This is a genomic window from Parahoeflea alexandrii (genome assembly GCF_027214025.1).
GTDB classification, from domain to species: domain Bacteria; phylum Pseudomonadota; class Alphaproteobacteria; order Rhizobiales; family Rhizobiaceae; genus Hoeflea; species Hoeflea alexandrii_A.
The window spans coordinates 169,282-225,733 of the sequence record NZ_JAPWHB010000002.1; the positions used below are offsets into that span (position 1 = coordinate 169,282).

The 56,452-nt window shown below is 63.1% G+C and carries 56 protein-coding genes and 2 tRNA genes (2 of these 58 running past the window's edge); 26 read left to right on the plus strand and 32 right to left on the minus strand.

The annotated features are described in order from the left end of the window. The 16 genes from nuoN to O4H62_RS07075 all read right to left on the minus strand — a co-directional run. Positions 1–100, minus strand: partial view of an NADH-quinone oxidoreductase subunit NuoN gene (gene nuoN / locus O4H62_RS07000; protein ID WP_269386568.1) — the 5' end (the start) only. Its footprint begins 1,343 nt before the window's first position; only the first 100 of its 1,443 coding nucleotides appear in the window; it begins with the start codon at positions 98–100; the stop codon falls past the left edge of the window. Between the two features lie 20 nt (positions 101–120). Then, positions 121–1,632, minus strand: a complete 1,512-nt coding sequence (locus tag O4H62_RS07005) for an NADH-quinone oxidoreductase subunit M (RefSeq protein WP_269386570.1) — start codon at positions 1,630–1,632, stop codon at positions 121–123. Further along, entirely contained in the window at positions 1,632–3,617 is a 1,986-nt protein-coding gene (nuoL, locus tag O4H62_RS07010) for an NADH-quinone oxidoreductase subunit L (protein WP_269386572.1), read from the minus strand. Before nuoL ends, O4H62_RS07005 begins: the two co-directional genes overlap by 1 nt. A 7-nt stretch (positions 3,618–3,624) precedes the next feature. After that, positions 3,625–3,933: an NADH-quinone oxidoreductase subunit NuoK gene (gene nuoK / locus O4H62_RS07015; protein ID WP_007197628.1), complete on the minus strand. Its 309-nt coding sequence runs from the start codon at positions 3,931–3,933 to the stop codon at positions 3,625–3,627. Between the two features lie 26 nt (positions 3,934–3,959). Further along, positions 3,960–4,574 (minus strand): NADH-quinone oxidoreductase subunit J, encoded by a 615-nt coding sequence (locus O4H62_RS07020; RefSeq protein ID WP_269386574.1) that lies wholly within the window; start codon positions 4,572–4,574, stop codon positions 3,960–3,962. A gap of 145 nt (positions 4,575–4,719) precedes the next feature. Beyond that, positions 4,720–5,205 carry an NADH-quinone oxidoreductase subunit NuoI gene (gene nuoI, locus O4H62_RS07025; protein WP_269386576.1) on the minus strand — a complete coding sequence of 162 codons (486 nt, stop codon included), beginning with the start codon at positions 5,203–5,205 and terminating at the stop codon, positions 4,720–4,722. Between the two features lie 58 nt (positions 5,206–5,263). Beyond that, positions 5,264–6,310, minus strand: a complete 1,047-nt coding sequence (gene nuoH / locus O4H62_RS07030) for an NADH-quinone oxidoreductase subunit NuoH (protein ID WP_269386578.1) — start codon at positions 6,308–6,310, stop codon at positions 5,264–5,266. A gap of 14 nt (positions 6,311–6,324) precedes the next feature. Beyond that, a complete protein-coding gene (gene nuoG / locus O4H62_RS07035; RefSeq protein WP_269386580.1) occupies positions 6,325–8,406 on the minus strand; it encodes an NADH-quinone oxidoreductase subunit NuoG in 2,082 nt (693 codons plus the stop codon). A 108-nt stretch (positions 8,407–8,514) separates the two neighbouring features. Then, positions 8,515–9,372: a hypothetical protein gene (locus O4H62_RS07040; protein WP_269386581.1), complete on the minus strand. Its 858-nt coding sequence runs from the start codon at positions 9,370–9,372 to the stop codon at positions 8,515–8,517. 79 nt (positions 9,373–9,451) lie between these two features. Next, on the minus strand, positions 9,452–10,759 hold the full coding sequence (gene nuoF, locus O4H62_RS07045; RefSeq protein ID WP_269387550.1) for an NADH-quinone oxidoreductase subunit NuoF: 1,308 nt from the start codon (positions 10,757–10,759) through the stop codon (positions 9,452–9,454). Between the two features lie 9 nt (positions 10,760–10,768). Continuing rightward, positions 10,769–11,917: an NADH-quinone oxidoreductase subunit E gene (locus O4H62_RS07050; RefSeq protein WP_269386583.1), complete on the minus strand. Its 1,149-nt coding sequence runs from the start codon at positions 11,915–11,917 to the stop codon at positions 10,769–10,771. Positions 11,918–12,001: 84 nt separating this feature from the next. Further along, positions 12,002–13,192, minus strand: a complete 1,191-nt coding sequence (locus O4H62_RS07055) for an NADH-quinone oxidoreductase subunit D (RefSeq protein ID WP_269386584.1) — start codon at positions 13,190–13,192, stop codon at positions 12,002–12,004. An 11-nt stretch (positions 13,193–13,203) separates the two neighbouring features. Continuing rightward, on the minus strand, positions 13,204–13,806 hold the full coding sequence (locus tag O4H62_RS07060; protein ID WP_269386586.1) for an NADH-quinone oxidoreductase subunit C: 603 nt from the start codon (positions 13,804–13,806) through the stop codon (positions 13,204–13,206). 11 nt (positions 13,807–13,817) lie between these two features. Next, a complete protein-coding gene (locus O4H62_RS07065) occupies positions 13,818–14,393 on the minus strand; it encodes a NuoB/complex I 20 kDa subunit family protein (protein WP_152008498.1) in 576 nt (191 codons plus the stop codon). Next, positions 14,384–14,749: an NADH-quinone oxidoreductase subunit A gene (locus O4H62_RS07070; RefSeq protein WP_269386589.1), complete on the minus strand. Its 366-nt coding sequence runs from the start codon at positions 14,747–14,749 to the stop codon at positions 14,384–14,386. Before O4H62_RS07070 ends, O4H62_RS07065 begins: the two co-directional genes overlap by 10 nt. A 547-nt stretch (positions 14,750–15,296) precedes the next feature. Next, positions 15,297–15,373: transfer RNA gene (locus tag O4H62_RS07075), tRNA-Asp, on the minus strand. A 236-nt stretch (positions 15,374–15,609) separates the two neighbouring features. Between O4H62_RS07075 and O4H62_RS07080 the strand changes: the two genes are divergently transcribed. Further along, positions 15,610–15,685 (plus strand) — tRNA-Val (locus O4H62_RS07080). A 157-nt stretch (positions 15,686–15,842) separates the two neighbouring features. On the opposite strand, the gene O4H62_RS07085 is transcribed toward O4H62_RS07080, so the two are convergent. Together O4H62_RS07085 and O4H62_RS07090 are read right to left on the minus strand one after the other, a co-directional pair. After that, a complete protein-coding gene (locus tag O4H62_RS07085) occupies positions 15,843–17,183 on the minus strand; it encodes an ATP-binding protein (RefSeq protein WP_269386591.1) in 1,341 nt (446 codons plus the stop codon). Next, positions 17,180–17,839 carry a response regulator transcription factor gene (locus O4H62_RS07090; protein ID WP_269386593.1) on the minus strand — a complete coding sequence of 220 codons (660 nt, stop codon included), beginning with the start codon at positions 17,837–17,839 and terminating at the stop codon, positions 17,180–17,182. Before O4H62_RS07090 ends, O4H62_RS07085 begins: the two co-directional genes overlap by 4 nt. A 141-nt stretch (positions 17,840–17,980) precedes the next feature. On the opposite strand from O4H62_RS07090, the gene O4H62_RS07095 reads away from it, so the two are divergent. The 5 genes from O4H62_RS07095 to O4H62_RS07115 all read left to right on the plus strand — a co-directional run bounded on the left by O4H62_RS07095 (position 17,981) and on the right by O4H62_RS07115 (position 22,586). Next, positions 17,981–18,256: a PepSY domain-containing protein gene (locus tag O4H62_RS07095; RefSeq protein WP_269386595.1), complete on the plus strand. Its 276-nt coding sequence runs from the start codon at positions 17,981–17,983 to the stop codon at positions 18,254–18,256. Positions 18,257–18,408: 152 nt separating this feature from the next. Beyond that, a complete protein-coding gene (locus O4H62_RS07100) occupies positions 18,409–18,753 on the plus strand; it encodes a hypothetical protein (protein ID WP_269386596.1) in 345 nt (114 codons plus the stop codon). A gap of 191 nt (positions 18,754–18,944) precedes the next feature. Then, positions 18,945–19,415, plus strand: coding sequence for a DUF2271 domain-containing protein (locus O4H62_RS07105; RefSeq protein ID WP_269386598.1), 471 nt, complete (start codon positions 18,945–18,947; stop codon positions 19,413–19,415). Between the two features lie 11 nt (positions 19,416–19,426). Further along, on the plus strand, positions 19,427–21,637 hold the full coding sequence (locus tag O4H62_RS07110) for a PepSY domain-containing protein (protein ID WP_269386600.1): 2,211 nt from the start codon (positions 19,427–19,429) through the stop codon (positions 21,635–21,637). Then, positions 21,618–22,586, plus strand: a complete 969-nt coding sequence (locus tag O4H62_RS07115; RefSeq protein ID WP_269386601.1) for an FAD:protein FMN transferase — start codon at positions 21,618–21,620, stop codon at positions 22,584–22,586. Before O4H62_RS07110 ends, O4H62_RS07115 begins: the two co-directional genes overlap by 20 nt. Before the next feature lie 573 nt (positions 22,587–23,159). Here the strand turns inward: O4H62_RS07115 and O4H62_RS07120 are convergent. Both O4H62_RS07120 and O4H62_RS07125 read right to left on the minus strand, forming a co-directional pair. After that, positions 23,160–24,596 carry a DUF6880 family protein gene (locus tag O4H62_RS07120; RefSeq protein WP_269386604.1) on the minus strand — a complete coding sequence of 479 codons (1,437 nt, stop codon included), beginning with the start codon at positions 24,594–24,596 and terminating at the stop codon, positions 23,160–23,162. Between the two features lie 99 nt (positions 24,597–24,695). Further along, positions 24,696–25,451, minus strand: coding sequence for an NYN domain-containing protein (locus O4H62_RS07125; RefSeq protein WP_269386605.1), 756 nt, complete (start codon positions 25,449–25,451; stop codon positions 24,696–24,698). A gap of 1,222 nt (positions 25,452–26,673) precedes the next feature. Here O4H62_RS07125 and O4H62_RS07130 point away from each other — a divergent pair. From O4H62_RS07130 to O4H62_RS07140, 3 genes are all read left to right on the plus strand, one after another. After that, on the plus strand, positions 26,674–27,681 hold the full coding sequence (locus O4H62_RS07130; RefSeq protein WP_269386607.1) for an ABC transporter substrate-binding protein: 1,008 nt from the start codon (positions 26,674–26,676) through the stop codon (positions 27,679–27,681). 80 nt (positions 27,682–27,761) lie between these two features. Next, positions 27,762–28,550, plus strand: a complete 789-nt coding sequence (locus tag O4H62_RS07135) for an ABC transporter ATP-binding protein (protein ID WP_269386608.1) — start codon at positions 27,762–27,764, stop codon at positions 28,548–28,550. Continuing rightward, on the plus strand, positions 28,550–29,314 hold the full coding sequence (locus O4H62_RS07140) for an ABC transporter permease (RefSeq protein ID WP_269386610.1): 765 nt from the start codon (positions 28,550–28,552) through the stop codon (positions 29,312–29,314). The genes O4H62_RS07135 and O4H62_RS07140 overlap by 1 nt, the downstream gene beginning before the upstream one ends. On the opposite strand, the gene O4H62_RS07145 is transcribed toward O4H62_RS07140, so the two are convergent. Then, the gene (locus tag O4H62_RS07145; protein WP_269386612.1) at positions 29,311–30,462 is read right to left on the minus strand and encodes an anhydro-N-acetylmuramic acid kinase; all 1,152 of its coding nucleotides are present in this window, start codon (positions 30,460–30,462) and stop codon (positions 29,311–29,313) included. The two genes, O4H62_RS07140 and O4H62_RS07145, sit on opposite strands and share 4 nt — an antisense overlap. 217 nt (positions 30,463–30,679) lie before the next feature. Between O4H62_RS07145 and tyrS the strand changes: the two genes are divergently transcribed. Then, on the plus strand, positions 30,680–31,936 hold the full coding sequence (gene tyrS / locus O4H62_RS07150) for a tyrosine--tRNA ligase (protein ID WP_269386614.1): 1,257 nt from the start codon (positions 30,680–30,682) through the stop codon (positions 31,934–31,936). A 61-nt stretch (positions 31,937–31,997) separates the two neighbouring features. Here the strand turns inward: tyrS and O4H62_RS07155 are convergent, their stop codons facing one another. Further along, a complete protein-coding gene (locus O4H62_RS07155) occupies positions 31,998–35,255 on the minus strand; it encodes a DUF3971 domain-containing protein (protein ID WP_269386615.1) in 3,258 nt (1,085 codons plus the stop codon). 262 nt (positions 35,256–35,517) lie between these two features. Between O4H62_RS07155 and O4H62_RS07160 the strand changes: the two genes are divergently transcribed. From O4H62_RS07160 to O4H62_RS07170, 3 genes are all read left to right on the plus strand, one after another. Further along, positions 35,518–35,985, plus strand: coding sequence for a peroxiredoxin (locus tag O4H62_RS07160; protein WP_269386618.1), 468 nt, complete (start codon positions 35,518–35,520; stop codon positions 35,983–35,985). A 26-nt stretch (positions 35,986–36,011) separates the two neighbouring features. Then, positions 36,012–36,842: a ferritin-like domain-containing protein gene (locus O4H62_RS07165; protein ID WP_269386619.1), complete on the plus strand. Its 831-nt coding sequence runs from the start codon at positions 36,012–36,014 to the stop codon at positions 36,840–36,842. A gap of 109 nt (positions 36,843–36,951) precedes the next feature. Further along, complete coding sequence (locus O4H62_RS07170; RefSeq protein ID WP_269386620.1) at positions 36,952–38,253, plus strand: M23 family metallopeptidase; 1,302 nt, start codon at positions 36,952–36,954, stop codon at positions 38,251–38,253. An 89-nt stretch (positions 38,254–38,342) separates the two neighbouring features. On the opposite strand, the gene O4H62_RS07175 is transcribed toward O4H62_RS07170, so the two are convergent. Continuing rightward, the gene (locus O4H62_RS07175) at positions 38,343–38,531 is read right to left on the minus strand and encodes a fasciclin domain-containing protein (protein ID WP_331284456.1); all 189 of its coding nucleotides are present in this window, start codon (positions 38,529–38,531) and stop codon (positions 38,343–38,345) included. 137 nt (positions 38,532–38,668) lie between these two features. On the opposite strand from O4H62_RS07175, the gene O4H62_RS07180 reads away from it, so the two are divergent. Then, entirely contained in the window at positions 38,669–40,234 is a 1,566-nt protein-coding gene (locus tag O4H62_RS07180; protein ID WP_269386621.1) for a DEAD/DEAH box helicase, read from the plus strand. Between the two features lie 105 nt (positions 40,235–40,339). Here the strand turns inward: O4H62_RS07180 and O4H62_RS07185 are convergent, their stop codons facing one another. Further along, entirely contained in the window at positions 40,340–40,663 is a 324-nt protein-coding gene (locus tag O4H62_RS07185; RefSeq protein WP_269386622.1) for a TfoX/Sxy family protein, read from the minus strand. A gap of 117 nt (positions 40,664–40,780) precedes the next feature. Here O4H62_RS07185 and O4H62_RS07190 point away from each other — a divergent pair, with 117 nt between their 5' ends. Beyond that, positions 40,781–40,927: a DUF2256 domain-containing protein gene (locus O4H62_RS07190; RefSeq protein ID WP_430538407.1), complete on the plus strand. Its 147-nt coding sequence runs from the start codon at positions 40,781–40,783 to the stop codon at positions 40,925–40,927. Here O4H62_RS07190 and O4H62_RS07195 read toward each other — a convergent pair. The 6 genes from O4H62_RS07195 to O4H62_RS07220 form a co-directional block, all read right to left on the minus strand. Continuing rightward, on the minus strand, positions 40,924–42,561 hold the full coding sequence (locus O4H62_RS07195; protein WP_269386624.1) for a molybdopterin-binding/glycosyltransferase family 2 protein: 1,638 nt from the start codon (positions 42,559–42,561) through the stop codon (positions 40,924–40,926). The two genes, O4H62_RS07190 and O4H62_RS07195, sit on opposite strands and share 4 nt — an antisense overlap. Positions 42,562–42,564: 3 nt before the next feature. Then, entirely contained in the window at positions 42,565–43,275 is a 711-nt protein-coding gene (locus tag O4H62_RS07200) for an XdhC family protein (RefSeq protein WP_269386625.1), read from the minus strand. Further along, the gene (locus O4H62_RS07205) at positions 43,275–43,622 is read right to left on the minus strand and encodes an XdhC family protein (RefSeq protein ID WP_269386626.1); all 348 of its coding nucleotides are present in this window, start codon (positions 43,620–43,622) and stop codon (positions 43,275–43,277) included. Before O4H62_RS07205 ends, O4H62_RS07200 begins: the two co-directional genes overlap by 1 nt. 65 nt (positions 43,623–43,687) lie before the next feature. Continuing rightward, a complete protein-coding gene (locus tag O4H62_RS07210; RefSeq protein ID WP_269386627.1) occupies positions 43,688–44,914 on the minus strand; it encodes a vWA domain-containing protein in 1,227 nt (408 codons plus the stop codon). Further along, positions 44,914–45,837, minus strand: coding sequence for an AAA family ATPase (locus O4H62_RS07215; RefSeq protein WP_269386628.1), 924 nt, complete (start codon positions 45,835–45,837; stop codon positions 44,914–44,916). Before O4H62_RS07215 ends, O4H62_RS07210 begins: the two co-directional genes overlap by 1 nt. A gap of 44 nt (positions 45,838–45,881) precedes the next feature. Next, the gene (locus O4H62_RS07220; protein WP_331284450.1) at positions 45,882–46,376 is read right to left on the minus strand and encodes a flavin reductase; all 495 of its coding nucleotides are present in this window, start codon (positions 46,374–46,376) and stop codon (positions 45,882–45,884) included. A 177-nt stretch (positions 46,377–46,553) separates the two neighbouring features. Here O4H62_RS07220 and O4H62_RS07225 point away from each other — a divergent pair, with 177 nt between their 5' ends. The 6 genes from O4H62_RS07225 (at position 46,554) to O4H62_RS07250 (ending at position 52,220) form a co-directional block, all read left to right on the plus strand. Further along, positions 46,554–47,678: an ABC transporter substrate-binding protein gene (locus tag O4H62_RS07225; protein ID WP_269386629.1), complete on the plus strand. Its 1,125-nt coding sequence runs from the start codon at positions 46,554–46,556 to the stop codon at positions 47,676–47,678. Positions 47,679–47,689: 11 nt separating this feature from the next. Continuing rightward, the gene (locus tag O4H62_RS07230; protein WP_269387554.1) at positions 47,690–48,697 is read left to right on the plus strand and encodes a P1 family peptidase; all 1,008 of its coding nucleotides are present in this window, start codon (positions 47,690–47,692) and stop codon (positions 48,695–48,697) included. A gap of 130 nt (positions 48,698–48,827) precedes the next feature. Continuing rightward, the gene (locus O4H62_RS07235) at positions 48,828–49,427 is read left to right on the plus strand and encodes a hypothetical protein (protein WP_430538391.1); all 600 of its coding nucleotides are present in this window, start codon (positions 48,828–48,830) and stop codon (positions 49,425–49,427) included. Between the two features lie 378 nt (positions 49,428–49,805). Then, positions 49,806–51,134 carry an adenylosuccinate lyase gene (gene purB / locus O4H62_RS07240; protein ID WP_269386630.1) on the plus strand — a complete coding sequence of 443 codons (1,329 nt, stop codon included), beginning with the start codon at positions 49,806–49,808 and terminating at the stop codon, positions 51,132–51,134. Between the two features lie 145 nt (positions 51,135–51,279). Further along, positions 51,280–51,513: a hypothetical protein gene (locus O4H62_RS07245; RefSeq protein ID WP_269386631.1), complete on the plus strand. Its 234-nt coding sequence runs from the start codon at positions 51,280–51,282 to the stop codon at positions 51,511–51,513. 152 nt (positions 51,514–51,665) lie between these two features. Next, the gene (locus tag O4H62_RS07250) at positions 51,666–52,220 is read left to right on the plus strand and encodes an RBBP9/YdeN family alpha/beta hydrolase (protein ID WP_269386632.1); all 555 of its coding nucleotides are present in this window, start codon (positions 51,666–51,668) and stop codon (positions 52,218–52,220) included. Between the two features lie 14 nt (positions 52,221–52,234). On the opposite strand, the gene O4H62_RS07255 is transcribed toward O4H62_RS07250, so the two are convergent. Beyond that, positions 52,235–52,996: an HpcH/HpaI aldolase family protein gene (locus O4H62_RS07255; RefSeq protein WP_269386633.1), complete on the minus strand. Its 762-nt coding sequence runs from the start codon at positions 52,994–52,996 to the stop codon at positions 52,235–52,237. Between the two features lie 115 nt (positions 52,997–53,111). After that, a complete protein-coding gene (locus tag O4H62_RS07260; RefSeq protein WP_269386634.1) occupies positions 53,112–53,432 on the minus strand; it encodes a DUF1476 domain-containing protein in 321 nt (106 codons plus the stop codon). A 226-nt stretch (positions 53,433–53,658) separates the two neighbouring features. On the opposite strand from O4H62_RS07260, the gene purC reads away from it, so the two are divergent. From purC to purL, 5 genes are all read left to right on the plus strand, one after another. Beyond that, on the plus strand, positions 53,659–54,423 hold the full coding sequence (purC, locus tag O4H62_RS07265) for a phosphoribosylaminoimidazolesuccinocarboxamide synthase (RefSeq protein WP_269386635.1): 765 nt from the start codon (positions 53,659–53,661) through the stop codon (positions 54,421–54,423). An 18-nt stretch (positions 54,424–54,441) separates the two neighbouring features. Beyond that, positions 54,442–54,684: a phosphoribosylformylglycinamidine synthase subunit PurS gene (purS, locus tag O4H62_RS07270; protein WP_269386636.1), complete on the plus strand. Its 243-nt coding sequence runs from the start codon at positions 54,442–54,444 to the stop codon at positions 54,682–54,684. A gap of 3 nt (positions 54,685–54,687) precedes the next feature. After that, positions 54,688–55,362, plus strand: a complete 675-nt coding sequence (gene purQ, locus O4H62_RS07275; protein WP_269386637.1) for a phosphoribosylformylglycinamidine synthase subunit PurQ — start codon at positions 54,688–54,690, stop codon at positions 55,360–55,362. Positions 55,363–55,502: 140 nt separating this feature from the next. Beyond that, the gene (locus O4H62_RS07280; protein ID WP_269386638.1) at positions 55,503–55,880 is read left to right on the plus strand and encodes a hypothetical protein; all 378 of its coding nucleotides are present in this window, start codon (positions 55,503–55,505) and stop codon (positions 55,878–55,880) included. Between the two features lie 145 nt (positions 55,881–56,025). Next, positions 56,026–56,452: the start of a phosphoribosylformylglycinamidine synthase subunit PurL gene (purL, locus tag O4H62_RS07285; RefSeq protein WP_269386640.1), read on the plus strand. 1,805 nt of this gene lie beyond the right edge of the window; 427 of the gene's 2,232 nt are visible here — the first part of the coding sequence; its start codon is at positions 56,026–56,028; its stop codon lies beyond the right edge, outside the window.

Consider the following 56,452-nt stretch of genomic DNA (forward strand, 5'->3'; position numbering starts at 1 on the left):
CGGAGAAGACGCCGACCATCAGGAGCACCATGGCGCCGACGGCCAGCATGAGCTCGGGCACGGAAAGCTGAAGGCTGGAAGTGAGAATTTCTGGCGTCATGGTCCCGCAGTCTCCGTAGCTCAGTTAACCGACAGCGCGAGATCGCGCGCTGCCTGCAGCGAAGCCGTGTAATTGTTGATAAGTGCGTCAACCGAAGCCGCCGTCACATCAAAGATCGGCGCCGGATAGACCCCGAAGAGGATTGTCAGCGCGATCAGCGGATAGAGGATCGCCTTTTCGCGGCCCGACAGGTCGAGCATCGCCTTCAGGCTTTCCTTCTCCAGCGCACCGAAGATGACCCGGCGATAGAGCCACAGCGCGTAGCCCGCCGACAGGATCACGCCGGTGGCGGCAAACAGCGCCACCCAGCTGTTGACCTGGAACACGCCCATCAGGGTCAGGAACTCGCCGACGAAGCCGGAGGTGCCGGGAAGCCCGACATTGGCCATGGTGAAGATCATGAACACCACTGCGTATTTCGGCATGTTGTTGACGAGACCGCCATAGGCGGCGATCTCGCGGGTGTGCAGCCGGTCATAGACGACGCCGACGCAGAGGAACAACGCGCCCGAAACCAGGCCGTGGCTCAGCATCTGGAAGATCGCACCCTGCACGCCCTGCTGGTTGGCGGCGAAGATCCCCATCGTCACGAAGCCCATGTGGGCCACCGACGAGTAGGCGATCAGCTTCTTGATGTCTTCCTGCATCAGCGCCACCAGCGAGGTGTAGATGATGGCGACCACCGACAGGGTGAAGATAAACGGCGCGAAATCGGCCGAGGCCAGCGGGAACATCGGCAGCGAGAACCTGAGGAAGCCGTAGCCGCCAAGCTTCAACAGCACGCCGGCCAGGATCACCGAACCGGCTGTCGGCGCCTCGACGTGGGCATCGGGCAACCAGGTGTGGACCGGCCACATCGGCATCTTCACCGCGAACGAGGCAAAGAACGCCAGCCATAGCCAGGTCTGCATCGAGGCCGGGAAATTATGCGCCAGCAGCATGCGGATGTCGGTCGTGCCGGCATCCCAGTACATCGCCATGATCGCCAGCAGCATCAGCACCGAGCCGGCAAGCGTGTAGAGGAAGAACTTGAAGCTCGCATAGACCCGGCGCTTGCCGCCCCACACGCCGATGATGATGAACATCGGAATGAGGCCGGCTTCGAAGAACACGTAGAACAACACGATGTCGAGCGCGCAGAACACGCCGATCATCATGGTCTCGAGCACCAGGAACGCGATCATGTATTCCCGCACGCGGGTCTCGACCGAATTCCAGCTGGCCAGGATGCACAGCGGCATCAGGAAGGTGGTCAGGATGACGAACAGCATCGAAATGCCGTCCACGCCCATCGCGTAGGAGAACATCGCGCCCGGCATGTCGATGGTTTCCACCATCTGGAAGCCGGGATCGCTCATGTCGAAGCTGGCCCAGATCAACAGCGACATCACGAAGGTCGCGGTGGTGCCGAGAAGTGCCACCTGGCGGATGTTGCGCCGCCCGATTTCGGTGTCGTCCTTGATCGGCAGCAGGAACAGTACGCAGATCAGCGGTATGAAGGTGACAACTGACAGAAGAGGCCAATCGGTCATCAGAATGCACTCCCGAGCATCATCCATGTGACAAGCGCTGCAATTCCGATCAGCATCACGAAGGCATAGTGGTAAAGATATCCGGTCTGCAGCCGGACAACCCGGCCGGTGATGTCCTGCACCCGTGCGGCAATGCCGTTCGGGCCGTAGCCATCGATGACGCGGCCGTCACCCTGCTTCCACAGGAAGGTGCCGAGCCATTTTGCAGGGCGGACGAAGATGAAGTCGTAAAGCTCGTCAAAGTACCATTTGTTGAGCAGGAAGCGGTAGAGCATCTGGTGATCCTCGGCCAGCCGCTTCGGCGTCTCAGGCGAGCGGATGTAGAAGTACCAGGCTGTCAGCAGCCCCAGCAGCATGGCCACGAACGGGCTCAGCTTCACCCACAGCGGCACGTGGTGGAATTCCTCGAGGATCTCGTTCTCGGCACCGGTGAACAGCGCGCCCTTCCAGAACTCGGCATATTCATGGCCGAAGAAATATTCCTTGAACACGACGCCGGCAAACAGCGCGCCGACTGCGAGGATGAACAGCGGCACCAGCATCACCATCGGCGATTCATGGGCGTGATGCATCACGTCGGCAGAAGCGCGCGGCTTGCCGTGGAACGTCATGAAGATCAGCCGCCAGGAATAGAAGCTGGTAAACAGCGCCGCGATCACCAAGAGGCCGAAGGCGACGCCCGCGGCGGAGTTGTGCGCCACGTAGGCGGACTCGATGATGATGTCCTTGGAGAAGAAGCCGGCGGTGCCGATAAGCGTGCCGGGGATGCCGACGCCGGTCAGCGCGATCGTGCCGATGATCATCATCCAGTAGGTAAGCGGTATCTTCTTGCGAAGACCGCCCATGCGCCGCATGTCCTGCTCGTCGGAGACGGCATGGATCACCGAGCCGGCGCCAAGGAACAGAAGCGCCTTGAAGAAGGCGTGCGTGAACAGGTGGAAGATCGCGCCGCCATAGGCGCCGATGCCGAGCGCCACGAACATGTAGCCGAGCTGCGAACAGGTCGAATAGGCGATCACCCGCTTGATGTCGTTCTGCACCAGGCCGACAGTGGCGGCGAAGAACGCGGTAATGGCGCCGATCCATGTTACGAAAGTCAGCGCGTCGGGCGAATGCTCGAACACCGGCGACATACGGGCGACCAGGAACACGCCGGCCGTCACCATGGTCGCGGCGTGGATCAGCGCCGACACCGGGGTCGGGCCTTCCATCGCGTCCGGAAGCCAGGTGTGCAGCAGGAACTGCGCCGACTTGCCCATCGCGCCCATGAACAGAAGCAGGCAGACGCCGGTCAGCGCATGCGCCTTGTCGAGATGCATGCCGAACAGCGTCAGCACGGTCTCGCCGCTCTCTGCGCCTTCCGCCGGAAGATAGTCGGCGACACCGGCGAAGATCGCGTCGAACGAAGCCGAACCGAACAGCACGAACAGGCCGAAGATGCCGAGCAGGAAGCCGAAGTCGCCGACGCGGTTGACGATGAACGCCTTCATTGCCGCGGCATTGGCGGACGGCTTCTTGTACCAGAAACCGATCAGCAGATAGGAGGCGACGCCGACGCCTTCCCAGCCGAAGAACATCTGCAGCAGGTTGTCCGAGGTCACCAGCATCAGCATGGCGAAGGTGAAGAACGACAGGTAGGCGAAGAACCGCGGACGATGCGGATCATGATGCATGTAGCCGATCGAATAGACATGGACCAGGCAGGAGACGGTGTTGACCACCACCAGCATCACCGCCGTCAGCGTGTCGATCCTGAGCGCCCACTCGACATTGAGCGCGCCTGAATCGATCCAGCGCATGATCGGCACGCGAACCGTTTCGCCTTCGCCCATGGCGACCGTGAAGAAGGCCACCCACGACAGCAATGCGGCAACGATCAGGAACAGCGTGGTGACATATTCCGAGGCCTTGGCACCGATGGCGCGGCCACCGAAACCCGCGATCAGCGCGCCGATGAGAGGAAGAAAGACGATAGCTTGGTACATGGCTCTCTCAGCCCTTCATCATGTTGACGTCTTCCACGGCGATTGAGCCGCGGTTGCGATAGAAGACGACGAGAATGGCAAGCCCGATCGCCGCTTCCGCCGCAGCCACCGTCAGGATCAGGAGCGCGAACACCTGGCCGACAATGTCATTGAGGTGCATCGAGAACGCCACCATGTTCAGATTGACGGCAAGCAGGATGAGCTCGACCGACATCAGGATGACGATGACGTTCTTGCGGTTCAGGAAGATCCCGAAAATACCGAGCGTGAACAGAATCGCGCTGACAGTCAGGTAATGGGAGAGGCCGATTTCCATGCGATTGTTCCTTCACGTCCCCGCGTTCAAATGCCCTGGCCGGGCTTGACCTTGACCACCTCGATGGCGGTCTCCGGTGTCCGGGCGACCTGCTGGTTGATGTCTTGCCGCTTGATGTGTTCACGATGCCTGAGCGTCAGCACGATGGCGCCGATCATGGCCACCAGAAGCACCATGCCGGCGATCTGGAAGTAGAAGATATAGTCGGTGTAAAGCACGTCGCCGAGCGCCTGGGTGTTGGTGCGCTCGCTCAGCGCCGGGATCGGGCTGGCGCCGCTGCCGGCGGCTGCCGGGTGGAATGTATTGCCCGCCAGTACGATGATCAGCTCGGCTGCCAGGATGATCCCGACCAGCGCGCCCACCGGCGCGTATTCGAGCGCGCCGGACTTCATCTCGGCGAAGTCCACGTCCAGCATCATCACGACGAACAGGAACAGCACCGCCACGGCGCCGACATAGACCACCAGCAGGATCATCGCCAGGAACTCGGCGCCCGTGAGCAGGAACAGGCCGGCCGCGTTGAAGAAGGTGAGGATCAGGAACAAAACGGAATGCACCGGATTGCGCGCCGCGATCACCATGAAGGCGGAAGCCACTGCCACGAAGGCAAACAAATAGAAAAACAGAGCCTGCAGACCCATGATCGGCGCCTTTTCGTCTTTCCCCCGAGTGACAGGAACCCCTTGTTCCCGCCCCGAATTTGAGGCGGGATTGGCCAAAGCCGTCCCCTGCCCCCGCATGTGAATTCAGAACGGCGCGCCCGGAATGGTGCGCCGCTCCGGTGTCTTACCTGTAGGGCGAATCCATCGCGATGTTGCGAGCGATTTCCCGTTCCCAGCGGTCGCCATTGGCGAGCAGCCGTTCCTTGTCGTAGTAGAGTTCCTCGCGCGTTTCCGTCGCGAATTCGAAGTTCGGTCCCTCGACGATCGCGTCGACCGGACAGGCTTCCTGGCAGAAGCCGCAATAGATGCACTTCACCATGTCGATGTCGTAGCGCACCGTGCGGCGGGTGCCGTCGTTGCGCCGCGGGCCGGCCTCGATGGTGATTGCCTGAGCCGGGCAGATGGCCTCGCACAGCTTGCAGGCGATGCAGCGTTCCTCGCCGTTCGGATAACGGCGCAGCGCGTGTTCGCCACGGAAGCGCGGGCTGACGGGCCCCTTCTCGTTCGGGTAGTTGACGGTCGCCTTCGGCGCGAAGAAATAGCGCATCGACAGGAAGAACGCGCCGACGAATTCCTTCAGGAACAGCGATTTTGCGGCTTGAGCCAACATGGTCAGTCTCCGCTCTTTCCGGGCTGCATCAGCCCGCTTGTGAAAATGGTGGTCGGGATCACGGCGCGGTCCCCGTCAGCTTGAGCACGAAGGCCACGATAACCAGCATGCCGAGCGAGATCGGCAGGAAGACCTTCCAGCCAAGCCGCATCAGCTGGTCGTAGCGGTAGCGCGGCACGAAGGCCTTGACCATCGAGAACATGAAGAACACCAGGCAGGCCTTGAGCACGAACCAGATGATGCCCGGGACCCAGTTGAGGAACCACACGTCGAGCGGTGGCAGCCAGCCGCCCAGGAACAGGATCGTGGTCAGCGCGCACATCAGCACGATGGCCGCATACTCGCCGAGCATGAACATCATGTAGGGCGTCGAGCCGTATTCGACCATGAAGCCCGCAACCAGTTCCGATTCCGCTTCCGGCAGATCGAAGGGTGGACGGTTGGTCTCGGCCAGCGCCGAAATGAAGAAGATGATGAACAGCGGGAACAGCGCGAACCAGTGCCAGTCGAACAGCGAGTTCGGCAGCCCCATGCGTGTGCCGATGCCGTCGGCCTGCGCCATCACGATGTCGGTCAGGTTGAGCGAGCCGACGCAGAGCAGAACGGCAACGATGACGAAACCGATCGAGACTTCGTAGGACACCATCTGCGCGGCGGAGCGGAGCGCGCCGAGGAACGGGTATTTCGAGTTCGAAGCCCAGCCGCCCATGATGATGCCGTAGACCTCAAGCGAGGAGATGGCAAAGACGAACAGGATGCCCACGTTGATATCGGCAATCACCCAGCCGGCGTCGAACGGGATCACCGCCCAGGTTGCCAGCGCCAGGGTCACCGCCACCAACGGGGCGAGCAGGAACACGCCCTTGTTCGCGCCCGACGGAATCACCGGTTCCTTGAAGACGAACTTCAGAAGGTCGGCGAACGACTGGAACAGGCCCCATGGGCCGACCACGTTCGGGCCGCGGCGCAGCTGCACGGCAGCCCAGATCTTGCGGTCGGCGTAAAGGATGTAGGCGATGAACAGCAGCAGCGCCACCAGCACCAGCAGCGACTGCGCCAGAATGATGGCACCGGGCCAGACATAAGTTGTGATGAAACCGTCCATGATGTTTCCCGCCCTTATTCCGCCGCCACTGCCTTGGCGGTCTTCGCCAAGGCCGAGCATTCAGCCATCACTGCAGATGCGCGTGCGATCGGGTTGGTCAAATAGAAGTCTTTGACCGCAGACGCAAACGCCGATTTGTTCATCCGGCCCGCTTTCTTCGCAATTGCGGCAATTGCGCCGCTGTCGCCGGTGGAAATCATGTCGATTTCGGCAAAATGCGGATACTCGGCATAGAGCGCTGCGCGCAATGCGACGAGCGAATCATAGGGCAGCTTCTTGCCAAGCACATCCGACAGCGCCCTCAGGATCGCCCAGTCTTCGCGCGCCTCGCCCGGTGCGAAGGCGGCGCGGCTGCCAAGCTGCACCCGGCCCTCGGTATTGACATAGGTGCCGGATTTTTCCGTGTAGGTCGCGGCCGGCAGGATCACGTCGGCATGATGCGCGCCGTTGTCGCCATGCGTACCGATATAGACGGTGAAACCGGCGGTCTTCTTGGTGAAATCGAGCTCGTCCGCTCCGAGCAGGAACAGCACATCGGTGCCCGTCAGCATGGCTTCCGCATCCAGACCGCCCTCGCCCGGCACCAAGCCGAGATCGAGACCGCCGACCCGCGCTGCCGCCGTGTGCAGCACCGCAAAGCCGTTCCAGTCGCCCTTCACCGCGCCAACTGCTTCGGCGAGCTTGGCGGCATTGGCGAGAACGCCTGCGCCGTCTCCGCGCGCCAGTGCGCCCTGGCCGACGATGATCATCGGCTTCTTGGCGCGCTTCAGCTTGGCGGCAAACTTGTTGGTGCCGTCGACCAGTTCCTTCAACGTCTCCGGACCGGCGCCGAGATATTCATGGCCATAGCGCAGGTCGGCCTGTTCGCCGATCAGCCCGATCGGCAGGTCGCCCATCCGCCAGCGCTTGCGGATGCGGGCGTTCAGGATCGCGGCTTCACGGCGCGGATTGGAGCCGATGATCAGGATCGCGTCCGCGTCCTCGATGCCTTCGATGGTCGGATTGAAGATGTAGCTGGCGCGGCCGAGCGACGGATCGAGCGCTGCGCCATCCTGACGGCAATCGATATTGGCCGAGCCGAGCGAAGCGATCAGCACCTTGAGCGCGTACATTTCCTCGACCGCCGCCAGATCGCCGGCAATCGCGCCGATGCGCTCGGGCTTGGCGCCGGCAACCGCAGTCGCGATCGCGCCGAAGGCCTCGCCCCAGCTTGCTGCTTCCAGGCGGCCGTTGCGGCGCACGTAAGGCCGGTCGAGACGCTGCGTGCGCAGCCCGTCCCAGATGAAGCGGGTCTTGTCGGAAATCCATTCCTCGTTGATCGCCTCGTTGACGCGCGGCATCACCCGCATCACTTCGCGGCCGCGGGTGTCGACCCGGATCGCCGAGCCGACGGCGTCCATGACGTCGATCGATTCGGTCTTGTTGAGCTCCCACGGCCGCGCCTGGAAGGCGTAGGGCCGCGAGGTCAGCGCACCGACCGGGCAGAGGTCGATGACATTGCCCTGCAGCTCCGAGCTCATCGCGTGCTCGAGATAGGTGGTGATCTCGGCGTCCTCGCCGCGGCCGATCAGGCCGAGCTCGGAAATGCCAGCCACTTCGGTGGTGAAGCGAACGCAGCGCGTGCAGTGAATGCAGCGGTTCATGATCGTCTTGACCAGCGGTCCGATATACTTGTCTTCGACCGCGCGCTTGTTCTCGGCGTAGCGCGAATTGTCCATGCCGAAGGCCATGGCCTGGTCCTGCAGGTCGCATTCGCCGCCCTGGTCGCAGATCGGGCAATCGAGCGGATGGTTGATGAGCAGGAACTCCATCACCCCTTCGCGCGCCTTCTTGACCATCGGCGTGTTGGTGAACACCTCAGGCGCCTCGCCGTTCGGTCCGGGGCGCAGATCGCGCACGCCCATGGCGCAGGAGGCGGCGGGCTTGGGCGGTCCGCCCTTCACCTCGACCAGGCACATGCGGCAATTGCCGGCAATCGACAGCCGTTCGTGAAAACAGAACCGCGGCACTTCCGCACCGGCCTCCTCACACGCCTGCAACAGCGTGTAGTGATCCGGCACTTCGATCTCGTTTCCATCAACCTTGATCTTGGCCATGCAAGCAGTCCTACCTTTGCGAACGGTCCCAGCGACCGCGTACCATCCCTCACCGGGACCTGAATGTGTGTCGCCGGGCGGCGGTCAGACCGCCCGGCTTTGTCATGTCTACTCGGCGGTTGCCCCGCCCTTTGCCAGTGCGCCGGCCTGATCAATCCAGTTGTCCCGGCCGATCCTGCCGCTGAACTGGAGGTAATCGTCGACCCAGGCCGCCTCTTCCGGCTGCCATGCCGCGATCTGCGCGAATGTCCAGACCCCGAGCCCGTTCAGCACCTGCTCGAGCTTCGGGCCGACGCCGGAAATCAACTTGAGATCGTCCGGATTTTCCGGCTTCTCGATTTCCGCCGGGCGGCGAAAGTCCTCGGGCTGCAGCATCGCTGCGGCTTCTGTCTTCGGAGCAGCTTCGGCAACGGTTGCCGTTTCGCTTGCCACCGCTGCGGCAACCTCGGCATCCGACTTCAGCTTCTCGACCGCGGCAACGGTCTTGACCTTGGCCGGGACAGCGGCCTTTTCGGCCTTTGCCTTGACAACCTTCGGTTTCGCGGACTTTGCAGGGGCCGCCTTCGCCTTAGCTTCCGCCGGCGCAGGCTGCGCAGCCGGCTTCAATGCGACGACGTCTGCGCTCGCGGCCCGGACGTCGGGCCGGGCAGCCTCTGCCACCTCGGCTTCGTCCTCTTCGGGCGCCAGGTCCTCGGCCAGCGTCGGCACGATCCAGCTGAGATCCGGCTTGGCGCCGAGCAGCGCACCCTGGCTCTGCATGGCCGCCTGCACCGCACCCATCATCATGCCGGTCATCTGCCCGGCGATGCCGAAACCGATTGCCGTCGCCGCAGCGGCCGCGCCCAACGGATAGACCATCAGCGGCGAGACAGGGAAGTCTGCCGCTTTGGTCCAGTCAGTCATGGCGCTTGCCGGTTTCATCATCTCGCTCATGTTCATGTCTGTGGGAAAAGAAAACATCGACATCAGTCTCTCCTTAGTCGTCTGTTGGCTCTTGTCCCTTGTGACGTTTCCTGGTCTTCCCGGGCCCGATGTAACGGGCCTCTTATTCCGCCGCTTCCAGCCGCGTATTGCGGCTTTGCACGGCATTGCGCGTGTACTGATCGATCCGCGCTTCCATCTCGGGGCGGAAGTGCCGGATCAGGCCCTGGATCGGCCACGCAGCCGCGTCGCCGAGCGCGCAGATGGTGTGGCCTTCGATCTGCTTGGTGACGTCGAACAGCATGTCGATCTCGCGCTTCTGCGCATTGCCTTTGACCATCCGGTCCATCACCCGCATCATCCAGCCGGTGCCCTCGCGGCACGGCGTGCACTGGCCGCAGCTCTCGTGCTTGTAGAAGGCCGAGAGCCGCCAGATGGCTTTGACCACGTCGGTCGACTTGTCCATGACGATCACGGCGGCCGTGCCGAGGCCCGACTTCAGATCGCGCAGGCTGTCGAAATCCATCGGCGTGTCGATGATGTCGGCGCCCGGCACCATCGGCACCGAGGATCCGCCCGGAATCACCGCCAGAAGGTTGTCCCAGCCGCCGCGAATGCCGCCGCAATGGGTCTCGATCAGTTCGCGGAACGGGATCGACATCGCCTCTTCCACGGTGCACGGCGTGTTGACGTGACCGGAGACGCAGAACAGCTTGGTGCCGGTGTTGTTGGGCCGGCCGATGCCGGCGAACCAGGCGCCGCCACGGCGCAGGATGGTCGGCGCAACGGCAATGGACTCGACATTGTTGACCGTGGTCGGGCAACCGTAGAGACCCATGTTGGCCGGGAACGGCGGTTTCAGCCGCGGCTGGCCCTTCTTGCCTTCGAGGCTTTCGAGCAGCGCTGTTTCCTCGCCGCAGATATAGGCGCCGGCGCCATGGTGCACATAGACATCCATGTCGTAGCCGAGCTTGGAATTCTTGCCCAGAAGCCCGGCGTCATAGCACTCGTCGATCGCCGCCTGCAGCGCTTCGCGTTCGCGCATGTATTCGCCGCGGACATAGATGTAGGTGGCATGCGCGCCCATCGAGAACCCGGCGATCACGCAGCCTTCGATCAGCGTGTGCGGATCGTGGCGCATGATGTCGCGGTCCTTGCAGGTCCCGGGCTCGGATTCGTCCGCATTGATGACGAGATAGTGCGGACGCCCGTCGCTTTCCTTGGGCATGAACGACCATTTCAGCCCGGTCGGGAACCCTGCCCCGCCGCGGCCGCGCAGGCCCGAGGCCTTCATCTCGTTGATGATCCAGTCGCGGCCCTTTTCCAGGATCTGCTTGGTGCCGTCCCAGTGGCCGCGCGCCATCGCGCCCTTCAGCGACTTGTCGTAAACGCCGTAGATATTGGTAAAGATCCGGTCTTTGTCAGCTAACATCATTCACCTCTATCGCGGCTTCTTGCCGAAGACCTTGATGTACTCGGCCTCGCCACCCTTGGCCAGCGCCTTGGCCTGCTTGAGCCAGTCCTCGCGCTCGATGCGGCCCTTGAATTTCAGATACCCGTCGACCCAGTCCCGTTCCGCCTGCTTCCACGATGCGACTTGCGCGAACGTGTAGATGCCGAGCGAATGCAGGATGCCCTCGATCTTCGGCCCGACGCCCGAGATCATCTTCAGGTCATCGACCTGCGCAGGCTTTGCGATTCCGGCCGGACGGTTCTTGTCGTCCACCGATGCCGCAGCGGCAACCGGGGCCGGCTTTGCCGCGGCCTTGGCCGTTGCAGAATCCTTGCGCGCGGAACTCATCTTTGGCGCTTCCGTCGCCGAGGCTGCCGTCTTCGCATCGGCCTTCACATTGGCTTTCGCCTTGGCCGGCGACTTGCTCTCGGTTTCGGTGGCGGGTGATTTCGGGCGGCCCGCCTTGGTCGCAGCCGGCGACTTGGCCTTGGCGGTGGCCTTCGCACCGTTCTTGGCTCCCGGCTTGATTTCCTGCTTCAGCGTCGTCAGCCCGCCTGCCGGACCCGAATAGATCCGGTCGATTTGTGGGCCCGGGGTAACATCACCGGGCCGTCCGGCTTCGAACCGGTCGATGATGTAGGCCAGACGCTCGGGCGTCAGGTCCTCGAATGAATCCTTGAAGATCATCACCATCGGCGCGTTGACGCAGGCGCCCTGGCACTCGACTTCCTCCCAGGACAGCGTTCCGCTGTCGTTGAGGTGGAAGGGTTCGGGATGGATCTTGCTGCGGCACACATCCATCAGCGCTTCCGAGCCGCGCAGCATGCACGGCGTGGTGCCGCAGACCTGGACATGGGCGCGCGTGCCGACCGGTTTCAGCTGGAACTGGGTGTAGAACGTCGCCACTTCGAGCGCCCGGATATAGGGCATGCCCAGCATGTCGGCGATGGTCTCGATCGCCCGCTTGGTCACCCAGCCGTCCTGCTCCTGGGCCAGCATCAGCAGCGGGATCACCGCCGACTGAGCCCGCTCCTTCGGGTACTTCTTGATCCAGACCTTCGCCTGCGCGGCAAATTCGCGGTTGAAGGCGAATTCCGCTGGCTGGACACTCTCTTCGGCAAGTCGACGAACGGACATGATGAACTCTTCTGTCTTATTTCCGGCCTGTTGGATTTCGCCGAGCGGCGACCTGGTCATGGATACAAAGGTTTGACGCGGCTTTCATCGGTCGACCTCCCCGAACACGATATCGAGCGAGCCGAGAGCCGCCGACACGTCGGCCAGCTGGTGGCCGCGACAGACGAAATCCATGGCCTGCAGATGCGCATATCCCGGAGCCCGGATCTTGCAGCGGTAGGGCTTGTTCGAACCATCCGACACCAGGTAGACGCCGAACTCGCCCTTCGGCGCCTCGACGGCCGCGTAAACCGCGCCTTCCGGCACCCGGTAGCCTTCGGTATAGAGCTTGAAATGATGGATCAGCGCTTCCATCGACCGCTTCATCTCGCCCCGCTTCGGCGGCACGATCTTGCCATCGGTGGAGGAGACCGGTCCGGTCTTTTCCTTGCCGAGCAACTGCTCGACGCACTGCTTCATGATCTTCACAGATTCGCGCATTTCCCGCATGCGGATCAGGTAACGGTCGTAGCAGTCGCCGTTCTTGCCGATCGGAATGTCGAAATCGAGCTCCGAATAGCACTCGTAGGGCTGCGACCGGCGCAGATCCCAGGCCGCACCCGAGCCCCGCACCATGACGCCCGAGAAACCCCACGCCCAGGCATCATCGAGCTTGACGATGGCGATATCGACATTGCGCTGCTTGAAGATGCGGTTGTCGGTGAGAAGCCCTTCGATGTCGTCGCAGGTCTGCAGGAACGGATCGCACCATTTGCCGATATCCTCGACCAGCTCGTGCGGCAGGTCCTGATGCACGCCGCCGGGACGGAAATAGGCCGCGTGCAACCGCGCGCCGCAGGCACGCTCGTAAAACACCATCAGCTTTTCGCGCTCTTCGAAGCCCCACAGCGGCGGCGTCAGCGCGCCGACGTCGAGCGCCTGGGTCGTGATGTTCAAAAGATGCGACAGGATGCGGCCGATTTCCGAATAGAGCACCCGGATCAGCTGTCCGCGCTTGGGCACCGTCACGCCGGCAAGCTTTTCCACGGCCAGCGCAAAGGCATGCTCCTGGTTCATCGGCGCGACGTAGTCGAGACGGTCGAAATAGGGAATGGCCTGCAGATAGGTCTTGGCCTCGATCAGCTTCTCGGTGCCGCGGTGCAGAAGCCCGATATGCGGGTCGACCCGCTCGACGATCTCGCCGTCGAGCTCCAGCACCAGCCTGAGAACGCCGTGCGCCGCCGGGTGCTGCGGACCGAAGTTGATGTTGAAGTTACGGACGTTGTGTTCGTTCATGGTACCCGCCCTCACGCTTTCGCTTTTTCATCGCCCGGCAGCACGTAGTCGGTGCCTTCCCAGGGGGAGAGAAAATCGAAATTGCGGAATTCCTGCCTCAGCTCCACCGGCTCGTAGACCACCCGCTTGACTTCGTCGTCGTAACGGACCTCGACGAAGCCGGTCAGCGGGAAGTCCTTCCTGAGCGGATGGCCTTCGAAACCGTAGTCGGTGAGGATGCGGCGCAGGTCGGGATGGCCGGTGAACAGGATGCCGTAGAGATCATAGGCTTCGCGCTCGAACCAGTCGGCACCCGGAAAAACCGGCGTCAGCGAGGGAACCGGCGCGTCCTCCGACGTCATGATCTTGACCCGGATGCGGACATTCTGGCGCGGCGACAGCAGGTGGTAGACGACATCGAAGCGCTCCGGCCGGCCCGGCCAGTCAACGCCGCAGATATCGATAAAGCTGACAAACTGGCACTGCGCGTCGTCGCGCAGAAACGTCATCAATTCGATCAGGCTGCCCGGCACGGAAATCAGCGTCAGCTCGTCATAGGCAAGCTCGGCGCGGTCGATGAGATCGCCTTTGGTTTCCAAGAGATAGTCGGAAAGGTCCTTGAGGACTTGGCTCATGTTCCGCTCTCCTATCGCTCGATCGTGCCGGTGCGGCGGATCTTCTTCTGCAGAAGCAGAACCCCGTACAACAACGCCTCGGCCGTGGGCGGGCAGCCGGGAACATAGATATCCACCGGCACCACGCGGTCGCAGCCGCGCACCACCGAGTAGGAATAATGATAGTAGCCGCCGCCATTGGCGCACGAGCCCATCGAGATGACGTAGCGCGGCTCGGGCATCTGGTCGTAGACCTTGCGCAGCGCCGGCGCCATCTTGTTGGTCAGCGTGCCGGCAACGATCATCACGTCCGACTGACGCGGTGAAGCCCGCGGCGCGAAGCCGAATCGCTCGGCGTCATAGCGCGGCATCGACATCTGCATCATCTCAACGGCGCAGCAGGCAAGACCGAAAGTCATCCACATCAGCGAACCGGTGCGCGACCAGTTGATCAACTCGTCCGTGGACGTGACCAGAAAACCCTTGTCGGCCAGCTCGTTGTTGATCTCGCCGAAAAACGCGTCGTCGCTGCCAACCGGCTTGCCGGTGTTGGGATCGATGATTCCCTTGGGCGCAGGCGCCACCAATGGTGCGTTGCTCACTCCCATTCGAGCGCTCCCTTTTTCCATTCGTATACAAAGCCGACGGTCAGCACGCCGAGAAACGCCATCATCGACCAGAAACCCATCCAGCCGATGTCGCCGAACGACACGGCCCAGGGAAACAGGAAGGCTACCTCGAGGTCGAAGATGATGAACAGGATCGAAACCAGATAGAACCGCACGTCGAATTTCATGCGCGCGTCATCGAATGCGTTGAAGCCGCACTCGTAGGCCGAGAGCTTTTCCGGATCGGGATTCTTGTAGGCGATCGCGAATGGCGCGATCAGCAAAGCCAGACCGATAACCAAAGCCAGACCGATGAAGATGGCAATTGGCACATAAGCGCCCAGAAGTTCCGTCATGACGTCCGTTCCTGTATCCGTCACAGTCGAAGCCCCTGCCTTACCCGAAGGTCTGGAGCCGGCCCCTCACCTGTGCGGCTGATCATGTTGCAACGCGGCGTGGTTAGCGCAGCCCGCCAAGCGGCGCAAGAGCACACGAAGCATTTGATCAGATAGTGTGAGGTTTCACCACCCAATGTTTCGCCGCGCCGGTGATAGCACGCAAAAATTTTCGGCAATTCACAGTTTTGCCACTGCCGCCGGGGCTGAAAAAGGAGAATCACTCCGGCAGCGGTCCGCTGCTGCGGAAAACCCACCCGCAAGCCGCACCCGGGGCATCGGCTGCAGCCGGCCTGTTTCGGGCGGATCGGCCGCGGAGCACCGCCCGGTGATGCCGCTCGTCACCCGGAACGCGCCTGCGGGCGCACCCGAACAGCCATGAAAGCTCAATTGCGACAAAGGCCGACAATCGTCGAAGGTCTTTGGCGTTGAAGTTCTTTGGGAAGCTCTTGGGAAATCGGTGCCCCTGGGGCACAAGGTGGAAGCAGATCAGCTTCCGTTTGAAAAATGGCGCGAGTGACGGGGCTCGAACCCGCGACCTCCGGCGTGACAGGCCGGCACTCTAACCAACTGAGCTACACCCGCGCATTTTTCACTCGGAACAAGCGGTGGCCGCCGTTCCGTGAGCGGTGAATTACGGGGTTCGCTCAAAGGTGTCAAGCGTCGATTGCGAAGGAAAAACGACAAAATTCAAACTTGCCGGAAACGCGCCCCCGGAAGGTCAGCTGTTGCGGGCTTCCTTCACGATTTGATGGATGCTGTCGAAGTTTTTTTCTTGCGGAACCGGCGCGAACGCCCTAAAGCATGCGCCACCAATCTGGGGGCGATTAGCTCAGTTGGTAGAGCGCCTCGTTTACACCGAGGATGTCGGGAGTTCGAGTCTCTCATCGCCCACCACTTCATCCCCTTGAAATCATTGAAACCCGCTGACCTGCAACGGCTTTGACCCAAAGTGGCGTGACAAGACCGGGCTTCAGTATGGCCGGCAAGCCCCGGCCTTGGAAAGGCACAGCGGACAAGCACCTTCTAGGCGCAGAACGGTCCGCTGCGTCATCTATCGTTGCAAACTCATCGTCGGAACGACGACGGCAGCCTCCATGCCCCGCGTCTGGCCGGCAATCGGCGAGACAAGTTCGAACTTGCAGTCCGCGCGCTCAGCAATGGTGCGGACAATGGCCAGTCCCAGCCCGCTTCCCTCGGCGGACCCGGATCCACGTTCAAACCGGCGGGTCAGGCGGGCGAGGATTTCCGACTCGATCACCGGGCTGTCGTTTTCGACGGACAGGCGTCCCGATGCCGAAAGCCTGATCCTGACGGGCGATCCGGGTGCGCCGTGCTTGAGGGCGTTCTCGATCAGGTTGCGGCACACGATGCCGAAGGCATCTGGATCAATATCGGACATCACCGGATGGTCTGGTGGAAGGAAGTCGATCTGGCTCCCCCATGTGGTCCGTTCGAAGTCGGAAACGACCAGGCGCAGCACAAGACCCAGGTCTGCAGGTTTCCCTGTCCTGAGCCGTCCCCCTTCGGCACGGGCAAGCTGGATCAGCTTCTCCGACAGACGCGTCAGGCGTTTCAGCGTTGTCTCGATGTCGGCCGCGCGTTTGGCCGCGACGGGGTCGGATGTTTCGCTTTGCAGGCGTTGCGCCTGGGCAATGGCGCCGGCCACGGGCGTGCGCAGTTCGTGGGCCGCGTTGGCAGCCAGGCTGCGTTCCGCCTCAAAGGCGGCGTTCAGCCGTGCAAGCAGATCGTTGGTTGCCACGGCGATGGGCGCAAGCTCGCTGGGCAGGTCAAGATCGGATGTTGGCGACAGATCGTGCGCGCCGCGACTCGCCAGCGCGTTTCGGAGCTGCCTGACCGGTCGGAAGCTCAAGCGAACGGCGCCGAAGATTGCGACCAGGCAGAGCGGTATGACGACCAGCAACGGCAGCCCGAGGCCCAACTGCATCTCGCGCGCCATCGACGCCCGGTGCTCAAGCGGCTCGGCCACGGCAATGGTAAGGCTTTCCTGCAGCGCTGCCTCGTAATAGAACCTGTGGGTGGCAGATTGCCGGAACCCGACGCCATCGTAAGGCGGAAAGATCGAGGGGTCGGCGGCATGGGAACTGATGAGCACGCGTCCCTGTGCATCGCGAACGATGTAGGTCAGGAACTCCGAGTGCTCCTTCAGGTTGGCTATCCGCTGCGAAAGTCCTTCTTCCTCGCGGTCTATAATGTCGACAACCGCAAGCGGCAGCAGCCTTTGAGCCGTTTCCTGCAACGCGGAATCGAACACCTCGTCCATTTCATGGCGCAGCAGCGTCGCAGTCACTGTCGCTGTTATGATCCAGAGCAGTGTCACGCCGAGCCCGATGAGGATCGCCAGCCTTGCCTGAAGCGAACGGGGCGCCCTCATGTGGTCCCCAGCCGGTAGCCGAGGCCCCGCTCCGTCTCGATCACGGAATGGCCGAGCTTCTTGCGCAGGCGGCTCACATGCACCTCGATCGCGTTGCTGTCGATCTCGGTGTCGAAGGAATAGAGCCGCTCTTCAAGCTGCGCCTTGGAAAGCAGCTGCCCCGGACGCTGAACGAAGGCCTCGAAGAGCACCCATTCGCGCGCCGTCAGCGGCACCGCGCGGCCGGTCTTGCGCACGCTGCGGGCGGCAAGATCTATCTCGAGGTCCCCGAGCCTGATGATGGGATTCGGATTGCCGCTGTAGCGCCGGGCGACGGATCCGATGCGCGCGGACAGTTCCGCAAGGTCAAACGGCTTGACCAGATAGTCATCCGCGCCGGCGTTCAATCCCTCGATCCGGTCGGAAACCTGATCAAGCGCTGTCAGAATGATGACGGGCGTCACATCGCCCTTGGAGCGAAAGGTCCTGAGAAAGGGAATGCCGCGCCCGTCCGGAAGCATCAGGTCGAGCAGCACCAGATCGTAGGCTGCAACCGCGACGGCGTCGCTCGCCTCGTCAAGCCGCTTGACCCAATCGAGCGAATGGCCGTCGGCGGCAATCTGGTCCCGCACGGCGGAGCCCAGAACCGTGTCGTCTTCAATCAGGAGTATGCGCATGCTGTTCGCCCATGTTGTTCGTGCACTGTCTCGCATTGCCAACTGACGGCAAACTGAAGCACCACGGTGTCCATGTTCAGCCCGCCGTCAGCTTCGGGGCGCAGATGAGCCTTCAAGATTCTACTACAGGGAGTATGGAGTATGAGAAAGTCACTGGCCATTCTGTTTCTTTTCACGTCGCTTGGCGCCACCGGCCTGGCACGCGCCGAGGACGATGATTGCGCCGTGCCTATGGCGCAATGGCAGCCGCGCGAAGCGGTTCAGCGCGTGGCAGCGGAACAGGGCGTGACCGTCCGCAGGATCAAGATTGATGACGGCTGCTACCAGATCAAGGGCCGCGACGCATCAGGGCGGAAGGTCGAGATCAAGGTCAATCCGCAGACGTTGGAAGTCATTGAAATCGAATATGACGATTGAGGCCTTGAGGAGTGCCGACGCTGTTGCGCCGCACTCCTTGGTCTGCAGTTTTGTTCCTGACGCCAAGCTGAAGCAGAAAGTCTCCGGGCGTCAGGAAACGATAAGGCCCAGGGACGAGGTTCCGGGTGTCGATCAAACCACAGGAGACACCCATGAAGACAACCCTTGCCATTCTGACCGCAACCACCGCGCTTGCCGCACTCCTCGCGATCCCGGCAGTCGGCGCGGTCCACTCCGGCCGCACCGGCGATTCCGGCCAGTTGACAGCGATGGATAACGCCTCGCCCAACGAACATGGCTATCTGCTCGCCAGCAATGACGACGATGATCACCGGTCAAAGGCCCGATATCGTTCGGATGATGACGACGACGATGATGAAGATGACGACGATCATCGCGGCCGGGCAAGCGCAAATCCTGCTCCCGCCGGCTCCGTCTCGCCCCCCAACAACGGTCTCTTCGATACCGGCGCGGCATCGCAGGTTCAGGTGAACTGACCCGACCCTCGCGCTTGCCTCTCCTCAGCCCCGCCATCGTTTGCCGATGGCGGGGCTGCTTCGTTCCGACCATCGGTCGGCGGCCCGGCCAAACCTGACGGCAAGCTGAAGCGAAATCACGAGCTTGTTAAGGAAGGCATCAGGCGCACGGCCGATTGAAGCTTCATCAGATCAACTCGTGGAGAAACAGTATGAAATCGATCCTGGCCGCGCTTGCCATCACCACCGCGCTGACACTTCCCGCCACCGCCTGGGCACGGCCGGTGACCATCGACACGACGCTGAAGAACTATGGCGGCAACGGCGCCTACCTGGCGATCTACGTGACCGACGCCAAGGGCGTCTACAAGGGCAGCCTCTGGATGGCCGGCAGCAAGTCGAAATACTACAAGCATCTGAGTGACTGGCAGCGCGCCACCGGCGGAAGCCTGTCCGAGATCAACGGAATCACCGGCGCCAGTGTCGGCTCGGGCCGCAAACTCTCGATCACCCTCAACCTCGCCGACGCGCTGTTTGACGCCGGCTACCAGGTGCATGTCGATGCCGCCGTGGAGGACATGCGCGACAGCCCGTCCGAAGTGGTCGTCCCGCTCACAACCGCTGGCGCCGGCAAGGCAACACAAGGCCGCCGCTATATCGCTTCCTTCGCCTACAAGATGTGAGTGCAACCACGATGATCCGCTCCCTGCACAGATGGCCAGGCCTCGTCGCCGCCGCGCTTCTTCTTGTTCTCAGCCTGTCGGGCGCCGTCCTGTCGGTCTTTCCGGCACTCGAGACGGTGACGGCGCCTGCGCAGACGGAGGCCGGACTCACCGTCGCTGACCTGACAGCCCGGGTTGTCGCCACCCATCCCGGTGTCGAGCAGATCAAGCGTGCGCCATCGGGGCGGATCACCGCCTACTGGTTTGACAATGGTACGCCGGGAGCTGCCGTTGTCGACCCCACGACCGGCCTCGATGCCGGTTCTGCCGACGCATCGGCCGTCGAACGCTGGATGAAAAACCTGCATCGGTCGCTCTTTCTCGATGACACAGGACGGATTGTTGCGGCCATCGGAGCCGGCGCCATGCTGGTCCTGGCCCTTTCCGGAACGGCACTCGTTGTCCGGCGTACCGGCGGTTGGCGCCGGATATTCGCCCCCCTGAAAGGCCCCCTGTCCGGCCGGTTGCATGTGGAGATCGCCCGGCTCTCCGTCGCAGGGCTGCTGCTGTCTTCGGTGACCGCCCTGTGGATGACGGCATCGACATTCGGGTATCTGCCGGAAGGCAATGTGACCCCGCCGGTTCCCGATACGGTCAGTGGTGTGAGCGGTTTTGCGGTCACGGACATTCAGGCCCTGCGCACCACGCCGCTGTCGGCGCTGCGGGAACTGACTTTCCCCTATCCGGACGATCCGACCGACGTCTATACGCTGAAAACCGATGCGGGACAGGGCTACATCGACCAGGGAACCGGCACTCTGCTTGCCTGGACCGAGCCTGGCCTGTGGGACCAGGTATCGGAAACCATCTACATGCTGCACACCGGCCAGGGTGCCGCGACACTCGGCCTTCTGCTCGGATTGATGGCGCTCGGCGTGCCGTTGATGGCGGTGACAGGCATAATCGTCTGGGTGGCCGGACGCCGCGCCCGGCCAAGGCTGCGCGGAAACGCTACTGCTGGCCAGGCCGATACGGTGCTGCTCGTGGGCAGCGAAGGCGGCAATGTCTGGGGCTTTGCCGCTACACTCCAAGCAGCCCTGACTGCCGCGGGTCAGAAGGTTCATGCGGCCCCCATGTCGGCATTCGCGCCCGATCGCTACACGCAGGTGGCCCGCATCATCGTCCTCGCCTCAACCTACGGCGATGGCGTGGCGCCCGCCTCGGCGAAGGGGTTTCTCGACCGCCTTGCCGCCCTGCCCGCGCCCCCGGCCATGCCGCTGGCGATCCTCGGGTTTGGCGACCGCAGTTTTCCTGATTTCTGCGGTTATGCAAGGCAGGTGGAGCGCGCTGCCGAAGCGAAGGGCTGGACCACGTTTCTGCCAATGGACACGGTCAACCGCCAGTCGCCGCAGGATTTCGCCCGCTGGGGCCGATTGCTCGGTGCGGCCTTGAACATGCCTCTGGAACTCGACCATCAGCCGGTGGCGCCGAAGACCTCCGCACTCACGCTGGTCTCGCGCCGCGACCATGGCGCCGAGGTGCAGGCCCCGACGGCAATCCTGCGCTTCGCCCTGCCGCATGTACCCGTCTGGCGGCGACTGACCGGGCTTGGCGTCTCCCGCTTCATGGCGGGTGACCTGCTCGGGATAGTGCCCGCAGGATCACCCGTGCCGAGGTTCTATTCGCTGGCTTCAGGCGTGAAGGACGGCTTTGTGGAAATCTGTGTCCGCAAGCATCCCGGCGGCCTGTGTTCCGGACAGCTTCTCTCGCTGGAGCCGGGAGAGGTCATCCAGGCCTTCATCCGTCCCAATCCGGGGTTCAGGCCGGTTCGAGGCAAGAAGCCCGTCATCCTGATCGGCGCCGGCACCGGCATCGGTCCGCTGGCCGGCTTCGCGCGGGCGAACACAAGGCACCGGCCGATGCATCTGTGGTTTGGCGCCCGCCACCCCGACAGCGATCTTCTCTATCGCCCCGAGCTCATCGATTGGCACACCGAAGGAAGGCTGACCTCGGTTGCCGCAGCCTTCTCCCGGACGGAAGCGCGCACCTATGTCCAGGACATCCTGCGCCGCGACCGGGCCAGGGTTGCGCGGCTGATCGCCAATGGCGCACAGGTTCTGGTCTGCGGTGGCCGCGACATGGCCGCAGGCGTTGCCGAAGCGATGACCGACATCCTGGCTCCGCAGGGCCTGACCCCTGCCAAGCTGAAATCGGAGGGACGATATGCCGAAGACGTTTACTGATCTCACACGCCACGCGCTCAATGGCGAGACCATGGGTACGCGCTGGTCCGCGCTGTTTCACAAGCCCGCCGATTTCGACGTGGCCCCGGTTGCCGCCGCGATGGCGGCGGCGGTGAACGAGGTCGACCGGCAGATGTCCACCTGGAAGCCCGACAGCGATCTGATGCGCCTGAATGCCGCGCCGCCCGGTGTCTGGGTCGAGTGCCCAGAACATCTGATGATCGTGCTGGAGACCGCTATTTCGATTGGCCGGGCTTCCGGCGGAGCCTTTGACATTGGCGTCGGCGATGCGGTGTCGGCCTGGGGCTTTGGCCCTGCGACTGCGGATCCGGGCCGTATTCAGGCCGCCCTGTCTGAACCCAGACGCCTGGCGCACGATATCCTGGAGCTAGACCTGTCGGGACGCCGCGTGCGCAAGAGCGCTCCGGTCACTTTGGACCTGTCAGGCATTGCCAAGGGGTACGGTGTAGACCGCCTGACCGATGTCGCGAGGCGATTTCAGATCTCCGACGCGCTGCTGTCCATCGATGGAGAATTGCGGGGGATCGGCCTCCAGCCCGATGGCTCGCCCTGGTCGATCGCGATCGAGGACCCTGATTACTCGGCACGCAAGGCAATGGCGATCGTCGCCCTGGAGGATGCCGCTGTCGCCACCTCGGGTGATTACCGGCACTGGATTGACGTCGGCGGCAAGCGGTTGTCCCACACCATGGACCCTTCCCGCGGCGGACCGCTGGCCCGGTCGCCTGCTTCGGTCACCGTATTTGCCGAGACCTGCATGGCGGCCGATGCCTGGGCAACGGTGCTGATGGTCAAAGGCAGCAGCGAAGGCGTCGAGCTGGCACGTCAGATGCGGCTGAGCGCCCTGTTTGTCGAGCGCGACGGCAATGGTCTGCGTCAAACACCGGTCGGGCCACTGTTCGAGCCCGCTGACCGCACCCAGGAGTAGCCCGGATTTGACTTCTGCTTTGGCGTCGCACGGTCTCCGGTTCAAGCCAAGCCCTTGCTTTCGCGACGGCAGCACGCCTCACAGTCGATCAAACCCGCCCGCAGCTTCGCTTGCCACAGCGCACTCGGTCCATCGACGCTCGGTAAGTCGGCCGAGCCTGCCATACCGTTCTTTGTGCATCTCATGATCCGCAACTTGGAACTCCTTGGGAACCTCAAGTTTGGTTTCAGCGCCAGGAAGACAAACAGATGCGCGCCCCCGATCTCACCAAACCGGACGGCGGTTGTTTCCGGGTGACCGATTTAAAATCCGATCTGCCCCACGTGACCGCAAAGATGAAAGCGAAGAAGGGCAGCAACGCCAAAACGGAAACGCATGCCTGGGTCCGGAATGCTGAGCGCCTTCCATCTCCATGCCACCAACTGCAGCCGTGTAGGCGATCAAAATGCAGTATTGCCCGGAGCCTGACCTTGATGTGGAGCAAACGGGTCCGTTCAAACCGGCTTCACCCAAGCGCCTCCCGTCCCGTATGTCAGAGGACACCGACAGAGGCTCATTGCCGGGGTGGACTGTCTAATCCAGGTATTTCCAGAATCCCTGTTTCTTGCCGTGCTGGTATTTGAGCCTTGCCACGTAAGCGTCGTGGGACTCGGCGTTGCCGTGATCATCAACATGGGGAGCAAGAGCTCCACATTCAGCAAGATGCCGCGCCGCGTGCTTGTAGCGGCTGGATCGCGCACTTTCGAGCGTGAAATCGATCATGGAGCGCAACAGGATGATTGCTGTGAGCGGATACTTCTCCTGCAGGGCTTCGGCCGCCGGCGGCATCAGTTCATAGAGGTTGCCATCAAGCTCAGCCTGCCGAGCAGTGACGAGTTTGGCTGCCTCTTCCAGTGACGGCCAGCGCAGGAAAAAAACGAGAGCCTGGTGGACATCCGGGAACGTCTGAGCGTAGCCGTATGCCCTTTCTTCGGCCTCCATGTCATCGAAGTCCGGCAGACGGCGCAGGAAGTCGCGCAAGTGCTGGTCATTCAGCGATTGCTCGAAGCATGTCCATCGATAGGCCTGTGCCTCCTCTCCGCGCTCCAGGGCTTCGAGCACTTTGACGCGGGCCAGTTGCCATTCGATAGGAACGTCGGAACGGTTCCGCGTGTCCACCCTGTCCAGCGCCAGGAGAGCCTCATCAGCTCGTCCGGCCGCAAGCAGGCGGCTGGCAATATCTGCTGCGACCATTGGCGCCTTGCGGGTGTTCTCCGGTTGCTGAGCGATATAGGCGTCAACGTCACCAAGGGCATCGGCGATTTCCTGCAAGGCGATGCGGACGGTCAGTTCCCGATGATTATCGTAGATCTCGTCCTCGTAGACCGGTCCATTGCTGCTCCAGCCGGTGACCTGCCGGTCGTGCTCCGCCAGCTTCTCCGATGGCTCCCTCGCCCATTGCTCGAAGAGGGCCTTTAGCTGTTCCAACCCGTCCCTGCCGAGCGCCGGCACCATCGCCGCGATCAGCCGGTCATATTGCCCGTAACCATTGTCCTGCAACGCGGAGAAAATCTTGGCGGCCAGGACATCGGCATTCATACGGGCCAGCTTGGCAATCACCCCGGCATCCGTGCAGGCCTGATGGAAACTCTCGATCAGAGAGCCGCTGCCGTCATCAGATCGGGCGAAGATCGAATCTCCCAGAGCCAGGAACTGCCAGATAAGTTCGAAGGCTTCCGTCGGATCATCGGCTGCAAGCGTCTCGACGATCGCCTTCCGCTGCGTCTCAAGATCCTTCTTAAGCGCCTTCACCTTGCGCCAATTGATGAAAGTGCGGGCGCGCGAAATGCTCACGAGCCGTTTCCGGACTTCGCGTGCAACCTCGGCGCCACCGTGATTGCCTGCAAGCTCCATTCGCAATCGTCGCTTATGGGCCGCACTGCCAGTGCTGATCTCGATCAACAGCTCGGCAAGTCGTGCGGTGCCGAGCGCTTCCAGGTTCTTGGCGTTGAGTGTCGTTTTCGATGCCATATACAGCCGATACCGATTGCACGAGGACACTACCCTAACGACAGCGCGAGTCCAAGAAGGTCACCGTCCGGCCGTTGCCAGCCACACGTAAGCCATTGGCTAATCAGACGCGGACATTTTTCGGCGAGCCGGCTTCATCCGGACGCGCAAGGTTCTGCCCTCTCCCTGGTCGAGCTCGAAGCCGCCGGACTTTCGGACGAGATCGCTCAGCTTTCGGAAACCATAGGTCCGGGGGTCGAAGTCGGACGAAAGGTTGGCCAACTGCGTTCCCAGGGCGCCGAGGGGAACCCAGCCGTCTTCACTTTCCATCTGCGTGATGACCTTTCTCAACACCGGCGTTGCAGCACTTGGCGGCTGGAGCGATTTCGAAGCGTCCGCTGCCTCGCTGTTGTCGGATACCAGTTCGGGCAACAGGTTCTCGGTGTAGGTGAACCTCCGGCAAGCCTGGCGGAAGCTCTCGGGCGTCTTCTGCTCGCCGAAACCGAAGACATCGACACCCTGCTCCCGGATGCGGGATGCGAGCCGGGTGAAATCGCTGTCGGACGAGACCAGGCAGAAGCCATCGAAGCGGCCGCTGTGCAGGAGGTCCATCGCGTCGATGACCAGGGTGATGTCGGAGGCGTTCTTGCCACTCGTGTAGGCAAACTGCTGTTGCGGGATGATCGCATGCCGGGCGAGAACCTCCGTCCAGCCCCGGGACCGGGGACTGGCGAAATCGCCATAGATCCGGCGCACGCTCGCCTCCCCGATCTTGGCTATCTCCTCAAACAGGCCATCAACGATCTTGGCCGATGTGTTGTCTGCGTCGATCAGCACGGCAAGCCGTGGTGCGCGTGGTTCAGTTTGTGTGGCCATGGGTCACTCCTCATGCGACTGATTGCGAAGGTTTTCCGAGCAGTTGTTCCATGGAGCATACACTATCATTCATCATTTCCGCGGAACGACTTCACGCCGGGTCTTGCTCGAATTTTGTGGGTGCCGGCATGCCTCATCGGGCGAATGAAAGCTTTCGATCGCCCACGTTGACTGCGCGGATGATCGGTCAGCATAGTCCCGATAGGGCTTCTTGGGCTCCCAATGGCCTGCGAAGACTGTGCGCTGACACTACAAATGGGATAAGGAACCCGCAGCGGATAGACCTGCCCAATGCATGCATTTGTCGACCGTGGCGGCGGCAAGGGCGCGGAGGCGCCCCCGGACCCTGATCTGGACCAACCGGGATGATGATGGGCCGACCGGCCACGGCTTATGTCGCACTGCGAGCCTGGCATTCCGCCCATTTTGTTCGGCAACCGATGGGGCGCTACTCTTTAACAAATCAGCCCCAACGCGGATCCGATCCTGTCCCCTCGACCAAACACTGGATATCGTCGCAATTCCGCGGGAAACAACGCTGCGCTCTGCAATGATTGCAGCAACATGTGCGGGCATTGCAGGCGACATCAAAACGCCTGCCCCTGCCGACGCGGCGGCGAGTGACACAAATAGCAATAGGAGAATCATCGTCCTGAAGCACCTCTCATTTGACAGAAGAGATCCAGAAACATCTTCAATCTGCGGCGGGCCAGGAACCATACATTACCATGATCTGATCGATTTACGCGTTTCTGGGCACATTCCGGCACTCCAAGAGGAACCAGGACAGATATCCACGCCTCTGCCAGCGCTGGGACCGCCATGACCCGCTTAAGCTCACGCGTTGTGGGAATGCGAACAGCAGCTTTCATGCTGACCCAGCTCAACTGGAACCTCGAATGGAGAGGCTTCCAGACCGCAGGGGTGACACCGCCGGCACGCGTGACAAACGGTCAGCAAGGATCCCGCATACGCCCAAAATTTAGGCCTTCCGCCGCTTCAACAGGCAACCTCCAAATGGTCCGGATGGTCACTGACTGCGCCTGCAAGTGCCAAAGCTTGCCGCTGGTGCGGCGATCTTGACCCGAAGCTCCAATAGGGCGACTTTGTCTCCCTGTGGCATGAAACTTGCCACATGACAGGAAGGCGTGCCGCGTGCACTCGCCCTGCAGCAACGCCGCGGCAATCGAGAATTGACGCCAATCCGAAACCAGGAGTTCCCATGATCCGTACCACACTCGCTACAGCCGCTGCTGTTCTGACCCTTGTCACCTCGGTGGCCGCCGAGACCGCGATGCCCTTCGCCCTGGACTGGAAGTTCGAAGGGCCGGCAGCACCCTATTTCGTGGCCATCGACAAGGGCCATTTCACCGCCGAGGGCCTTACCGTTGAGGTGTCGGAAGGCGCAGGCTCGCTCGACGCGATCCCCAAGGTGGCCACCGGCGCGTTCCCGGTCGGATTTGCCGATATCAACAGCCTGATGAAATTTCTCGACCAGAACCCCGGCGCGCCGGTGACTGCGGTCATGATGGTCTATGACAAGCCGCCGTTCTCGGTGGTAGGCCGCAAGTCGCTTGGCGTCGAGATCCCCGGCGACCTGGCTGGCAAGGTCCTGGGCGCGCCTCCCCCGGATGGCGCCTGGGCACAGTTCCCGATCTTCGCCGCTGAAAACGGCCTCGACATGGCCTCGATCACAGTGGAGCCTGTCGGCTTTCCGACACGCGAACCGATGCTCGCCGAAGGCAAGGTCGCAGCCGTCACCGGCTTTTCCTTCTCCTCGACGCTGAACCTGATCCGTCTCGGCGTGCCGGAAGATGACCTCAGCGTCATCCTGATGGCCGATCATGGCGTCGCGCTCTACGGCAATGCGGTCATCGTCAACACCGATTTCGCCGCCGCCAACCCGGAAGCCGTGACCGGATTCATCCGCGCGGTCGCCAAGGGCTGGCAGGATTCGATCGCCGATCCCGACATGGCGATCGAAGCCCTGGTCAAGCGCAATCCGGCCGCCGATCCGGCGCTTGAGAAGCGCCGCCTGCAAATGGCGATTGACGCCAACGTGCTCACCGACTGGGTCAAGGCCAACGGGTTCGGCGGCATTGATGCCGACCGCATGGCAAAGGCTATCGAGCAGACCAAGTCCGTCTACGAATTCGTCAATGCCCCGGATGCGGCGTTGTATTTCACATCGAAATACCTGCCGACCGATGGCAGCCTCGCGCTGAAGTGATCGGGTAGACCGATACCGGCGCTCCCGGCGACACCGGGGGCGCCTTTTCCATGACACCGGCTCGAAGGCTGAAATCCCGCATGACCAATCTCATCGAGATCAAGGGCGTCACCCACGCCTACCGCACCAAGGCAGGCCCTCTGCCGGTGCTCGACAATCTCAATGTTTTCGTCCCCGAGGGGGAATTCTGCGCGGTCGTCGGACCGTCCGGATGTGGCAAGTCCACCCTCACCCGCCTGATTGCCGGGCTGATGAAGCCCGACCAGGGTGAAGTCTGGCTGCATGGCGAGCGGGTGACCTCGCCGCGCAAGACCGTCGGCATGGCGTTTCAGAACCCGGTGCTGCTCGAATGGCGCACGATCATCGACAATGTGATCCTGCCGCTCGAGATCGTCGCGCAGCGCATGCCGCAGCGCGATCGCGAGGAGCGCGCCATGCATCTGCTGGAAATGGTCGGCCTCAAGGGCTTTGAGAACAAGCGTCCCTCGGAGTTGTCGGGGGGAATGCGTCAGCGCGCCTCGCTGTGCCGCTCCATCGTCCACAAGCCCGATGTGCTGATCATGGACGAGCCTTTCGGCGCGCTCGATGCCTTCACCCGCGAGGACCTGTGGCAGACCATGCGCGATCTGCGCGCGGCCGAACCCTTTACCTGCGTGCTGATCACCCATGACCTGCGCGAATCGGTCTTTCTTGGCGATCAGGTGATCGTGCTTTCGGGCCGGCCCGCGCGCACCCAGCACGTGCTCGATGTCGACCTGCCCGCAGACCGCACGATCGAAAGCCTCTACACACCCGAGGCGACCGATATGCTGCACCTGCTGCGCGACCAGATTCGCCTGGCCCAGGGCCGCGACGGAGGCGCACACTGATGGAAACGCTCAAGAAAATTGCCGTCCCGGGACTTGCGATCATCGCCTTCCTCGGCCTGTGGGAATTCATTGTCTGGGTCAACGACTGGCCGAATTACAAGATGGCTTCGCCCTCCGACTTGCCGCCGGCGTTTTCGCGCTACAGCGGCTTGTTCATCGAGATGGGCTGGCAGACGTTGTGGCGTACCGTCGCCGGGCTGGGGCTCGCCGTCATCGTCGGCACGCTGATCGGCATGGCGATGGGGTTTTCGAAGATCGCACGCGATGCGCTCTATCCGCTGCTGGTCGGCTTCAACGCCATCCCCAAGGCGACGCTGGTTCCGGTGATCGCGCTGATCTTCATCGGCCAGCATGATTTCAACACCGTGCTGATGGCCTTCCTGATCTCGTTCTTCCCGATTGCCGTGTCAGTCGGCATCGGCCTGTCGACGCTCGAGCCGGAATACCGCGACATCCTGCGCAGCCTCGGCGCCTCGAAGGTCACCATCTTCCGCAAGATCGCCCTGCCCAAGACCCTGCCCGAGTTTTTCGGCGCGCTGAAGGTCTCGGTGACACTCGCCTTCATCGGCACCAACCTGGTCGAGATTGTCTCGCCGCATGGCCGGGGTCTGGGCGCCCTGTTCAAGTCAGGCGAAACCAACGGCGATTATCCGCTGATGTTCGCGGTGCTGATTGCGCTGGCGGCTCTGGGCATCGTGCTCTACTACGCCGTCGTTGCGCTCGAGCGGATCTTCGCTGGCTGGGCCGAGCGCCCGCAGGGCTAGGACCGGTCCGCTGTCTTGCCGCGGGCCAGCACCCCGCCCGTGGCTGCTTCGTTGACACCGGTGGTGCCGGGATAGGTCAGCGGCAGTCCGGCAAGCGACCGCACCGCGAGCCAGGCCCACGCCTCGGCTTCCATCGAATCGCCGTTGAGGCCCGCCTCCTCCGCGACAATGACCTGCCCGGTATGGCGCGTGGCGACCGTCAGGTCCTCGACGATCAGCCGGTTGTGGCGGCCGCCGCCGGTCAGGATCCACAATTTCGGCTTTTGAGGCAGATGCGCCTGCGCTTTGGCAATCGCCGCCGCGGTCACGAAGGCCAGTGTGCGCGCGCCGTCTTCCAGCCCGACCTCGCTGTCATCCGGCAGCTGAAAATCGTTGCGGTCGAGCGAGATACGCTCTTTTGCCGTGAAGAACGGCGACGACAGGTAGCGGTTGGCAAGCCCGGAAAGCACCCGTCCCTCCGAGGCAATGGCGCCGCCCGCATCGTAGGGAATGCCCGCATGCCGCGTCACCCACTGATCGATGAGCGTGTTGCCGGGGCCGCTGTCGAAAGCGCGGAGGTCGCCGTCCGGCCCGACATAGGTGATGTTGGAAATGCCGCCGATATTGACGAACGCGACCGGCGTCTCGCCGGCCCATTCCTCCGGCAGGCCGACGGCCAGCGCCCGGTGATAGGCGGGAACCAGCGGCGCGCCCTGTCCGCCGAGCGTCATGTCGCGGGCGCGAAGATCGTAGACCACGTCGATGCCAAGCCGTTCGGCCAGCCGCGCGCCGTCGCCCAGTTGCACCGTCAGCGCTTTCAACGGGCGATGCAGCACGGTCTGGCCATGGAACCCGACGACATCGATGTCACTTGTCGTAAGCCCCTCGCGCGCCAGGAAGGTCTCGACCGCCGCAGCATGACGGTCCGTCAGCTCCGCCTCGAGTTCGGACAGGTCGCCCGGCCGGTCGGTCCGCACCTCGATCGTTTTCGCCGTCTCCAGCGCCGCCTCAAGCCGCTTGCGGAACCGGGCGTCGTAAGGCGTGAAGGACGAGGCCCCACGGCTGACCAGACTGTCGCCATCGGTCTCGAGCATCGCCAGATCGATGCCGTCCATCGAAGTGCCGCTCATCAGTCCGATTGCCCGTTTCGGAGTACCCTGCATCGCCATGTAACTCATCCTTTATGCCTTCCCCCTCCTCCGCCGGGAGGTTGCGGCGGTGTCGCCGGAGGGGAACTTACAGGCCTGGGCTCTGCCCGTCAGCAGCCACAATTGCAAGCCCTGAGTTGAATGCACCTTCCGCTAGTGCTAAAGGCCCGCCCGGGCCTGCCGCACCCCGTGGCAGGCTCTTGCTTGCGGAATTGCCGACAACCCCAGGGACAGTGTCATGTCAGCCTTCAAATCCGATTTCCTGCGCACGCTCAGTGAGCGAGGCTTCATTCATCAGATGTCCGACGAGACGGGCCTCGATGACCTTCTCGCCAAGGAGAGCGTGACGGCCTATATCGGCTACGACCCGACGGCATCGAGCCTGCATGTCGGTCACCTGATGCAGATCATGATGCTGCAATGGTTCCAGAAGACGGGCCATCAGCCGATATCGCTGATGGGCGGCGGCACCGGCATGGTCGGCGATCCTTCCTTCAAGGAAGAAGCGCGCAAGCTCATGACCGTGGACATGATCGAGGACAACATTGCCTCGATCAAGCGTTGCTTCGCAAACTATCTCGACTACGACGGCGGCCCCAAGGGCGGCGCCCTGATGATCAACAACGCCGAGTGGCTGCGTCCGCTCAACTACCTCGAATTCCTGCGCGATGTGGGTCGCCATTTCTCGGTCAACCGGATGCTGTCCTTCGACAGCGTGAAAACGCGCCTCGACCGCGAACAGTCGCTGTCGTTCCTGGAATTCAACTACATGATTCTCCAGGCCTACGATTTCGTCGAATTGAACCAGCGCTATGGCTGCCGTCTGCAGATGGGCGGGTCCGACCAGTGGGGCAACATCATCAACGGCATTGATCTGGGCCACCGCATGGGCACGCCACAGCTTTATGCGCTGACCGCGCCGCTGCTGACCACCTCGTCAGGCGCGAAAATGGGCAAATCGGCCTCCGGAGCGGTCTGGCTGAATGCCGATCTGCTGCCGGTCTATGACTTCTGGCAGTACTGGCGCAACACTGAGGATGCCGACGTGGAGCGCTTCCTCAAGCTCTTCACCGTCCTGCCGATGGATGAGATTGCGCGTCTGTCGGCCCTCGGCGGTTCGGAGATCAACGAGGCCAAGAAGGTGCTTGCCAACGAGGTGACGGCGCTGCTGCATGGCCGTGCCGCAGCCGATGAGGCCGCCGAAACCGCCCGCAAGACCTTCGAGGAAGGCGCCATCTCGGAAAATCTTCCGACAATAACGGTATCTGCATCCGAACTGGATGCCGGCATCGGTCTTCTGGCCCTCTTCGTCCGCGCCGGTCTCGCCGGTTCGAACGGCGAAGCCCGCCGACATATCCAGGGCGGCGCCATCAGGATCAATGACGTGTCGATCACCGACGACAAAACCATGGTCGATGCCGGCTATCTCAATGATGACAGCGTGATCAAACTGTCGCTCGGCAAGAAAAAGCACGTGCTGGTCCGGCCACAGTAACCTGCGATAGAGACCCTATTGCCAGATAAAGGCCGCCGATCATTGGTTCAGGCGGCCTTTTTTACGGCCTGAACTCGAAGATCGAGCGGAACACGCCGGGCGCGATCACCGAAAGCGGATTGACCTCCAGCAATGGCGAGGAGGTCTTGCCCGTCAGCCGGAAGGTGATGCCTATCAGCCCGCGGTCGCGGCCATTGCCCAAGAGCACTCCGATGATCGGCAATTCGCTGAACAGTCTGTTGACGCCATAGGCCGGCATGAAGGTTCCGGTCAGGTCGACAAGCCCCTTCGCATCGTGGACTTTGCCCTGGAATGAGGCGCCGATCTGCGGGCCTCGCACAACCCCCTCGCTGACAAGCAGTTCGCCGTTGCCTGAGACGAGACGGGCATTGGCAACCTCGAACTGCGCCTCGGACACGTCGATATCGGCGCGCACCGCATCCTTGAGGCTCTTGCCGTCCTGTTTGCTGGGTGTTGAGACCAGCGACCCCAGCCGCGGTTCACCCACCACCACAAAATTCCTGATGTCGAGCGTTCCGCGCCGCAGCGGACCATTCTGACGCTTGAGCCTGACATTGAGCAAGCCGCCCCGGATGCGCGAATAGACACCCGCGAAGCGGGAGAACGCACCGGCATCACCGCTGGTCATCTCTATGGTTTCGCCAGCTTCGCCGCTGGCTATGGAAATAACGACCGCCTGGCCGCTCTTCGTCACCGCCTTGAAGTCGAGCAGGTCGATCCGGCTGCCCTGCCCCTTGTAACTCGCCTTTCCCGAAGACAGCTGCTCGTCGGAATACCCGTGCATCGCATCGATGCTCGCCGACACTTCGACCGGAACGGCGTCACCGCCGGAGCCGGGCGAATCGGATTCGGCGGATTTCGCCAGCGTGATGACCGGACGCATGTCCATAGAGGCACCGCTGACCTCAACTTTGTAGCCCTTTCCCTTGCGCGCAATCACGGCCTGGTAGTTGTCGCGCGGCGAAAGTGCGACGCGGTCGAACCTGGCTGAAACCAATTGCCCTTTCTTCAGCGACACCTCGCCCGACGCCGAAAACCCGTCTCCCGACAGTTTCAGGTCCGAAAGCGTAATCGCGTCGCCGGTACCATCCAACACGAAGTCGAGCTTGGCAGACACGCCCGCGCCCTTGGTCCAGCCGATGCCCGGCACCGTGAGCTTGGCGGGCGTCAGATCGAGACTGACGACCTGTCTGCCTTCGGTTTCCGGATCGACTTCGAGCGAAAATCCGACCGGACCCGAAAATATGGCCCCGCTGCCCGGCGCGATCTTCTCCCGGTCTTCCGGACTCAACGTGCCGGAGAGCCGGCGTTGCGGCGCAATTCTCGAGCTGTCGCCCACCGGCTGCACGATGTCGAGGTTCATCTTCGCCCCGTCCACCAGCGCATCGGCTTTCAGCACCGCTCTTTCGGGTGTCACGGTCAGCTTGCCATCCATCCCGGTCAGCGTCCTGCCTTCCACCAGCTTGGCAATATCGACACCCGTCATGTCCAGATCGACGTTCCAGTCGGGCGGCGGCGGTGACTGGTCCCGGATCAATCCGAACCGGGCGGTCACGGTCGATGAGATATCGCCGCTGAGGTCCGATGGTCGCAACCCGATCCGGTCGAGCGCATCGATCGGGTGGTAGGTGATCAGTTCGGCGACCGCATCGGCGTTGCCGCGGACCGACATCGACAATTCGGCCATCAATGGCTGCTTGTCCGCCTCGGGAATCGAGAACACCGCATCATTGACCTCGACCGTTCGTCCGGTCGGAAAGAATGCGGTGGCCGAATCGATGTTGAAGATGATGTCGGAACCGCGCAGCCGCATGTGCCCGACGGTATCGCGCAGCGGCGGAATGTCGCCGGCGACGTTCATCCGCGCCCGATCGATATCGAAATCGATCTGCAGCTGGTCCTCATCAAACGGCACGTCATCGTAAGGCTTGTAGTGCCCCGCCGGCACGGCGAGTTGGATCCGCGCGTTGCTGACTGTCCCGCCATAGAGATTGGCGAGCACCCACTGCCGCGCCATCTTGCCGACCCAATAGGGCCAAAGCTGCTTCACCGCCGCGGTCGACATCCGCTCGGCCTGCGCCACGAGGTTGATCTCGGGCGAAATGCCTTCGACAAAGCGCCAGGATGCCGAGCCGAACATCGCGCCTTGCTCGGAAGCAACCGTCAGTTCCTCGGCGACCAGCTTGCGGTTTGCGGCATCGAACCAGCCGAATGCCTTGCCGGCGAACGGGATTGGCGCCTCGTCGGAATCGCCGGGCGCGGCAAGTCCCTTGGCGACGACGAAATCAAACGCGATCCCTTCGCCGGTTAGGGTTTCAAGCCGGTCCGCGTCAATCAGGCCGCCCGTAAACGGAATGGTCGTCTCCCCGATCCGGATGATCGATGGCGTGATCTCGATCTTGTGCATCTTCGGCATGTAGACAAGATTGACGCTCGCATCACGCACGTCTGCCTGGACGCCGCCCATCGTCATCGTACCCCGATCCGCCGCCACCTTGATCGAGAGCGAGGCCTTTTTGGCCGGCGTCGCCCGGCCGGCGGTGAAGCTTATTCCGAGCGGCGCCGTCAGCCCGTTTTGCCGGTCGCTTGCGCCTTCCGTCAGGAAATCGATCGCCAGTCCGGTGAACTCGCCGGTCACCTTCGACAGGTCTGTTTCGTTGGCCCGGGCGCTGGCTTCTCCCTTGATGCCGATACTTTGCCCGTTGCGCTCGATTTCGGCTTCGATCTGGTAGTGCCTGGCATCGACCCTGCGCACCAGCGCATTGTCGATCACCACCGGCACGCCGGCGCCGGAAATGCGTATGTCCGAAAAACGGAAGGCCCCCGCATCGACCGCATCAACCTGAATGGCAACCCGGTTCAAGGCGCTGAACAGCTGTTCGAGCATCGCATCCGTGCCATCGACCCGGAACCCGGCCAGATCGGTGAGATTGAAACCGTCGCCTTGCGGCGCGGCCAGCTCCACCCCGCCAATATCAACCGAGAGGATGCTTATCCTGCCCGCAAGCAGCGCCAGCGGATCGAGCGAGATCAGGATTCGGTCCGCCCGGTTGGCCGGCGCCACGCCATCAACCGCCTCTACCCGGACATCCTCGGCCAGCAGCGCAAGATGCCCGCGCCGGGTCAGGCGTATGCCGGCACTGGTGAGTTCGGCGCGCTTGTCCGGGCCGACTGCCTGGGCCAGGGCGGCCTGCGCGCGATCCCGGATAAAGCCGTCGGCAACGCCTGTTTCCAGCGCCGCAACGAACCCTCCGGCAAGCACCGTGAGCAGCAGCAGCAGTCCGCAGACCCAGCGCACGGCTGTACCGCTCCAATGCCTCGGATGGTGCCCGCGGACCAGAATGGAGTCTTCGCCGTTTGCCGACGGGTACTCGTGCAACCCGATAATATCGCGTCTTTTGAACAGAACCTTGTCTATCGGCTGATCCGGCATGGGCGTTGGAATGTTATCTTTCTGTCTTGTCGCTGATTCTTCTGGACTGTCAGTTCCGCGTTTATATATCCCGTGGCGGCAGGGTCACCTGCGAAAAACGCGGCTGAACTGGCGAAAGGGTTGCATAGTGAACGAATTGATCGAGGGCGCTGTCGCGCCGAACCTGGATTTGCCACGTGATGGCGGCGGAAACGTGTCGCTGGCTGAAATGGCTGGCAAGAAAGTGGTACTGTATTTCTATCCGAAAGACGATACCAGCGGCTGCACCACAGAGGCGCTGGACTTCACCGCGCTTGCGGGTGAATTTGCCGGCGCCGGGGCGGTCGTGATCGGCGTGTCGCCCGATCCGGTCAAGGCCCATGACAAGTTCGTCGCCAAGCACGGACTGGCGGTCATCCTTGCCTCGGACGAGGACAAGACGGTTCTCGAGGCCTATGGCGTCTGGAAGGAAAAGAGCATGTACGGACGCCAGTACATGGGCGTCGAGCGCTCCACGTTCCTGATCGACGCCAGCGGCAGGATCGCCAGGATCTGGCGCAAGGTCAAGGTCAAGGGGCATGCCCAGGACGTGCTCGAGGCGGTCCGGTCGCTTTGAGCCGCGTACCGGAATCAGGATCCGAGGTGAGCGTCGAAACCGCCACGTTTCTCTCGCTGCGCGACGGCGCGGCGCGAGCAATCAGGGCAGCGGACCTGACTGAGAAGACTGCTCTCGCCCAGGAGGTCGCCCGACGCTGGCATGCGCGGCGGCTGTCGCTGCGCTCGCCGCTCGACACCCTGCCGCCCGAACGCCCCGGCCGCCCGGAGAAACCGCAGCTGGTGCCGCCCACCCAGGTGGTGCGGCGCTCGCTCCACTCCCGCCGCGGACGCATCGCGCTGCTGCATGCCATCGCCCACATCGAACTCAACGCCATCGATCTGGCGCTCGACATTGTCGCGCGGTTTGCAGCAAGCCCGATGCCGCAGAGCTTTTTCGACGGCTGGATGCAGGTGGCCTTCGAGGAAGCCAAGCATTTCAACCTGGTCCGGCAGCGACTTCAGGCGCTGGATGCGGACTATGGCGACATGCCCGCCCATGACGGCCTGTGGCAGGCGGCGCACGACACCCGCAACGACCTGACCGCCCGCCTCGCCGTTGTGCCGCTGATTCTCGAGGCACGCGGGCTCGACGTCACCCCGTCCCTGCGCGCCAAGATGCGCGAGGTCGGCGACGACGACACCGCCTCGGTCCTCGACGTGATCTACGAGGACGAGAAGAAGCACGTGGCGATCGGCGCCAAGTGGTTCCGCTTCATCTGCGCTCGCGAGGGCAAGGACCCGGCTGACACCTTCAGGCTTCTGGTGCGTGCCAATTTCCGCGGCGGCCTGAAACCGCCCTTCAATGACCTCGCCCGCGCCGCCGCGGGCCTGACGCCGACATTCTATCGCGCCCTCACCAGCCAAAATATGTCGTAAAGCTAATCTATTGCCCATGAAAGGCTCCGGCTCAAACCTTTGTTAACCTTAACAGGTTGTAATCCCTCCAGAACAATCAACGGCAACCCGTTCTGACGAGGATTATCGCGTGTCGCAGAGGCAGGACAGCCGCGTATTTGGCAAACGCCCAAAACATCCGCATACCATCATTTTCGCCAGTGGCGAGACTGTCCGGCACATAACGGTCCGTCCGTGGATCGCCGGATTGCTGATGTCCGTTCTGGGTGTGATGGCGATCGGCTATCTCGGCGCCACCTCCTATCTGGTGCTGCGCGACGACCTGATCGGCGCGTCGATGGCGCGGCAGGCGCGCATGCAGCATGCCTACGAGGACCGCATCGCGGCTTTGAGGTCGCAGGTCGACCGGGTGACCAGCCGGCAATTGCTCGACCAGCAGCTGATGGAAGAGAAAGTCGCCGAGCTGATCGCCCGGCAGAACGCGCTCAGCAATCGCCATGGCAAGCTCGGACCATTGCTCGACCGGGTCGGCGCGTCCCCGGGCCATGTTCCCGTTCCCACCGGCAATCCGAAGAAAGAGGCATCGCTGACGGCGACGACGACAAAGAGAGCCCGGCTTGCCGCTCTCGCTTCGCAATCGGTTGTTGTCGCTGATCCCGCGGCCACCCATCTCAATCCGCTCGCCTTTGCCCCTGTCTCCACCTCTGCGGAACGGGAATCGGTTGGCGAACGGGCCGACCGGATCTTTTCGAGCGTAACCCTTTCGCTGAAATCCATTGAACGCGAACAGATCGAGAAGATGCAGGGCCTGGCAATCAACGCCTTCGAAACCGCGTCAGAAATCGACGAGATCATCAGGTCCACGGGCCTGCCGATCCCTGCCGTCGACGACAGCGCTGTGGGCGGACCATTCGTCCGGCCAAACGATCCAAACGCATTCGAAGCCACGCTCGACGACCTCGACCAGGCGCTCGGACGGCTCGATTCTGTGCGGCGCCATGCCCGCAAGCTGCCGATCGGCATTCCCGCTCCCGGCCGGGAAATCACCTCTCGCTTCGGAAACCGCCGTGATCCGTTCCTTGGCCGGCTTGCCTTTCACGGCGGCATCGATTTCCGCACGCCGACAGGCACCCCCATCGTCTCCACCGGCTCCGGCATTGTCGTCCACGCCGGCCGCAACGGTGGCTACGGCAAGATGGTCGAGATCGACCACGGCAACGGCATCACCACCCGCTATGCCCACCTCTCCGCCGTGGAAGTCCGCGAAGGCGATCACGTGGCAAACGGCGAGCGCATCGGAAAGTCCGGCTCGACCGGCCGTTCCACCGGTCCGCACCTGCATTATGAAGTCCGCCGCAACGGCGATGCGGTCGACCCGATGCGCTTTCTCAAGGCGGCCCAGAAACTCAAGCCGCTGCTGGTATCCAACTGATCAGTGCGGTCCCTTGGCCGAGCCGGACACCATCTCACGAAAAAAAGGGCCGCGAACGCGGCCCTTTCCCATTGGCTCGAAAGGTTTGGTTACAGGACGCCTTCCGGCACCGGCACCTTGTCGATGACGTATATGACGCCATTCGAGGTATCGATGTCGGCGGTCACCACCTTGGCGTCGTTGACCATCGTCCGCCGGGGCGAAAATGAAACGCGGCCTTCACCGCTTGAAACGTCTTGATAATTTGAAGAAGCGCCCAGGCCGGCCGGCGCGGCAATACGGCGGCAATCCGGGGCTTATCCGGGCTTTTCCTTGACTTAATGCACTGCAGCGACTATGCGGAACGCAATGGGATCGCGATATACAGCGCGCTCCCGCGCATTGCCGCAAACTCCGAAACGGAAAACGCTCCCAATTGACCACTTTTGCTGATCTTGGCTTAAGCCAAAAAGTACTGTCCGCCGTAACTGACGCCGGCTACACGACGCCAACCCCGATTCAGGCTGGCGCAATCCCGCCGGCCCTCGAAAGACGCGACATTCTCGGCATCGCCCAGACCGGAACGGGCAAGACCGCCTCGTTCGTGCTGCCGATGCTGACAATGCTCGAAAGGGGTCGCGCCCGGGCGCGCATGCCGCGCACCCTGATCCTCGAGCCGACCCGCGAACTCGCGGCCCAGGTCCATGAGAACTTCGAGAAATACGGCAAGAACCATCGCCTCAACATCGTTCTGCTGATCGGCGGCGTGTCCTTTGACGAACAGGACCGCAAGCTCGAGCGCGGCGCCGACGTGCTGATCGCCACCCCGGGCCGCCTGCTCGACCACACCGAGCGCGGCAAGCTCTTGATGACCGGCGTCGAACTGCTGGTGATTGACGAAGCCGACCGGATGCTCGACATGGGCTTCATTCCCGACATCGAACGCATCGTCAAATTCATTCCGTTCACCCGGCAGACGCTGTTCTTCTCGGCCACCATGCCGCCGGAAATCCAGAAGCTCGCCGACAAGTTCCTGCAGAACCCTGCCCGCATCGAAGTGGCCCCGCCCTCATCGACCGCAGCCACCGTGGTGCAGCGGCTCGTTGCCTGCGGCAGCAAGGACTTTGAAAAGCGCGAGCGCCTGCGCGACCTGATCAACAGCCAGACCGAGCTGACCAACGCCATCATCTTCTGCAATCGCAAGAAGGACGTGGCCGATCTCTACAAGTCGCTTGAGAAGCACGGCTTCTCCGTTGGTGCACTGCATGGCGATATGGACCAGCGTTCGCGCACCAACATGCTGCAGGGCTTCAAGGACAACGAGATCACGCTGCTTGTGGCCTCCGATGTCGCTGCCCGCGGCCTCGATATCCCTGCCGTCAGCCACGTCTTCAATTTCGACGTGCCGATCCACGCCGAGGACTATGTCCACCGCATCGGCCGCACCGGCCGCGCCGGTCGCGCCGGCGCGTCCTTCACGCTGGTCTCGCGCCGCGACGCCAAATATGTCGACGCCATCACCAAGCTGATCGACCGCGAAATCGAATGGCTGGACGGCCAGGAGGCAATCCACTCTGCCGACCCGGCCGATGACAAGCCCGCGCGCGGCCGCCGTGGCGAAAGCAAGTCGCCGGCCCGCAAGACCGGACGTGGCGAAAAGCGCAGTCATGAGGAAAAATACGAACCGGTTGCCGCAGCAGTTCAAACCGTTGCCGAGACCGCGCAGGCAGAGGATGTCGTCGAAACCGCAGAGGTCAGGGAAGCGCCGCGCCGTGAGCGTGAAGAGCGCCAGCCCCGGCAGGAACGCGAAGAGCGCCAACCCCGCGAAAATCAGCCGCGTGAAACCCGTCCGGCGCCGCAGCGCACCCCGGAGCCGGCCAACGCCAATGACGACCGCAACCGCAATCGCAACCGCCGTGGCGGCCGCGACAACGACGACCGCGAGCCCACACCCGTCGGCTTCGGCGACGAGATCCCGGCCTTCATGATGATCGGCAGCTGACCGGGTCATCCGGCCAGGACTGATGTGAAATCCAGCCGCCGGCATCTTTGCCGGCGGTTTTTTGTGTCCGCCCGGCAGAGCGTCGACAACTCCGAAAAATACAGTTTACTTCTTCGCCCGCAGCGCCGCCGCCCAGGCGAGCCGCACCCATTTCGCCATTTCCTCGGGATCGTCGAGCGCCGCATCAGGGATAGACCAGTAGGGCATTGCCACCGGCTTCGCTCGCGCCTTGCCCTCATAGACCCATTGCCTGGCCCCGGCGGCAGCGAACTCGGGCGCGCTTTCGGCATCGGCCTTGAGCAGGATGTCGCCACTGAATTCGAGCGCCAGGATCCGGCCCTCATGGTAGATCCCCTTGCCGCCGAACATGCGCTTGATCGCCACCTCGCCGAGGCTGTCGAACATGTCCCGGATTGCATCATTGTCCACGGCCGGTTTCCACTCCATATTCGGTGTTGAGGTCTGAAGCACGAATGTGCCGGGCATTTCCAACGAGGGCAAGCTTGCCGGATTCTGACCCGGCTCCATATCGGATGCATGAGCAAGATGATCGCAAAACCCGACCTGGCGCAAAAGACCTGCGTCCAATGCCACCGCCCCTTCACCTGGCGGAAGAAATGGGCGCGCACCTGGGAGGAGGTGAAATACTGCTCGGAGCGCTGCCGCACCGAGGCCCGGCGGAAATCTGTTTAGTCAGTGCCGATTTCCGTCACGCCGCCGGCAGCCCGCACCGCTTCGGGCGTGTCGACATCGAGCCGCGCGGCGGCGCCGATCTCGACATCCACCACCGGCCAGGTACCGCTTTCGATCAGGGCGCGGGCGCCAACGTCGCCTGAAAGCTCCATGGCCTCGGCAAAGGCGCTTGCGGGCAGGATCACCGGGTTTCCCCGCCGCTCGCCGTCGCAGGCGCGGACAATGGCCTGTCCTCCGTGCTTGAGAAACGTCTCGATCAGCCTGTCCAGATGCGCGGCGGTCAGCGCCGGCATGTCGCCAAGCAGGACAAGCGCGCCGTCTACCTCTGCGCCGAGGGCTGACAGGCCGGTTTTCAGCGACGACGCCATGCCCGTTTCATAGGCGCCATTGTGCGCCAGGATGACGTCAAGGCCGTCGAGGCTTGCCTCGATGTCGCCGCTGCGGTGCCCGGTGACAACCACTGTCCGCGCGGCTTTCGACGAGAGCGCCGTGCCGGCCATGCGGCGGATCAGGGTTTCGCCGCTGAACTCAGCCAGCAGTTTGTGCCCGGCCGCATCGCCCATCCGGCTTGCCCGCCCCGCCGCCAGCAGAACCACGCCGACTGCCGCGCCGGCCTTGCGGGCGCTCGCGGCCGCATCCGGCTGCCGCGGCTGCGGACGGGTCGGAATTTCCTTGAGCAGGCCGCCCACGCCCATCCGCGCGATGTCCGCAGATGTCGGCGTCTCCCCGGCGATGATCCGCGCCAGCACCCAGTCGAACCCGTTCTCCTTGGGGCTGCGGGCGCACCCCGGCGCGCCGATCACCGGCACGGCGCCGATGCTGCCCAGCACCAGCAGATTGCCCGGATCGACCGGCATGCCCACCCGTTCCACCTCTCCCCCGGCCTTGCGGATCGCAGCGGGAATGACATCCTCCGGATCGGTCACCGCCGAGGCGCCGAAGACGACGATCATCTCGTATAATCCGGCCATGCGGACGATCTCGCCGGCCACCGCCTCGGCGTCGTGCGCGACGCGGGCTTCTTCAGCGAGGCTCGAACCGCTGAGCGCCAGCCGCGCTTCCAGCAAGCCTCTGGTCTTGTCCATCACGGATACCTTGAGCGAGGGCAGCCGGGTCGAGATCAGGCCGGCACGGACCGGGCGAAATGGCAGCACATGCGCCAGCCCGTCAGCGGCAATCGCGGCTCTGGCGCGGTCGAGGGATTGTCCCGACACTGCCAGCGGGATGATCTTGATCGTCGCAACCATTTCACCGGGCTGGACCGTGGTGTGATCGGCCAGGCAGGCGAAGGTGATGGCGGGATCGATCGCGTTGAAGGCATCGACCAGCGTCTTGTCGGCCCGAAACAGCCCGGCGCAATCGGCATGAAGGTTGACCCGTCCGGTCGACGCGTTGGCCGCGCGTATGCCGCCCCCGGCAAAGGCTTGCGACAGGGCTTCCGCAGCAGCATCCTCGCCCGCGTCGCCGGTTTCCAGCCGCGCCACGATAACGCTTTCAAGCCCGGCCTGCCCGATCAGCTCCAGATCCCCGGCGCCGAGCACATGGCCTTTCTTGAGCCGCACTGGCCCGAGCGAGAGCGAATGCGCCAGCACTGCGCCTTCGGCCTCTGACAGCGGGACCGGGCCGAATTTCATGCCTCAGTCTTTCCCCGGTTGCGCCGGCGTCTGTGGCGCGGGCTTGCGCAGCGCCGCAATCACCTGCGCCAGGATCGCCACCGCGATCTCTTCCGGGCTCTGCGCCCCGATATCAAGCCCGATCGGCGCCGCGATCCGGCCGATCTCGGTCTCGTCGAGCCCGGCTTCGGTCAGCCGCTCCACCCGCCGGGCATGGGTCTTGCGCGAGCCCAGTGCGCCCACATAGAACGCGCCGGTCTTCAGCGCCGAGATCAGCGGCCAGTCGTCGATCTTCGGATCATGGGTCACCGCCACAAGCGCCGTGAATGCGTCGATCGGCTGCTCCTTGAGCGCATCCTCAGGCCAGTCGGCGACAAGGTCCACGTTCTCGAAACGCTCGGGCGTGGCAAAGGCGGTGCGCGGATCGATCACCCGGACATCGAAGCCGGACATCGCCGCCATCGGCGCCAGCGCCTGCGAGATATGCACAGCGCCGATGATCACCATCCGTGGCGCCGGCACGTGCACATTGAGAAAGAAGCGCTGCCCATCGGCCTCCACCGCACCGGACTTGGCCGTCCTGAACGCCTTTTCGATGGCTTCGCCGAGCTCTCCGGCAACGGGATCGCCCTTCATGATCAGCCTGTTGCGGCCGTCGGCAAGGTCGGTAAGCATGATCGCGGCCTTACGCTCGCGCCGCGCCTCGTTGAGCTTTCTGAGCAGATGCGGATCCATCAGCCGACGCGCTCCAGATAGACCTGGATCCTGCCGCCGCAGGAGAGCCCCACCCGCCATGCGGTCTCGTCGGCAACCCCGAATTCGAGCATCTTCGGCTCACCGCTGGCAATCACGTCGGCGGCCTCCGAAATCACCGCGCCTTCCACGCAACCGCCCGAAACCGAGCCCGAGAAATTGCCCTCTGCATCGATCACCAGATGGCTGCCCACCGGCCGCGGCGCCGAGCCCCAGGTCTCGATCACCGTCGCCACGGCGACGTCGCGCCCGTCGAGCATCCAACGTTCGGCCACCATCAGCGGATCGAGCTGATCGTCCGTCGCCTGCGCAATTGTCTGAGATGTCATGCCAGCCTCCGTCACCTGTCATTCAATGGAATATGGCCACCGCCGCCGGGTGAATACAAGGGGGATTACAGGTAACGCCGGGGATCGGCCTTCGCCGTGTTCTTTTCGCCAAGCGCCGAGACAAGATCCGCCATCGCGTTGATGTTGTGCACCGGCCGGAATTCGTCGACATGGGCGAGCATGGTGCGCACGCCGCGCGCGCGCGCCTCGAACCCGTCGAACCTGAGCAGCGGATTGAGCCAGATCAGCCGCCTGCAGGACCGGTGCAGCCGATCCATCTCGGCATCGAGCTCATCGATGGAATCGCGCTCGAGCCCGTCGGTGATCAGGATCACCACCGCCCCCTGCCCCAGCACCCGGCGCGACCATTGCCGGTTGAACAGTCTCAGCGCCTCGCCGATGCGGGTGCCGCCGGACCAGTCCTTGACCGCGCCGGTGCACTGGTCCACGGCCTCGTCCGGATCCTTGTTGCGCATCTGCCGTGTGATGTTGGTGAGCCGCGTGCCGAACAGGAAGGTGTGAACCCCGCGCCGCTTCTCGCTCATGACATGCATGAAATGCAGGAAGATCCGGGTGTACTGGCTCATCGATCCGGAAATGTCGGCGATTATCACCAGCGGCGGATGCACCTTCCGGTGCTTGCGGAACCGCGGCAGGATCAAATCGCCGCCCGTGCGCATCGCCGCCCGCATGGTGGCCCGCGGATCGATCTTGCGCGCTCTGGCCGACGGCTTGTAGCGCCGCGTCTCGACCTGGTCGAACGGCAACGTCAGATTGGCGATCGCCTGTTTGGCTTCAGTCAGTTCGGCCGCCGTCATCTGGGCAAAATCCTGCTGGCGCAGCACCTCGTTGCCCGACACCGTTTCCCGCGCATCGATGTCGATGACCGGCTTGTCCTCGGGCGGACGCTGCTTCTCGTGCCCTTCGAACAGCGCCTGGCTGACCCGGGTCTCGCCGGCTTTGAGCTTCTCGCGCTGCTTGTTCTCCATCGCCACCGGCGAGAACATGGCGATCATCTTCTCGACCAGATCGCGTGTCCGCCAGAACAGCCGGAACGCCTGGTCGAAGACCTCGTGGTCCTCGCGCCGCTTGACGAACACCGAATGCAGCACCCAGTAGAATTCCTCGCGGCTGCCGATACCGGCGATCTGAACCGCCTCCACCGCATCGCGCACCGCAGCCGGCCCGACCTTCATTCCGGCCTTGCGCAGCACCCGGGCGAAATAGACGATATTGTTGACGATGCGGCCGTCGCCGCCCTTGAAGGCAATCGCGTTGCCGGCCTCCGCCATCAGAGCGCCTGGGCCAGCTCGGCCTTCACTTCGGCCAGCAGTTCCCGGCCTGCGCTGCCCTCGATGCGGGCGATGTCGTCCTGGTACTTGAGCAGCGTGCCGAGCGTGTCCGACACCGTCTCCGGATCGAGCGCCAGCCGGTCGAGTTCGGTCAGCGCCGTCGCCCAGTCGATGGTTTCGGCAACACCGGGGCTCTTGAACAGGTCCATCTGCCGGAGCTTCTGCACATAGGCCACCACCTGCCGCGACAACTCGTCGTGACAGCCCGGCACCTTCAGCCGGACGATCTCGAGCTCGACGTCGGCGGCGGGATAATCCACCCAGTGATACAGGCACCGCCGCTTCAGCGCGTCGTGGATTTCGCGGGTGCGGTTGGTGGTGATGATCACGATCGGCGGCTCCTGCGCCTTGATCGTACCGAGCTCGGGGATCGTCACCTGGTAATCCGACAGGATCTCCAGCAGGAACGCCTCGAAGGCTTCGTCGGTCCGGTCAAGCTCGTCGATCAGGAACACCGGCGCGCGACCACCGGTGCCTTCCAGCGCCTGCAGCACCGGACGCCGGATCAGGTGCTTTTCGGAGAAGATAGTGCGCTCGATCGCCGAGCGGTCATCTTCGCCGGTGGCTTCCGCCAGCCGGATTTCCAGCATCTGCGCCGGATAGTTCCACTCGTAGACCGCCGAGGAGACATCCAGTCCCTCGTAGCACTGCAGCCGGATCAGCGGCCGGTCGAGCGCCTTGGCCAGCACCTTGGCAATCTCTGTCTTGCCGACACCAGCCTCGCCTTCGAGAAACAAGGGTCGCTTCATCCTCAGACTCAGGAACAGAACCGTCGCCAGCGCCCTGTTGGCGACGTAATCCTGGCTCGAAAGCAGCGCCAGCGTTTCGTCAATCGAGTTTGGCAGCGGATTGGTGATCGACATCTTTGCTCCGGATTGAGGCGGTGACTGTTCCATCCGGCTCAAGGCTAAACAGAATGGTATCCACGGTCCAGATACAAAAGCGCCGGTCCTGCGGGTCCGGTTCGTAATCCGGTGACCTCGCCAAACAGCACGGTGTGGGTCGCTACGATCTTCGCATCGATGAGACGGCAGTCGAACACCGCGGCGGCTCCGACAAGCGTCGGCGCGCCGGTGGTGATCGTGTCCCACTCCGCCTCGGCGAAGCGCTCGTCGACGCTCAGATGATCAAGACCGGAAAACGCCACCGCCAGATGCTCGTGGCTGGCCATCAGCGTATTGAGCGCGAAGACACCCGATTCGGTGAAAATCTCGTTGTGCGGATTGGAATGGTTGAGACAGACCAGCAACGTGCCCGGATTGTCCGAAACCGAACAGGCCGCCGTCACGGTCACGCCGCGCCGCACGCCCTCGTGCATTGTCGTGGCGATCTGCACATGCCCGGCATAGCGCGCCATGGCGTCGCGGTAGTCCCTGGAATCAATCGTCTGCCGTTTCAACACGCCTGCGCCTCGGTTTGGGTTTGCCCCGGTAAAGATGAACTTGCCGACCATACATAAAGTGCGAGCGCGAATTTGAAACCCGCCGCGCGCGACTTTTTCTCCCCCAGCGCCGCCAGGCGAGCCGCAAGCGACGGATTTCGCTTTGATTAGCCCGCGTCGCCGGGCTAAATACCGCGCATGACCGTTCGCTCAGCACTTTCCGTCCTGCCGCTCGTCCTCGGCCTTTGTCTCGCCGCTGCGCCGGCGCGGGCGGAATCGCTGCATGTCGGGCTGGTGATCCCGCAGGAAGGCCAGTTCAAGCCGCTCGGCAATCACGTCCGTCAGGCCTTCGAGGTCTGGGAGACCGCCAATCCGAACGTCTTCGAGGACATCGTCGAGGGTGACGACAGCTGCTCCGAACAAGCCGGCACCGATGCCGCGGCGGCGATGATCGAGGCCGGCGTCAATGTTGTCGTCGGTTTCCTGTGCACCGAAAGCCTGGCCGCGGCCCTGCCGCTGCTGTCGGCGGAAAACATCCCTGTCATCACACTCACCGTGCGCGCCGACATCATCGGCGAGGAAGCCGCACGGCTCGGATGGACATTCTTCCGCCTCGCCCCGCGCGCCGGCTCCGAAGCGGAAATCGCCTCCGACGCGATCCTGCGGCTCTGGGCCGACAAGTCGTTTGCGCTGATCGAGGACGGCGCCATCTCCGGACGTGAACTGGTCGAAGCCATCCGGGTCAATCTCGAAAGCCGCGGCCTGAAGCCGAACTTCGTCGACAACTACCGCCCCGGCCAGGCCACCCAGCCGAGCCTGGTGCGCAGGCTCAAGGCCGCCGGCGTGTCCCGCGTCTTTGTCGGCGGTGAGCGCTCCGACATGGCGGTCATCGCCGCGGAGGCCGCGCGCCAGGGCGTTGCGCTCAAATTTATGGGCGGCGACCAGCTCAATGCACCGCAGGGCGAGATCCCGCTGCCCGACGGCACCATCGCCGTGCTTGCCGCCGGCGCCACGCCGGGCCCGGAAGCCGAGGCCGCCCGCAGCGCCTTCGAAGGCCACGGCCTGATCGCCGAGGGTCTGCGGATCCCGGCCTATGCGGCAGCGGAAATTCTCGGCGCCGTCGCCACAAGGATGGATTACAGCGAAACCGGTCTAGAACAGGCCCTGCGCGCGACCACCTTTTCCACCGCGCTCGGCCCGGTGACATTCGACGAGAATGGCGAACGCCGCGAGCCGGGCTTTGTGCTGGCGGTGCTGAAGGACGGTGAATTCACCCGGCTCAGCATCGAGGAATCGGCGCGCATCGCCGGAGAAAGCCAATGACGGAGACTGCAATGAAGACCGGACCGCGCAATCTGATCACCGACGTTGCCGGGCTTCTGGTCGGCAACGCCAGCGATCGCACACTCAACTCCGGCGTCACCGCGATTGTCTGCGATCCGCCGGCCACCGCCGCCGTCCAGGTGCTCGGCGGCGCGCCGGGTACAAGGGAGACCGATCTTCTCGAACCGCACAACACGGTCGAGACCGTCAACGGGATCATCCTGTCCGGCGGCTCGGCATTCGGTCTTGATGCCGCCAGCGGCGCGCAGGCCTGCCTGCGCGAACAGGGCAAGGGCTTCGAGGTCGGCCCGCACCGCATTCCGCTGGTTCCCGCGGCGATCCTGTTCGACCTGATCAATGGCGGCGACAAGGACTGGGGCACCTACCCGCCCTACCGCGAACTGGGCTACCAGGCCACCGCCGCAGCATCCGAGCATTTCGACATCGGAACCGCAGGCGCCGGCACCGGCGCGCTGACCGCCACCTTCAAGGGCGGGCTCGGCTCGGCTTCCAGCATTGTCGGCGGCCATTTCACCATCGGCGCGCTGGTCGGCGCCAACCCGATGGGCTCGGCGACCATCGGCGCCACGCGCCATTTCTGGGCGGCGCCGTTCGAGATTGGCGACGAATTCGGCGGCCTAGGCATGCCTTCCCCCCTGCCCGCCGACACGAGCGATCTGAAGATCAAGTTCCGCGACATGAACCGTGGCGTTTCCAACACCACCATCGCCGTCATCGCAACCGACGCCGTCCTCTCCAAGGCCGAGGCCAAGCGCCTGGCGATTGCGGCGCATGCGGGTTTCGCCCGCGCCATCTGGCCGAGCCACACCCCGTTTGACGGCGACCTGGTGTTTGCCCTCGCCACCGGCGCGTCCGGCCGCAAGCCGAACCAGGACGACTTCCTCGATCTTTGCGCGGCCGCCGCCTCGACCATGAGCCGCGCCATCGCCCGCGGCATCTACCACGCCACGCCCGATGACCGCGACCTGATGCCGGCCTGGAGCACGACTCGCGCCTGACCGAGCCGAGGTTGCCCGCAAGCGCCTGCGGTGATAGGCCGTGCTGCCACCCAGTCCAGAGAAACCCGATGTCGTCTGTGCATAGCAAACCGCCCGTTCTGAATGCCGGACCGCTGTTGCGAAACGCCGCTTGTCCATGAAAACCCCGGTCAAACGGCACAGGGGACCGGCGCCCAGACCGGCCAACGACAATTCCAACCTGCGCGACCGGCTTCAGGCCGCGAAGCTTGGCTGGCGCGATGTTGTCCTTGGCTCGATCGGCTGGGGTGCGGCGATGGCGATTTCGGCGCAGGCCTGGCTCTGGCTGTCCGTTGCTGCGCTTACCAGCCATTACTGGAGCCTCACCGCGCTGGCATTTGGCGGAGCCGCCCTTGCCTGGCCGCCGAGCCTCGCCGCATTCCGCTTCATTGCCTTCCGGCGCGGCCGCGAAGCGGCCTTCGCCACCGCCTTCCTCTGCCTCACGGTCTTCACCATAGGCGTCACCTCGGTGATCTTCGCCATCATCTACCGCAATTTCTATGCGCAGTGGCACGGCGATCCGCTGACCAAACTGTGGCTCGTGCAGCTGGTGTTCACCACCGCCTCGGCGCTCTACCAGTTCGCGGTGCAGGGATTGCGGCTCTACCTGCCGCTGGGCGTGATGTTTCTTTTCGGCGCATCCTGGCTGCTTGCCAGCGGGCACTCGCATGCAAAGCCGCGGAAAACAGGGACTAGAGCCGATCATCTTTAGATGGAATCGTTTGAACGCCGGAATTTCGTGATCTGGCTAGAAGCGGGAGGCGACGCGGCGCGAGCGCCGTTAGCCTTGCGCGACGCAGTCCAGAGCGCGAAGGGCCAAGTTCAGGCGATTATAATGGTTTGATTCTGGTCTAGCTGCCCGTTTCGCGAGGCTTGGACGTCTTTTCCGCGCCAGCGTCGTCAAAATCCTCGCACGATGCGCTGCATCGCGCTTGCGGCTTTTCCTCGCCGACACGAAAAATCCTGTCCATCAAATCGCTTCCAGCTAAAGATGATCGGCTCTAACGTCTAGTTTCAGCCGATCTGAAGTTTGATTTCGCTCGGAAATGGTCTAGACCCGCCGCAACACCAACTTGCCACGGATCTCGCCATGATACCTCGCTACTCCCGTCCGGAAATGGTCGCCGTCTGGTCGCCGGAATCCAAGTTCCGCATCTGGTTCGAGATCGAGGCCCATGCCTGCGATGCGCTGGCAGAGCTCGGGGTCATCCCGAAAGAGGCCGCCAGGACCATCTGGGACAAGGGCGGCGCCGCCACCTTCGACATCGACCGCATCGACGAGATCGAGCGCGAGACCAAGCACGATGTCATCGCCTTCCTCACCCATCTGGCCGAGATCGTCGGTCCCGACGCCCGCTTCGTTCACCAGGGCATGACCTCGTCGGACGTTCTCGACACCTGCTTCAACGTGCAATTGGTCAAGGCGACCGACCTGCTGCTCGCCGACATGGACGCGCTTCTGGCCGCCATCAAGCGCCGCGCCTATGAGCACAAGGACACCGTCTGCATCGGCCGCTCGCACGGCATCCACGCCGAGCCGGTGACCTTCGGCCTGAAGATGGCCGAGGCTTATGCCGAGTTCGACCGCTGCCGCACCCGGCTGGTCAACGCCCGCGCCGAGATCGCCACCTGCGCCATCTCCGGCGCCGTCGGCACCTTCGCCAACATCGATCCGCGCGTCGAGGAGCATGTCGCCAAGGCCATGGGCCTGACCGCAGAGCCGGTCTCCACCCAGGTGATCCCGCGCGACCGCCATGCAATGTATTTCGCCACGCTCGGCGTCATCGCTTCGTCGATCGAGCGCGTCGCCACCGAAATCCGCCATCTGCAGCGCACCGAGGTGCTGGAAGCCGAGGAATACTTCTCGCCCGGCCAGAAGGGCTCGTCGGCGATGCCGCACAAGCGCAATCCTGTGCTGACCGAGAACCTGACCGGCCTGTCGCGGCTGGTGCGCATGGCTGTCACCCCGGCGATGGAAAACGTGGCACTTTGGCACGAGCGGGACATCTCCCACTCCTCGGTCGAGCGCATGATCGGCCCGGACACTACCGTCACCCTCGATTTCGCGCTGGCCCGGCTGACCAATGTCATCGACAAGCTGATGGTCTATCCGGAACGCATGGCCGGCAACATGGACCGTCTGGGCGGCCTGGTGCATTCGCAGCGCATTCTGCTGGCGCTGACCCAGGCAGGTTCGTCGCGCGAGGACGCCTACCGCCTGGTCCAGCGCAACGCCATGAAGGTCTGGAACAGCTACCAGACATCGGGCGATTCCGAGGTCGACTTCCTCACCGAGCTGCTGAATGACGAGGATGTCCGCAAATATCTCTCGGAGACCGAAATCCGCGACCGTTTCGATCTCGGCTATCACACCAAGCATGTCGACACGATCTTCGCGCGGGTGTTCAAGGACAGCTGACCTCTCGCCCGAGGCGGTTCACCTGAGACATAAATGACACGCAGTCATGCGAAGTGATTGCGTGTCATTATACTGCCCTGCTGTTGCCCCCGTGTTGCCGCGGTTGCCGACCATTCTGGGATCATCCGACACATTGGAGGATCCCATGCAGGACCACCCACCCCTTGCCGGCAACGGCCACCACAACCACCATGACCGCAATTCCGCGCACCGTCAGCCCGGTGACAGCGGCATCAGCCTCTGGATCGCGGCCGCGACCGTGATCATCTCGCTTGGCGTCCTTCTGGTCTTCAGCCAGGGGCACCTGAAAAATGGTGGTGGGCCGTTCGTCATCACCCCGTCGACCGAGATCAGCGCCTACCCGGCAAGCGGCCTGTAGCGGCCTCATGGCCAGCCAAGGCCGTGAAGTGCCCGGCCTGGAGCCTGGGCCGCACGCCGAGTGTGGCACGAAAGCCATCTTGAACCGCCCGCGGGCCTTCTGGTCCCGCTCCACCGGTTGACATTTGATCCGGCCTCGCCCAACTCGGCAGCATGAAAGTAGCTGAATCCGACATCCTGATCGTCCCCGGATACACCAATTCCGGGCCCGACCACTGGCAATCGCGCTGGCAGGGGCGCCTGTCGACCGCGCGCCGCGTCGAACAGGACGCTTGGGCCAAGCCGGTTCGCGAGGACTGGACCGCGCGTTTCGCCGAAGCGGTCAACGAGGCCACGAAGCCGGTTGTGGTGATTGCCCATTCGCTGGGCGTGGCGACCATGCTGCAGGCCTTGCCGGAATGCCGGAACCCGATCGCCGGCGCCTTCCTGGTGGCACCGCCGGAGGTCAACAACCCGAAGATCCGCCCAAAGCACCTGATGACCTTCGGGCCTTACAAGGAAGAGCCGCTCGATTTCCCGTCGATCGTCATCGCCAGCCGCAACGATCCCTTTGGCTCGTTCGAACATGCCGGCGACATGGCCAATGCCTGGGGCTCGATGCTGATCGACGCCGGCGAAGCCGGTCACATCAACGCCGAATCGGGCCATGGACCCTGGCCGGAGGGCATCATGGTGTTTGCCAACTTCCTCTCGCGGCTGAAGGTATAGGACTGCGGGCGCGGTCAGCCCCGCGCCTTCTCCAGCATCACCGCGGCCCCGGCATGAATGATGCCGGGATCGGTGTTCAGCGCCGCCAGCCGGTAGCCCATCTTGCCGAAGCGCGGCACATCGGCCGGATCGACGGCAAACACCGCCGCAAACTTGCCTGCCTGCTGGGCCCGGCTGCCGATCGTGGCAATCACATCCTGCAGCTCCTCGTTGCGCGGATCGACGCCGGCGCCATCCGACCAGGAAATCGACAGGTCCGAGGGTCCGACAAACACGCCATCGATACCATCGGTCGCAAGGATTCCATCGAGCGCGGCGAATGCCGCCCGGGTCTCGATCATCGCCAGCGACAGCGTCTTGCCGTTGGCGGAGCGGAAATAGCTTTCCGGCGAATAGGCGGAATGCATTTGCAGCGCTTTCATCGGCCCCCAGGAGCGCTCTCCCACCGGCGGATATTTCATCGCACTGGCAAACGCCCGGGCATCCGCGACCGAATTGATCATCGGCGCGATGACGGCCTCGAACCCCATGTCCAGCGCCCGGCTGGCGAGATCGTTGCGCCCCACCGGTATCCGCAGGATCGCGGGCTTGCCCGCGGCAAAGATCGCACCCGCCGACGCAAAGGCGGTGGATTCGCTGTGCGCGCCATGCTGCATGTCGACGGTAACGGTGTCGAAGGGACAGCGGGCCAGCGCGCCCGCCATCTCCTCCGACGGCGAGGTCGACCACGCGGAGATCAGCATCCTGTCCTGATCAAGCTTGTCTCGCAATTGCATGGCCGGCTCCTCCCGAATCAGTGTTTCGCCCGAAACGGGCGCGCGAATGTCTCAATCCAACAAAAAACCGCCCCCGGCAAGCCGCAGGCGGTTTCCTGAATAAAGGTGTATTGCGTCAGCTGTTCTGGATCTGCTCGACGGCGACCGCCAGCAATTCATCCATCTTGCGGCGCAGCTGGTGATCGGACTGATCAACGCCGGCGGCATCGAAATCACCGCGAACCTTGCGGAACACGTCTTCGTCGCCGGCTTCCTCGAAATCGGCCATGACCACGCTTTTCGCATAGGTCTCGGCGTCATCGCCGGACTTTCCGAGCAATTCGGCGGCCCACAGGCCCAAAAGCTTGTTGCGGCGCGCTTCTGCTTTGAACTTCAGCTCCTCATCATGGGCAAACTTGTTTTCAAATGCGTTTTCGCGGTCTTTCATATTGCTCATGAGCTGGCTCCCGGCGGTGAATCGATAATCCCTATATGGGCGTTCGCCCCATAAAACAAAAGACCGCCGAAAGTGCAATGCAAACCCGACTCAAGCCGCGCAATTCCGGGGACATTGCTGATAACGGCGTTGTGAAAGCCGCTACAATCCGCTAAAGCACGGCTCAAAATCGACCCTAAGCCGAGTTGCCGCGGCTTCAGCCGGCACAATTGACAGAGATACCCCCATGACCCGTCGCCGCCGTATCTACGAAGGCAAGGCCAAGATTCTATATGAAGGCCCCGAGCCCGGCACACTGATCCAGTTCTTCAAGGACGACGCCACCGCGTTCAACAAGAAGAAGCACGATGTGGTTGACGGCAAGGGCGTGCTCAACAACCGCATCTCCGAGTACATATTCTCGCATCTCAACCGCATCGGTATCCCGACCCACTTCATTCGCCGTATCAACATGCGCGAGCAGTTGATCAAGGAAGTCGAGATCATCCCGCTTGAGGTGGTGGTGCGCAATGTCGCCGCCGGCTCGCTGTCCAAGCGTCTGGGCATCGAGGAAGGCACCGTGCTGCCGCGCTCGATCATCGAATTCTACTACAAGGCCGACGCGCTCGACGACCCGATGGTCTCCGAAGAGCACATCACCGCCTTCGGCTGGGCCAGCCCGCAGGAAATCGACGACATCATGGCGCTCGCCATTCGCGTCAATGATTTCCTCACCGGCCTGTTTCTCGGCGTCGGCATCCAGCTCGTCGATTTCAAGATCGAATGCGGCCGGCTGTTTGAAGGCGACATGATGCGCATCGTCGTTGCCGACGAGATCTCGCCCGATTCCTGCCGCCTCTGGGACGTCAACACCAACCAGAAGTTCGACAAGGACGTCTTCCGCCGCGACCTGGGCAACCTTGTCGAGGCCTACCAGGAAGTCGCCCGCCGGCTTGGCATCATGAACGAGAACGAGCCGAACCGTCCCACCGGGCCGGTTCTGGTCAAGTAAGCGACGGGAACTGCGACCATGATCAAGGCACGCGTAACAGTGACGCTCAAGAACGGCGTCCTCGACCCGCAAGGCAAGGCCATCGAGCATGCGCTCGGCGGCCTCGGGTTCTCCGGCGTCGATTCCGTCCGCCAGGGCAAGGTGTTCGACGTGGTTCTTCAAACCTCCGACCGCGCCAAGGCGGAAGCCGAACTCAAGGCCATGGGCGAAAAACTGCTTGCCAACACGGTGATCGAGGATTTCTCGGTCGAGGTGATCTAGGCCATGAAAGCTGCCGTCATCCTGCTCCCCGGCCTCAACCGCGATCGCGACATGATCGCGGCGCTGACCAAGATTTCGGGCCAGGCTCCGCAAACCGTCTGGCAGACCGAGACGTCGATCGATGACGACGTCGACCTGATCGTCATCCCCGGCGGCTTTTCCTATGGCGACTACCTGCGCTGCGGCGCCATTGCCGCGCGCATGCCGGTGATGCAGGCGGTGCGCGAGAAGGCCGAAAAGGGAACGCGGGTCATCGGCGTCTGCAACGGTTTCCAGATCCTGCTTGAAGCCGGCCTGTTGCCCGGCGCGCTGATGCGCAACGCCTCGCTCAAGTTCGTCTGCCGCGAAGTCAGGCTCGAAGTTGCCAACGCCAGGACCGTGTTCACGCAAGGCTATTCTCAGGGCCAGGTCATCCGCTGCCCGGTGGCCCATCACGACGGCAACTATTTCACCGACGCCGACACGCTGGCCGAGATCGAGGCCAACAACCAGGTGGCGTTCCGCTACACGGCCGACACCAATCCGAACGGCTCGCTCAACAACATCGCCGGCATCGTCAACAAGGCGGGAAATGTGCTGGGCATGATGCCGCACCCGGAAAACCTGATCGAACCGGCCCACGGCGGCAGCGACGGCCGCGCCCTGTTCGAATCGGCCCTGGGGCTTGTCGGGGCCTGACGACCCGGCCGGCGGTTTGGCACGCCATTGACGACAAGATGCACTGAAGTCCTGCCCTCCGATTGTGGCCCTTCGCCGGGCAGGAATCGTGCTATTGCAGCCTGTCCCTGAATGCCATCTGGCCGATGCCCGGAGCTGCCATGAACAAGAATTCGCTGATGTTGGTGCTGCTGTCCGGCCTCGCGCTTTCGGCCTGCGCGCCCTCGTCCGGTCCGCCGGCGGGCATGAGCGGCAACGCGGTCGCCGTCTCGACGCTGCAAAGGGTCAACGCGCAGGCCCATGCTTGCTGGCTCAAGGACCGGGATTTCGCCGCCTACGGCATCGTCCCCGAGCTCGACACCACCAGCACGCCGCGGCTCCTGATCATCCCGCGCGGCAAGCCGCAGTCGCTGCCGCAGGCGGTCATCGTCGCCTCCGCCGGCAGCGCCCAGTTCTACGGCCCCCTCTCCACATCGCCGCTGGCCGGCCGGATCGACAGCGACATTTCGCGCTGGGCGTCGGGCGGCGCCGGCTGCTGATCGGCGCGCTATGCAGGATGGATCCCGGTCCATGTCCACAGAATAGCGCTTTCTTTCGGCTCAAATCCCAATTTCCAGGTGCCAACCGCACCGCCAGTGCGCTATAGGCTCAGGCACGCGCAGGACAAGAAGGGCGACCACCGCCATGAGCATTCCCAATATCATTCCCATCACCGAAGAACTGATTTCCGCTCACGGGCTCAAGCCCGAGGAATACCAGCGCATTCTCGATCTGATCGGGCGTGAGCCGACCTTCACCGAGCTTGGCATCTTCTCGGCCATGTGGAACGAGCACTGCTCCTACAAATCCTCGAAGAAGTGGCTCAGAACCCTGCCCACCACCGGTCCGCGGGTGATCCAGGGACCGGGCGAGAACGCCGGCGTCGTCGACATCGGCGATGGCGACTGCGTCGTCTTCAAGATGGAGAGCCACAACCACCCCTCCTACATCGAGCCCTACCAGGGGGCCGCCACCGGTGTCGGCGGCATCCTGCGCGATGTCTTCACCATGGGCGCGCGGCCGATCGCCGCGATGAACGCGCTCAGGTTCGGCGCGCCGGATCACCCCAAGA

Bases quoted from the DNA above. Each gene is read 5' to 3' on its own strand.
- O4H62_RS07005 (WP_269386570.1), bottom strand. From the start codon at position 1,632: ATGACCGATTGGCCTCTTCTGTCAGTTGTCACCTTCATACCGCTGATC.
- nuoL (WP_269386572.1), bottom strand. From the start codon at position 3,617: ATGTACCAAGCTATCGTCTTTCTTCCTCTCATCGGCGCGCTGATCGCG.
- nuoK (WP_007197628.1), bottom strand. From the start codon at position 3,933: ATGGAAATCGGCCTCTCCCATTACCTGACTGTCAGCGCGATTCTGTTC.
- O4H62_RS07020 (WP_269386574.1), bottom strand. From the start codon at position 4,574: ATGGGTCTGCAGGCTCTGTTTTTCTATTTGTTTGCCTTCGTGGCAGTG.
- nuoI (WP_269386576.1), bottom strand. From the start codon at position 5,205: ATGTTGGCTCAAGCCGCAAAATCGCTGTTCCTGAAGGAATTCGTCGGC.
- nuoH (WP_269386578.1), bottom strand. From the start codon at position 6,310: ATGGACGGTTTCATCACAACTTATGTCTGGCCCGGTGCCATCATTCTG.
- nuoG (WP_269386580.1), bottom strand. From the start codon at position 8,406: ATGGCCAAGATCAAGGTTGATGGAAACGAGATCGAAGTGCCGGATCAC.
- O4H62_RS07040 (WP_269386581.1), bottom strand. From the start codon at position 9,372: ATGTCGATGTTTTCTTTTCCCACAGACATGAACATGAGCGAGATGATG.
- nuoF (WP_269387550.1), bottom strand. From the start codon at position 10,759: ATGTTAGCTGACAAAGACCGGATCTTTACCAATATCTACGGCGTTTAC.
- O4H62_RS07050 (WP_269386583.1), bottom strand. From the start codon at position 11,917: ATGTCCGTTCGTCGACTTGCCGAAGAGAGTGTCCAGCCAGCGGAATTC.
- O4H62_RS07055 (WP_269386584.1), bottom strand. From the start codon at position 13,192: ATGAACGAACACAACGTCCGTAACTTCAACATCAACTTCGGTCCGCAG.
- O4H62_RS07060 (WP_269386586.1), bottom strand. From the start codon at position 13,806: ATGAGCCAAGTCCTCAAGGACCTTTCCGACTATCTCTTGGAAACCAAA.
- O4H62_RS07065 (WP_152008498.1), bottom strand. From the start codon at position 14,393: ATGGGAGTGAGCAACGCACCATTGGTGGCGCCTGCGCCCAAGGGAATC.
- O4H62_RS07070 (WP_269386589.1), bottom strand. From the start codon at position 14,749: ATGACGGAACTTCTGGGCGCTTATGTGCCAATTGCCATCTTCATCGGT.
- O4H62_RS07085 (WP_269386591.1), bottom strand. From the start codon at position 17,183: ATGAGGGCGCCCCGTTCGCTTCAGGCAAGGCTGGCGATCCTCATCGGG.
- O4H62_RS07090 (WP_269386593.1), bottom strand. From the start codon at position 17,839: ATGCGCATACTCCTGATTGAAGACGACACGGTTCTGGGCTCCGCCGTG.
- O4H62_RS07095 (WP_269386595.1), top strand. From the start codon at position 17,981: ATGAGAAAGTCACTGGCCATTCTGTTTCTTTTCACGTCGCTTGGCGCC.
- O4H62_RS07100 (WP_269386596.1), top strand. From the start codon at position 18,409: ATGAAGACAACCCTTGCCATTCTGACCGCAACCACCGCGCTTGCCGCA.
- O4H62_RS07105 (WP_269386598.1), top strand. From the start codon at position 18,945: ATGAAATCGATCCTGGCCGCGCTTGCCATCACCACCGCGCTGACACTT.
- O4H62_RS07110 (WP_269386600.1), top strand. From the start codon at position 19,427: ATGATCCGCTCCCTGCACAGATGGCCAGGCCTCGTCGCCGCCGCGCTT.
- O4H62_RS07115 (WP_269386601.1), top strand. From the start codon at position 21,618: ATGCCGAAGACGTTTACTGATCTCACACGCCACGCGCTCAATGGCGAG.
- O4H62_RS07120 (WP_269386604.1), bottom strand. From the start codon at position 24,596: ATGGCATCGAAAACGACACTCAACGCCAAGAACCTGGAAGCGCTCGGC.
- O4H62_RS07125 (WP_269386605.1), bottom strand. From the start codon at position 25,451: ATGGCCACACAAACTGAACCACGCGCACCACGGCTTGCCGTGCTGATC.
- O4H62_RS07130 (WP_269386607.1), top strand. From the start codon at position 26,674: ATGATCCGTACCACACTCGCTACAGCCGCTGCTGTTCTGACCCTTGTC.
- O4H62_RS07135 (WP_269386608.1), top strand. From the start codon at position 27,762: ATGACCAATCTCATCGAGATCAAGGGCGTCACCCACGCCTACCGCACC.
- O4H62_RS07140 (WP_269386610.1), top strand. From the start codon at position 28,550: ATGGAAACGCTCAAGAAAATTGCCGTCCCGGGACTTGCGATCATCGCC.
- O4H62_RS07145 (WP_269386612.1), bottom strand. From the start codon at position 30,462: ATGGCGATGCAGGGTACTCCGAAACGGGCAATCGGACTGATGAGCGGC.
- tyrS (WP_269386614.1), top strand. From the start codon at position 30,680: ATGTCAGCCTTCAAATCCGATTTCCTGCGCACGCTCAGTGAGCGAGGC.
- O4H62_RS07190 (WP_430538407.1), top strand. From the start codon at position 40,781: ATGATCGCAAAACCCGACCTGGCGCAAAAGACCTGCGTCCAATGCCAC.
- O4H62_RS07195 (WP_269386624.1), bottom strand. From the start codon at position 42,561: ATGAAATTCGGCCCGGTCCCGCTGTCAGAGGCCGAAGGCGCAGTGCTG.
- O4H62_RS07200 (WP_269386625.1), bottom strand. From the start codon at position 43,275: ATGGATCCGCATCTGCTCAGAAAGCTCAACGAGGCGCGGCGCGAGCGT.
- O4H62_RS07205 (WP_269386626.1), bottom strand. From the start codon at position 43,622: ATGACATCTCAGACAATTGCGCAGGCGACGGACGATCAGCTCGATCCG.
- O4H62_RS07210 (WP_269386627.1), bottom strand. From the start codon at position 44,914: ATGGCGGAGGCCGGCAACGCGATTGCCTTCAAGGGCGGCGACGGCCGC.
- O4H62_RS07215 (WP_269386628.1), bottom strand. From the start codon at position 45,837: ATGTCGATCACCAATCCGCTGCCAAACTCGATTGACGAAACGCTGGCG.
- O4H62_RS07225 (WP_269386629.1), top strand. From the start codon at position 46,554: ATGACCGTTCGCTCAGCACTTTCCGTCCTGCCGCTCGTCCTCGGCCTT.
- O4H62_RS07230 (WP_269387554.1), top strand. From the start codon at position 47,690: ATGAAGACCGGACCGCGCAATCTGATCACCGACGTTGCCGGGCTTCTG.
- purB (WP_269386630.1), top strand. From the start codon at position 49,806: ATGATACCTCGCTACTCCCGTCCGGAAATGGTCGCCGTCTGGTCGCCG.
- O4H62_RS07245 (WP_269386631.1), top strand. From the start codon at position 51,280: ATGCAGGACCACCCACCCCTTGCCGGCAACGGCCACCACAACCACCAT.
- O4H62_RS07250 (WP_269386632.1), top strand. From the start codon at position 51,666: ATGAAAGTAGCTGAATCCGACATCCTGATCGTCCCCGGATACACCAAT.
- O4H62_RS07255 (WP_269386633.1), bottom strand. From the start codon at position 52,996: ATGCAATTGCGAGACAAGCTTGATCAGGACAGGATGCTGATCTCCGCG.
- O4H62_RS07260 (WP_269386634.1), bottom strand. From the start codon at position 53,432: ATGAGCAATATGAAAGACCGCGAAAACGCATTTGAAAACAAGTTTGCC.
- purC (WP_269386635.1), top strand. From the start codon at position 53,659: ATGACCCGTCGCCGCCGTATCTACGAAGGCAAGGCCAAGATTCTATAT.
- purS (WP_269386636.1), top strand. From the start codon at position 54,442: ATGATCAAGGCACGCGTAACAGTGACGCTCAAGAACGGCGTCCTCGAC.
- purQ (WP_269386637.1), top strand. From the start codon at position 54,688: ATGAAAGCTGCCGTCATCCTGCTCCCCGGCCTCAACCGCGATCGCGAC.
- O4H62_RS07280 (WP_269386638.1), top strand. From the start codon at position 55,503: ATGAACAAGAATTCGCTGATGTTGGTGCTGCTGTCCGGCCTCGCGCTT.